General features: G+C 39.6%; 44 protein-coding genes and 5 pseudogenes (2 of these 49 only partly in view). 22 read left to right on the top strand and 27 right to left on the bottom strand.

What is annotated here, in order from left to right; translation table 11 throughout:
• The 4 genes from lon to pykF all read left to right on the top strand — a co-directional run.
• Positions 1 to 1,909 carry the 3' portion of an endopeptidase La gene (gene lon, locus HDEF_RS03845; protein ID WP_015873352.1) on the top strand. It extends 521 nt beyond the left edge of the window, so 1,909 of the gene's 2,430 nt are visible here — the last part of the coding sequence; its start codon lies off the left edge, out of view; its stop codon occupies positions 1,907 to 1,909.
• Between the two features lie 87 nt (positions 1,910 to 1,996).
• The gene (gene ppiD, locus HDEF_RS03840; protein WP_015873351.1) at positions 1,997 to 3,871 is read left to right on the top strand and encodes a peptidylprolyl isomerase; all 1,875 of its coding nucleotides are present in this window, start codon (positions 1,997 to 1,999) and stop codon (positions 3,869 to 3,871) included.
• Between the two features lie 147 nt (positions 3,872 to 4,018).
• On the top strand, positions 4,019 to 4,405 hold the full coding sequence (locus HDEF_RS03835) for a helix-hairpin-helix domain-containing protein (RefSeq protein WP_015873350.1): 387 nt from the start codon (positions 4,019 to 4,021) through the stop codon (positions 4,403 to 4,405).
• A 508-nt stretch (positions 4,406 to 4,913) separates the two neighbouring features.
• Positions 4,914 to 6,326, top strand: a complete 1,413-nt coding sequence (pykF, locus tag HDEF_RS03830) for a pyruvate kinase PykF (RefSeq protein ID WP_015873348.1) — start codon at positions 4,914 to 4,916, stop codon at positions 6,324 to 6,326.
• Positions 6,327 to 6,432: 106 nt separating this feature from the next.
• On the opposite strand, the gene HDEF_RS03825 is transcribed toward pykF, so the two are convergent.
• From HDEF_RS03825 to lolA, 5 genes are all read right to left on the bottom strand, one after another.
• A complete protein-coding gene (locus HDEF_RS03825) occupies positions 6,433 to 7,170 on the bottom strand; it encodes a 1-acylglycerol-3-phosphate O-acyltransferase (protein WP_015873347.1) in 738 nt (245 codons plus the stop codon).
• A gap of 60 nt (positions 7,171 to 7,230) precedes the next feature.
• Positions 7,231 to 9,468 (bottom strand): DNA topoisomerase IV subunit A, encoded by a 2,238-nt coding sequence (gene parC, locus HDEF_RS03820; RefSeq protein ID WP_015873346.1) that lies wholly within the window; start codon positions 9,466 to 9,468, stop codon positions 7,231 to 7,233.
• A gap of 183 nt (positions 9,469 to 9,651) precedes the next feature.
• The gene (locus HDEF_RS03815) at positions 9,652 to 10,677 is read right to left on the bottom strand and encodes an LD-carboxypeptidase (RefSeq protein WP_015873345.1); all 1,026 of its coding nucleotides are present in this window, start codon (positions 10,675 to 10,677) and stop codon (positions 9,652 to 9,654) included.
• Between the two features lie 83 nt (positions 10,678 to 10,760).
• Positions 10,761 to 12,659 (bottom strand): DNA topoisomerase IV subunit B, encoded by a 1,899-nt coding sequence (gene parE / locus HDEF_RS03810; RefSeq protein ID WP_015873344.1) that lies wholly within the window; start codon positions 12,657 to 12,659, stop codon positions 10,761 to 10,763.
• Between the two features lie 168 nt (positions 12,660 to 12,827).
• Entirely contained in the window at positions 12,828 to 13,439 is a 612-nt protein-coding gene (gene lolA, locus HDEF_RS03805; protein WP_015873343.1) for an outer membrane lipoprotein periplasmic chaperone LolA, read from the bottom strand.
• Positions 13,440 to 14,022: 583 nt separating this feature from the next.
• On the opposite strand from lolA, the pseudogene HDEF_RS11335 reads away from it, so the two are divergent.
• The 4 genes and pseudogenes from HDEF_RS11335 to hldE all read left to right on the top strand — a co-directional run.
• Positions 14,023 to 14,254, top strand: a pseudogene (locus tag HDEF_RS11335) (Rpn family recombination-promoting nuclease/putative transposase); the annotation flags it as partial.
• Between the two features lie 450 nt (positions 14,255 to 14,704).
• Entirely contained in the window at positions 14,705 to 16,387 is a 1,683-nt protein-coding gene (gene ltrA, locus HDEF_RS03800) for a group II intron reverse transcriptase/maturase (protein ID WP_012738021.1), read from the top strand.
• A gap of 124 nt (positions 16,388 to 16,511) precedes the next feature.
• A complete protein-coding gene (rplI, locus tag HDEF_RS03795; RefSeq protein ID WP_015873342.1) occupies positions 16,512 to 16,964 on the top strand; it encodes a 50S ribosomal protein L9 in 453 nt (150 codons plus the stop codon).
• Positions 16,965 to 17,068: 104 nt separating this feature from the next.
• Positions 17,069 to 18,499, top strand: a complete 1,431-nt coding sequence (hldE, locus tag HDEF_RS03790; protein ID WP_015873341.1) for a bifunctional D-glycero-beta-D-manno-heptose-7-phosphate kinase/D-glycero-beta-D-manno-heptose 1-phosphate adenylyltransferase HldE — start codon at positions 17,069 to 17,071, stop codon at positions 18,497 to 18,499.
• Positions 18,500 to 18,507: 8 nt separating this feature from the next.
• Here hldE and ubiK read toward each other — a convergent pair whose 3' ends face one another.
• The 15 genes and pseudogenes from ubiK to HDEF_RS03715 form a co-directional block, all read right to left on the bottom strand.
• On the bottom strand, positions 18,508 to 18,768 hold the full coding sequence (ubiK, locus tag HDEF_RS03785) for a ubiquinone biosynthesis accessory factor UbiK (RefSeq protein ID WP_044612476.1): 261 nt from the start codon (positions 18,766 to 18,768) through the stop codon (positions 18,508 to 18,510).
• Between the two features lie 321 nt (positions 18,769 to 19,089).
• Positions 19,090 to 19,884 (bottom strand): annotated as a pseudogene (cysE, locus tag HDEF_RS13005) (serine O-acetyltransferase); the annotation flags it as partial.
• 36 nt (positions 19,885 to 19,920) lie between these two features.
• Positions 19,921 to 20,931, bottom strand: a pseudogene (gene gpsA / locus HDEF_RS12815) (NAD(P)H-dependent glycerol-3-phosphate dehydrogenase); the annotation flags it as partial.
• Between the two features lies 1 nt (position 20,932).
• Positions 20,933 to 21,421 carry a protein-export chaperone SecB gene (gene secB, locus HDEF_RS03770; RefSeq protein ID WP_015873338.1) on the bottom strand — a complete coding sequence of 163 codons (489 nt, stop codon included), beginning with the start codon at positions 21,419 to 21,421 and terminating at the stop codon, positions 20,933 to 20,935.
• Positions 21,422 to 21,470: 49 nt separating this feature from the next.
• Complete coding sequence (locus HDEF_RS03765; protein WP_015873337.1) at positions 21,471 to 21,911, bottom strand: rhodanese-like domain-containing protein; 441 nt, start codon at positions 21,909 to 21,911, stop codon at positions 21,471 to 21,473.
• A gap of 48 nt (positions 21,912 to 21,959) precedes the next feature.
• Positions 21,960 to 22,538, bottom strand: a complete 579-nt coding sequence (locus tag HDEF_RS03760) for a UbiX family flavin prenyltransferase (protein WP_015873336.1) — start codon at positions 22,536 to 22,538, stop codon at positions 21,960 to 21,962.
• 15 nt (positions 22,539 to 22,553) lie between these two features.
• Positions 22,554 to 24,068, bottom strand: coding sequence for an amidophosphoribosyltransferase (purF, locus tag HDEF_RS03755; protein WP_015873335.1), 1,515 nt, complete (start codon positions 24,066 to 24,068; stop codon positions 22,554 to 22,556).
• Positions 24,069 to 24,082: 14 nt separating this feature from the next.
• Complete coding sequence (locus HDEF_RS03750) at positions 24,083 to 24,592, bottom strand: CvpA family protein (RefSeq protein WP_015873334.1); 510 nt, start codon at positions 24,590 to 24,592, stop codon at positions 24,083 to 24,085.
• 47 nt (positions 24,593 to 24,639) lie between these two features.
• Positions 24,640 to 25,194 (bottom strand): SPOR domain-containing protein, encoded by a 555-nt coding sequence (locus tag HDEF_RS03745; RefSeq protein WP_015873333.1) that lies wholly within the window; start codon positions 25,192 to 25,194, stop codon positions 24,640 to 24,642.
• Positions 25,184 to 26,470, bottom strand: coding sequence for a bifunctional tetrahydrofolate synthase/dihydrofolate synthase (gene folC / locus HDEF_RS03740; RefSeq protein WP_015873332.1), 1,287 nt, complete (start codon positions 26,468 to 26,470; stop codon positions 25,184 to 25,186). The genes HDEF_RS03745 and folC overlap by 11 nt, the downstream gene beginning before the upstream one ends.
• A 151-nt stretch (positions 26,471 to 26,621) precedes the next feature.
• Entirely contained in the window at positions 26,622 to 27,524 is a 903-nt protein-coding gene (gene accD, locus HDEF_RS03735; protein ID WP_015873331.1) for an acetyl-CoA carboxylase, carboxyltransferase subunit beta, read from the bottom strand.
• A gap of 45 nt (positions 27,525 to 27,569) precedes the next feature.
• Positions 27,570 to 28,238: a DedA family protein gene (locus HDEF_RS03730; protein ID WP_015873330.1), complete on the bottom strand. Its 669-nt coding sequence runs from the start codon at positions 28,236 to 28,238 to the stop codon at positions 27,570 to 27,572.
• Between the two features lie 60 nt (positions 28,239 to 28,298).
• A complete protein-coding gene (truA, locus tag HDEF_RS03725) occupies positions 28,299 to 29,132 on the bottom strand; it encodes a tRNA pseudouridine(38-40) synthase TruA (protein WP_015873329.1) in 834 nt (277 codons plus the stop codon).
• Positions 29,132 to 30,139, bottom strand: a complete 1,008-nt coding sequence (locus HDEF_RS03720; RefSeq protein ID WP_015873328.1) for an aspartate-semialdehyde dehydrogenase — start codon at positions 30,137 to 30,139, stop codon at positions 29,132 to 29,134. The genes truA and HDEF_RS03720 overlap by 1 nt, the downstream gene beginning before the upstream one ends.
• Before the next feature lie 81 nt (positions 30,140 to 30,220).
• A complete protein-coding gene (locus HDEF_RS03715; protein WP_171770467.1) occupies positions 30,221 to 31,378 on the bottom strand; it encodes a 4-phosphoerythronate dehydrogenase in 1,158 nt (385 codons plus the stop codon).
• Between the two features lie 352 nt (positions 31,379 to 31,730).
• Between HDEF_RS03715 and lptD the strand changes: the two genes are divergently transcribed.
• The 9 genes and pseudogenes from lptD (at position 31,731) to HDEF_RS13730 (ending at position 46,001) form a co-directional block, all read left to right on the top strand.
• Positions 31,731 to 34,073: an LPS assembly protein LptD gene (gene lptD, locus HDEF_RS03710; RefSeq protein WP_015873325.1), complete on the top strand. Its 2,343-nt coding sequence runs from the start codon at positions 31,731 to 31,733 to the stop codon at positions 34,071 to 34,073.
• Between the two features lie 100 nt (positions 34,074 to 34,173).
• On the top strand, positions 34,174 to 35,142 hold the full coding sequence (locus tag HDEF_RS03705) for a peptidylprolyl isomerase (protein WP_015873324.1): 969 nt from the start codon (positions 34,174 to 34,176) through the stop codon (positions 35,140 to 35,142).
• Positions 35,132 to 36,130, top strand: coding sequence for a 4-hydroxythreonine-4-phosphate dehydrogenase PdxA (gene pdxA / locus HDEF_RS03700; protein WP_015873323.1), 999 nt, complete (start codon positions 35,132 to 35,134; stop codon positions 36,128 to 36,130). The genes HDEF_RS03705 and pdxA overlap by 11 nt, the downstream gene beginning before the upstream one ends.
• Positions 36,120 to 36,923 (top strand): 16S rRNA (adenine(1518)-N(6)/adenine(1519)-N(6))-dimethyltransferase RsmA, encoded by an 804-nt coding sequence (rsmA, locus tag HDEF_RS03695; protein ID WP_015873322.1) that lies wholly within the window; start codon positions 36,120 to 36,122, stop codon positions 36,921 to 36,923. The genes pdxA and rsmA overlap by 11 nt, the downstream gene beginning before the upstream one ends.
• 58 nt (positions 36,924 to 36,981) lie before the next feature.
• Entirely contained in the window at positions 36,982 to 37,809 is an 828-nt protein-coding gene (gene apaH, locus HDEF_RS03690; RefSeq protein WP_015873321.1) for a bis(5'-nucleosyl)-tetraphosphatase (symmetrical) ApaH, read from the top strand.
• A gap of 12 nt (positions 37,810 to 37,821) precedes the next feature.
• Complete coding sequence (gene tamA, locus HDEF_RS03685; protein ID WP_044612267.1) at positions 37,822 to 39,558, top strand: autotransporter assembly complex protein TamA; 1,737 nt, start codon at positions 37,822 to 37,824, stop codon at positions 39,556 to 39,558.
• The gene (gene tamB, locus HDEF_RS03680) at positions 39,555 to 43,370 is read left to right on the top strand and encodes an autotransporter assembly complex protein TamB (protein WP_015873319.1); all 3,816 of its coding nucleotides are present in this window, start codon (positions 39,555 to 39,557) and stop codon (positions 43,368 to 43,370) included. Before tamA ends, tamB begins: the two co-directional genes overlap by 4 nt.
• A 360-nt stretch (positions 43,371 to 43,730) precedes the next feature.
• Positions 43,731 to 44,751, top strand: a pseudogene (locus tag HDEF_RS03675) (substrate-binding domain-containing protein).
• Positions 44,752 to 44,915: 164 nt separating this feature from the next.
• The gene (locus HDEF_RS13730) at positions 44,916 to 46,001 is read left to right on the top strand and encodes an acyltransferase family protein (protein WP_015873318.1); all 1,086 of its coding nucleotides are present in this window, start codon (positions 44,916 to 44,918) and stop codon (positions 45,999 to 46,001) included.
• Positions 46,002 to 46,077: 76 nt separating this feature from the next.
• On the opposite strand, the gene ligA is transcribed toward HDEF_RS13730, so the two are convergent.
• The 6 genes from ligA to glnS all read right to left on the bottom strand — a co-directional run bounded on the left by ligA (position 46,078) and on the right by glnS (position 54,688).
• Positions 46,078 to 48,186 (bottom strand): NAD-dependent DNA ligase LigA, encoded by a 2,109-nt coding sequence (gene ligA / locus HDEF_RS03665; RefSeq protein WP_015873317.1) that lies wholly within the window; start codon positions 48,184 to 48,186, stop codon positions 46,078 to 46,080.
• Positions 48,183 to 49,016 (bottom strand): cell division protein ZipA, encoded by an 834-nt coding sequence (zipA, locus tag HDEF_RS03660; protein ID WP_015873316.1) that lies wholly within the window; start codon positions 49,014 to 49,016, stop codon positions 48,183 to 48,185. Before zipA ends, ligA begins: the two co-directional genes overlap by 4 nt.
• Positions 49,017 to 49,133: 117 nt before the next feature.
• Complete coding sequence (gene queC, locus HDEF_RS03655; protein ID WP_171770496.1) at positions 49,134 to 49,826, bottom strand: 7-cyano-7-deazaguanine synthase QueC; 693 nt, start codon at positions 49,824 to 49,826, stop codon at positions 49,134 to 49,136.
• A gap of 121 nt (positions 49,827 to 49,947) precedes the next feature.
• The gene (gene eno / locus HDEF_RS03650) at positions 49,948 to 51,249 is read right to left on the bottom strand and encodes a phosphopyruvate hydratase (protein ID WP_015873314.1); all 1,302 of its coding nucleotides are present in this window, start codon (positions 51,247 to 51,249) and stop codon (positions 49,948 to 49,950) included.
• A gap of 76 nt (positions 51,250 to 51,325) precedes the next feature.
• A complete protein-coding gene (gene pyrG / locus HDEF_RS03645) occupies positions 51,326 to 52,963 on the bottom strand; it encodes a CTP synthase (RefSeq protein ID WP_015873313.1) in 1,638 nt (545 codons plus the stop codon).
• A gap of 66 nt (positions 52,964 to 53,029) precedes the next feature.
• On the bottom strand, positions 53,030 to 54,688 hold the full coding sequence (gene glnS, locus HDEF_RS03640) for a glutamine--tRNA ligase (RefSeq protein WP_015873312.1): 1,659 nt from the start codon (positions 54,686 to 54,688) through the stop codon (positions 53,030 to 53,032).
• A 255-nt stretch (positions 54,689 to 54,943) separates the two neighbouring features.
• Between glnS and HDEF_RS13000 the strand changes: the two are divergent.
• The 5 genes and pseudogenes from HDEF_RS13000 to HDEF_RS13725 all read left to right on the top strand — a co-directional run.
• A pseudogene (locus HDEF_RS13000) lies at positions 54,944 to 55,045 on the top strand (transposase family protein); the annotation flags it as partial.
• Between the two features lie 154 nt (positions 55,046 to 55,199).
• On the top strand, positions 55,200 to 55,385 hold the full coding sequence (locus HDEF_RS03635) for a helix-turn-helix domain-containing protein (protein ID WP_015873311.1): 186 nt from the start codon (positions 55,200 to 55,202) through the stop codon (positions 55,383 to 55,385).
• Positions 55,386 to 55,613: 228 nt separating this feature from the next.
• Entirely contained in the window at positions 55,614 to 55,811 is a 198-nt protein-coding gene (locus tag HDEF_RS10900; protein WP_048901554.1) for a hypothetical protein, read from the top strand.
• 39 nt (positions 55,812 to 55,850) lie between these two features.
• Positions 55,851 to 56,099, top strand: a complete 249-nt coding sequence (locus HDEF_RS11945) for a hypothetical protein (RefSeq protein ID WP_148207002.1) — start codon at positions 55,851 to 55,853, stop codon at positions 56,097 to 56,099.
• On the top strand, positions 56,062 to 56,217 hold the full coding sequence (locus HDEF_RS13725) for an IS3 family transposase (protein ID WP_086934980.1): 156 nt from the start codon (positions 56,062 to 56,064) through the stop codon (positions 56,215 to 56,217). The genes HDEF_RS11945 and HDEF_RS13725 overlap by 38 nt, the downstream gene beginning before the upstream one ends.
• Positions 56,218 to 56,739: 522 nt before the next feature.
• Here the strand turns inward: HDEF_RS13725 and der are convergent.
• A protein-coding gene (gene der / locus HDEF_RS03620) for a ribosome biogenesis GTPase Der (RefSeq protein ID WP_015873305.1) crosses the window boundary here: on the bottom strand, positions 56,740 to 57,671 show its 3' portion. 559 nt of this gene lie beyond the right edge of the window; the window shows 932 of its 1,491 coding nt (coding positions 560–1,491); the start codon falls outside the window, past its right edge — the gene reads right to left on this strand; it ends in the stop codon at positions 56,740 to 56,742.

Raw genomic sequence — 57,671 nt, 5'->3', positions numbered from 1 at the left:
ATTGAAATTAAATGAGAAACAAAATATTTTAGAAATGCCCGATCTCACTGAGCGTTTTACACAGCTGATGAATATCATGGCATCAGAAATAGATTTATTACAGATAGAAAAACGCATTCGTGGGCGTGTTAAAAAACAGATGGAAAAAAGCCAGCGCGAATATTATCTGAATGAACAGATGAAAGCCATTCAGAAAGAAATAGGCGAAATGGACAATATTCCTGACGAATACGAGATGCTAAAACGTAAAATTGAAGCGGCAAAAATTCCCAAGGAAGCACGTGAAAAAACAGAATCTGAACTGAAAAAATTAAAAATGATGCCTCCTATGTCTGCGGAAGCCACCGTTGTGCGGGGTTACATTGACTGGATGCTACAGGTTCCCTGGCACAACCGCAGCAAAGTTAAAAAAGATTTAATCAAGGCACAGGCAGTGCTAGATACCGAACATTATGGTTTAAAAAGAGTTAAAGACCGCATTCTTGAGTATCTTGCGGTACAAAGTAGAATCAGCAAAATTAAAGGCCCCATTCTATGTTTAGTGGGTCCTCCTGGAGTAGGCAAAACTTCATTGGGCCGATCTATTGCTCATGCAACGGGCCGTGAATATGTCCGAATGGCACTGGGAGGAGTACGCGATGAAGCCGAAATACGGGGACATAGGCGCACTTATATTGGTTCCATGCCCGGTAAACTGATTCAAAAAATGGCGAAAGTCAAAGTAAAAAATCCCCTCTTTTTATTAGATGAAATTGATAAAATGGAGACAGATATGCGTGGAGATCCTGCCTCTGCGCTATTGGAAGTACTAGATTCAGAGCAAAACGTTGCTTTTAATGATCATTATCTAGAAGTAGATTATGACCTTTCTGATGTTATGTTTGTCGCCACATCTAATTCATTAAATATCCCTTCTCCACTACTAGATCGTATGGAAGTCATCCGCCTTTCAGGTTATACAGAAGACGAAAAACTCAATATTGCGAAACAACATTTATTATCAAAACAATTTGAGCGTAATGCGATTAAAAAAAATGAGCTTAACATTGAAGATGGCGCAATTCTCGGCATCATTCGTTATTACACGAGGGAAGCGGGTGTACGAAATTTAGAGCGTGAAATATCTAAAATTTGTCGAAAAGCCGTAAAAATTTTATTGATGCAAAAAAAAATAAAGCACATTGATATTAATGAAAATAATTTAAAAGATTTTCTTGGTGTTCAACGGTTTGATTATGGTCGTGCTGATTCAGAAAACAGAATTGGTCAAGTGACAGGATTGGCTTGGACAGAGGTAGGTGGCGACTTACTGACAATAGAGGCCGCTTCTCTTCCAGGAAAAGGTAAACTGCTTTATACCGGCTCCCTCGGTAAAGTGATGCAAGAATCTATTCAAGCTGCTTTAACTGTCGTACGCTCTCTTGCCGGAAAACTCGGTATTTCGAGTGATTTTCATGAAAATCGCGATATTCACGTACATGTACCAGAAGGAGCTACTCCAAAAGATGGTCCCAGCGCGGGTATTGCAACCTGTACTGCTTTAGTCTCTTGTTTAACTGGTAACCCTGTAAAAGCGAATGTTGCCATGACAGGTGAAATTACTTTACGTGGTTTAATATTACCTATTGGTGGTTTAAAAGAAAAATTACTGGCGGCTCACAGAGGCAATATTAAAATCGTTTTAATCCCCGATGAAAATAAACGTGATTTAGAAGAAATACCTGAAAACATCATTTCTGATCTTGAAATTCATCCCGTAAAATCTATTGATGATGTTTTAACATTATCTTTGCAAAAGGCACCTTTTTCTACTTCTTCTACTTCGAGTGAAGTGACAGTTAAGAGAACTAAAGTTTTAAAAACTAAATCTGCACCTAAAGCACGAAATTTAAAATCACAACAAGAGTAAATACGTAAGTCAAATTCGATCCACGCTGGGAAGTCATATTTTTGACTGTTCCGGCTATTTTTTTATTTTACAGTGGGTGGCATCCATATGATGGAATATTTTCGAACGTCTACTAAAAACCTTACCTTAAAAATTATATTGTTTTTTATCGTGTTGTCTTTCATTGCAGGTGGTTTGGGTAGCTACTTCATAGGGAGAGCGACCGATTATGTTGCTAAAGTGAATGGTGAAAAAATAAGTCGGGCACAATTAGAACAGGCTCTACAAAACGAACGTCATCGCTTAAAACAACAGTTAGGAGAACATTTTTTAGCCTTGGCTGACAATAAAGATTATATGCAACAGCTACGTAAAAAGGTGATTGATCAATTAATCAATCAGATTTTGATTGTTCAATACACTCATCATCTTGGCTTAAAGATAGATGACGAGCATGTCAAAGACACGATTAGAAAAATGTCGTATTTTCAAACAGATAATCAATTTGATAATAAAAAATATCTCAATTTAATTAGTAATATGGGCTATACCCCTGATGAATTCGCTGAATTACAGCGCCAACAGCTTATTAACGACCAGTTACTACAGATATTTGGAAACAGCGAGTTTGTTTTGCCCAATGAAATTAAAAGAATCTCAGCCTTACTTTTACAAAAACGTCACGTGAGACTGGCTACCTTAAATCTCAATACATTTCAAAATCGCCAAAAAGTGACAGATGAAGAGATAAAAGATTATTACGATAAAAACAAAAATACTTTTACTAATCCGGAGCAAGTCAAAGTCAGCTTTATTATTATGGATGCTGAAAGTATGGAAAATAAAATAACCGTCAATAAATCAGAAATAAAAGACTTTTATGAGCAACATTCAGCAGAATTCATTCAACCCGAGCTTAAAAATTACAGTGTCATTCAACTTAAAACAAAAAAAGAGGCTGACACCACTTTAGATAAATTAAAAAAGGGAGCGCTTTTTTCTGACCTGGCTAAAAATAAATCAATAGACAGTATTTCACGCAAAAAAGGGGGGCAATTAGGCTGGCTGGAACCAGATACTACTGTTGACGAAATCAAACAGGCTAATTTAACAGAAAAAGGGCAACTTTCTGGTGTCATCGAATCCTCTACTGGTTATTTTATCTTTCGTTTAAACGATATAAAACCCTCTTATGTTAAACCTTTATCTATTGTTCGTAATCAATTGATTGAAAAGATTAAACAAGAAAAAGCCATACAAGCATATTATGTTTTGCAAAAAAAAGTCAGTGAAGCGATGATCAACAATCATAAATCATTAGCTTCTGCAGAGACGGTCTCTGGGTTAAAAGCGCAGCATACCGCTTTTTTTGGCCGTAATGATGTTCCATCTGAACTTAATATTAAACCAGTCATAAAAGCAATTTTTGATGGTGATTGGGTTGCTAAAAAAACTCAGACTGGTAGTGATGCTGACATGATTAATCTTGATGGTGATCGAGCCGTAGTCATTCGTGTTGATGAACATAAACCTAAACGTATTGAGCCTTTAAAAAAAGTCCGAGACAAAGTGCAAAAACAGATCCGGGCTCAAAAAGCACAAAAACAAATTCTAGTTGAAGGTGAAAAATTTTTAGCGGCTTTAAAAGAAGGTAAAGGAACGTCAGAGATGAAATCAGCAGGCTTAAGTTTTGGTGAAGAAAAAGCACTTTCTTATAATTCAGATCATAATGCACTTGTTGAATCTATTTTTGCATTAAACTTGCCAACAAAAAACAAACCCGTATATGGTTTTAGCTTCGATCAGAATAATAATGGCGTATTAATTGAGTTTTTATCTGTGACGGAAGGGAAATTAACTTCAAGTGAAAAACAAGCTTTTATAAGCAACATACAATCTGGCTATAACATAGCTAACATAGAGGCCTTACTAAAAAATTTACGTAAAGAGGCAGATATTGAAATACGGTCTTTAGATCAATAATTGCGATTAATATCGAATTATATTGCAAATATTTGTAACCAAGAAAAATAGTTTTCTCAATGTCTCTCATATTTTGAATTAACTGATTGTTGTAAAAAAAAGCATCAGGCAAAGTTGGGTTCCTTTTAACCACATGGAATATACAATATGAAAAAGACAAAAAAACTACTGCCTGTATTTTTATTACTTGGAACAATCAGTTCAGCGTGGACGGTTTTTGCAGCCCCCTCGGAACAAAATAATAATAAATATAATTCATCGACTATAAACCCATCTTTTAGAGGCGGCGTTGAGGGAAAAAAAATAAAAGAAAATACTAAGGATTCCAATGAATTGGATGAACGCATCAGCATTAATACTGCCAGTGCTGAAGAATTAGCGAAATTTCTTAATGGTATTGGAAAGAAAAAAGCGGAAGCGATAGTGCAATATCGTGAAAAGTATGGTGAATTCAGTGAAATTGAGGAATTAGAAGAAGTGTCTGGTATAGGGCCTGCTTTTATGCGAAAAAACAGTTCAAAACTAAAGTTGTAACCAGGCTTTAAAATTTTGCGCGTGAAATAAGAAGACGGTGGGACTCTTTGCGAAAGAAAACGGGTAAGGCCCCGCCGTCGTTGTCTCTTGGCAAAAGAAGACCTATCCCGTGCGGCTATGATACCAGTGAATTGGAGTGTTTTTGATGACTGGAAAGGACAATATTCCGGGGGTTATCTTTTTATCTTTGGTTAAACCGCTCATTAGCCCTCCACCTAGAATCAAAATGGAAAAGTACCCAGAGGGTCTTACCTAATCTGACTTATTATTACGATCAAGTGGTGATGTAGAATGAATCAGATTTAAAAAATTTTTGGAATAATTGAACACAGTCCATTTTTTCGATTTTCTTCTCACTGTGCTTTCAATTTTTGTCTTCCTTTTCATAGTATGCTTCGTATAATGTGATTACTGTTTTCCTGAGCAAAGCGCTTTATTAAAAAAATATCATCCGGGTATTTTACGATGATTTAACTAATAGGCCTTCTTCATTACATAAGAAAATTTTATGAAAAAAACTAAAATTGTTTGCACTATCGGTCCTAGCAGCGAATCAGAAGAGATGTTAGTGCAGTTACTTAATGCAGGTATGAATGTCATGCGCCTGAATTTTTCGCATGGTGACCACAATGAGCACCTACAACGTATCAAAAATTTGCGAGCCGTTATTAAAAAGACAAATCAAAAAGCGGCGATTTTACTGGATACTAAAGGCCCTGAAATTCGCACAAAGGAACTGAAGGGAGGAAAAGAGGTTTCTTTATCTATAGGTCAAACCTTCACGTTCACGACCGATCAAAATATCATCGGTGATGCTCATACTGTGGCGGTCACTTACCCTGGATTTGCAAATGATTTAAAAGCCGGCGATACCGTGTTAGTCGATGATGGTTTGCTCGCCATGGAGGTAATAGAGACCCAAAAAAATGCCGTGATCTGTAAGGTACAAAATAATGGGGATTTAGGCGAAAACAAAGGAGTGAATTTACCCGGAATTTCTATTAAATTGAATGCCCTAACTGAAAAAGATAAAGAAGATTTGATATTTGGTTGTCAACATTCTGTTGATTTCGTCGCCGCTTCTTTTGTTCGAAAAGCGTCTGATGTATTAGAAATACGCGAATTCTTAAATAAAAATAAGGGAGAAGGTATTCAAATCATTTCTAAAATTGAAAATGAAGAAGGTCTCAATAACTTCGATGAAATTTTGGCTGTTTCTGATGGCATTATGGTCGCTCGTGGCGATTTGGGTGTTGAGATACCTGTCGAAGAAGTAATTTTTGCACAAAAGATGATGATTGAAAAATGCAATCGGGCTCGAAAAGTGGTCATTACGGCGACTCAAATGCTTGATTCCATGATTAAAAATCCTCGTCCCACTCGTGCTGAAGCAGGCGATGTCGCGAATGCGATCGTAGACGGAACGGATGCGGTAATGCTATCGGGTGAAAGTGCCAAAGGGAAATATCCGATAGAATCCGTAAAAATTATGGCCAGTATTTGTAAACGAACCGATCTGGTTATGCAAAGCCGGATTGATTTTTTGAATGAAAATCAAGAAATCAGGATCACAGAGGCGATTTGTCGGAGTGCTGTGGAAACCGCTGAAAAATTAAATGCTCACTTGATTATTGTGGCGACCAGTGGTGGAAAATCCGCAAAATCAGTGCGGAAATATTTTCCACATGCGATGATAATGGCATTAACAACAAATGAAGTGACAGAAAGGCAGCTGATTTTAACAAAAGGGGTATTTCCTTTTCTGGTTAAAAAAATTGATTCTACGGATGATTTTTATCATATCGGTAAAAAAAAGGCGCTAGAACAAAAATTGGCCTGTAAAGGAGATGTCGTGATTATGGTGTCAGGAGCACTCGTACCCAGTGGTACAACCAACACGGTTTCTGTTCAAGTATTATAAAATTTTTTCTAATACAAAATAGACGCGAATTTAAAGATAATAAAAATAATGCGATTCGTGTGAAATTTAATCATTGAATTTAAATTTTATATGGCCGTTATTGAGTTCATCTCTTCAATAATTCTGTCATACGTTCTGCCACTTGTTTATCTAATGCCTCGATTTTCTCTTTCATTTGATTGAAGCAATAATCTGAAAGCGCGCGAACGTTTTCTTTTTTATATAAGCGAGTGTCAATGGGGGGCAATGACTCAACAATCACCCACCCATTGAACCAACGATTCAAATCGATATGATGAGTACTGGAGACACAAACAGGAACAATAGGCACCCCTGCCTCAATCGCAGCATGAAAAGCCCCTGGCTTAAACGGGAGTAAACCTCGCCCTCTACTACGCGTCCCTTCTGGAAACATCAAAATCGAAATAGAGTTTTTTTTGATATATTCGACAATTTGATGAATGATGCTTCGCGCTTTTTTGCGATTATCACGATCAATCAGCAAATTACCTGTCAGCCAATACAGTGGCCCGAATAAAGGGATCCAGATCAAGCTTTTTTTGCCTACGGTGATGGTGCCAGGCGACACTACCTTTGCTGTCGTCACCATGTCGTAATTATTTTGATGATTGGCGATATAAATACAGTGACCATATTTTGAATATTCAGGGGGAAGGCGTTGTTCGACCTTAATGCCAAACAAAGTGGACATTCGGGCGATTAAATGAGCGAATCGCGCCACATGACGAGGATTTCTGGGGCTCAACAAACAATAAAGGGATCCTAAAATACAGACGAGAAGACCATATAAAATGGCTAATATGGCTCGCACGATAAATAACATAATGACCTTTTAAATTTAGTTGAGGGGAGTATTTTTATACAAAAACTCAAGATATAAGGCTTAAATCATATCTATTTTATCGATTCGCTGAAAGCCACGTGGCAGCAATGTGCCTCTTTTGCCTCTTTGAGAGCAAAATTTTTGTAAATGTTGGTGTGTCAAGTGTAACTTGCGTTTCCCTGAATATAGAGTCACTGACTGGTTTGGCGGTAACATAAACAAATGAATCACTCGATCGAGACCTGCTTGCCAATCTGCCGAAAGAATAGATATGATTTTATTGCCTTTTCCTTTCGATAAAGTCGGTAAATCTGCCATAGAAAATATTAGCATCCGTCCTAACGCCGTAATACTCAGCAGGTAGTGATTCGCATGAGTGATAAGTAATGGAGGCAATATCTGGGCACCTTCTGGCAAGGTCATGAGTATCTTACCCCCCCGATTTTTTGCAACCATGTCTGCAAAGGTACAGATAAAACCATACCCCGCATCTGAAGCCATCAAATAACTCTGTTCCGGTTCCGCCATCATGAGTGCTTTAACTACAGCGCCCTGGGGCGGAGTTAATTTTCCCATCACCGGCTCACCCTGATGACGAGCATGGGGTAGTTTCATGGGATCCAACGCATAGGTTCGACCCGTGGAATCGAGCAATACAAAGGATTGATGGCTTTTCCCTCTCGCCATAGCATAAAAAGCATCGCTCTTTTTATAATTTAATCCAACGGGATCAATCTCATGTCCTTTAGCACAACGTGCCCAACCCATTTTGGATAAGATCACAGTCACAGGTTCAGAAGGCAGGACCTCATTTTCATTGCTCTCTTTACTGGCAGTGCGTTGAACCAAAGGAGAACGCCGGTTTTGACCATAAAGACACGCATCATCCTGAATATCTTTTTTGATCAAATTATTGAGTTTTTTTTCTGAAGCCAATAGACTTTGAAGTGTACCGCTTTCTTTTTCTAACGCGTCTTGTTCCGCTCGAATGTTGATTTCCTCTAATTTCGCTAAGTGGCGCAATTTAAGCTCTAAAATAGCGTCGGCCTGTATTAGCGAGAGCCCAAAACGACTTATTAAAAAAGATTTTTGTTCATCTTCTGTACGAATAATATGAATCACTTCGTCGATATTTAAAAAAGCAACCAATAAACCTTTTAAGACATGCAGACGCTTTAAAATTTTATCGAGATTAAAGAGAAGCCGCCGACGCAAAGTGGCTCGTCGAAAAGTCAACCATTCAGTGAGAATCGAAACCAAGCCTTTGACCAACGGTCGTTGATCCAGGCCAATCATATTCATATTAATACGAACACTTTTTTCTAGATCTGTGGTAGCAAAGAGGTGATTCATCACGGCCTCTAAATGAACACCGTGATGGCGCGGCATAATAATTAACCGAGTGGGATGTTCATGATCCGATTCATCTCGTAAATCTTCCAGCATAGGCAATTTTTTTGCCCGCATTTGTTGTGCAATTTGTTCCAGTATTTTTGCGCCTGAGACTTGATGGGGTAAGGCGGTGATGACAGCATTTCCCTCTTCTTTTTTCCAAACAGCCCGCATTCGTATAGACCCTCGACCCGTGCGATATATCTGCTCTATTTCTTCTCTGGGCGAGATGATTTCAGCCTCAGTGGGAAAATCAGGGCCTTGTACCCAGCGCATCAGTTCTTTGAGTGAGATCTGAGGCTGATCAATCAGTTGGATCAATGCATACGCTATTTCTTTAATATTATGAGGTGGAATATCCGTTGCCATGCCGACCGCTATCCCTGTGGTGCCATTAAGCAAAATATTGGGCAGACGTGCAGGAAGCATCTTAGGTTCTTGCAAAGTTCCGTCAAAATTCGCCTGCCAATCGACCGTGCCTTCCCCTAATTCTCTGAGCAGGACTTCTGCATATTTTGATAAACGAGATTCGGTATAACGCATTGCAGCAAAGGATTTAGGATCATCGGGTGCGCCCCAATTCCCTTGACCATCGACCAAGGGATAACGGTAAGAGAAGGGTTGTGCCATTAGCACCATCGCTTCATAACAGGCGCTGTCGCCATGTGGATGGTACTTACCCAGCACATCACCCACAGCACGAGCTGATTTTTTAAATTTGGCGGTGTTATTTAAGCCCAGTTCGGACATCGCATAGACGATACGGCGCTGCACGGGCTTTAAACCATCCCCGATAAAGGGCAGAGCCCGATCCATAATGACGTACATCGAATAATTTAAATAGGCCTTTTCAGTAAAGGTATGGAGTGCCAAATAATCTTCTGTTGGCTGGGTGAATTGATTCATGACATGATGATCCTTGCAGTTTCAAAAAATTTGAAATCACGGGGGATTTGAGTTAAGGAAACACTAAAAAATCTACAACAATCAATTTTATATAGTTAAATTATTTAAAGTAATTAAAATAAAAAATTCAACCCTAGACTACTTTTTATGAGTTTTTCAGTGTTTTCTTAAGCAAAACGGTATCTATTTTGATGTATTCCCCCACACCATTTTTTCCTGTTTTAAAGAACAATACTCATTTTTGATCTCGCAATTTATCTTGACATCATTTAAAAAAATAAATGGGTGGTTGGTTTTTCCATGGCCAAAGAATGGATAATAGTAAACAGGGTAGGGTGCTTGAGCTGCAAAATTTTTAATCACTGTTTTAAATATTAATCTCTCTTCATCGTTGGCAGAAATAGAATAAAATTGCCCAAAAATGATGCCTTTAGGTTTAAATTCATTTCTGTAAATCAACTGATGTAAAGACCGATCAAGTTGACGATAGTCCCCATTCGTATCTTCCATGATGATGATATCGTGAGAATTTGATTTTTCATATTTTGTTGAGAAGAGTGATTTTATCAAAGTCAGATTGCCTCCAAACAGCTTCCCTGAAATATTTTTCATCGCCAAATCATTAAGGGGGATAATGCCGTTGTACTCAACGCCGTTTTTGGTTGCAGAAAAAATCGTCTTTACATCAGTATTCATACCCATCATATTCATTTTTGATTTTTCCTGATCATGAGTAACGTACAAATTTTTGTTGGAGGACGCGAAAACTCCATGAATTGAAGGCCACATGATATATTTATTGATAAAATGATGGATGGCGGTAACATCACTAAAACCCACAATAATTTTTGGCGATGATTTTTTTATCTTATCTTTAGCATCTTCAAGATACGGTAGTAAATTTATTGCCCCTGCCCCACCGCGTATGAACCATAAATATTTAACATTATCATCGACCAAAGCACTAATCAGCGTCTTGGCTCTGCTTTTATCCGTATTAACATAGCCAAAATCAGAGGTCTGTTGGTTGAGATATCGCGTATCCACGACATATCCCTCTTCCTCGAACATTTTAATGATGCCAGGAATCATTTCTTCGTTATATTCAGTTGAACTTGATATCAGATGGATCACCGATTTTTCTTGTGCAGCGAGCTGAAATGAAAAAATAAAGCTTAACAAAAAAATAAAAATGCAAAATCTTTTCATATAACACCTCTAAAATAGTTTAAGGAAACCATTCAAAACAAATCATTAAATATGAGGTTTTCAAAAAAATAGGGGGAGATTTATCACAAATTGACTTCAGCGATGTCGCCTTTCTCTTGGAGCCAATGTCGGCGATCTTCCGAACGTTTTTTTGCTAACAGCATATCTATGATGGCCACAGTGTGATCCATCTCATTGTCTTGTACTCTTAACTGCACCAAGCGGCGCGTATTCGGATCTAAGGTTGTTTCGCGTAATTGCACCGGGTTCATTTCACCCAAGCCTTTAAAACGCTGAACATTCGGCGTTCCGCGTTTTTGCTTCAAATCACCTAAAATACGTTTTTTTTCCTCTTCATCCAAGGCATAAAACACCTCTTTGCCGAGATCAATACGATATAGAGGCGGCATAGCGACATAAATATGTCCGGCTTGTACTAAAGATCGAAAATGCCGAAAAAATAGCGCACACAACAAGGTTGCAATGTGTAAGCCATCGGAATCTGCATCCGCCAAAATACAAATTTTACCGTAACGAAGTGCACTCAAATCTTCGCTTTCTGGATCCATTCCTATGGCGACAGAAATATCATGAACCTCTTTCGAGGCTAAAACTTCATCGGAAGAGACTTCCCAAGTGTTGAGAATTTTGCCCTTGAGCGGCATCACTGCTTGATATTGTCGATCACGGGCTTGCTTAGCCGATCCCCCTGCGGAATCTCCTTCAACCAAAAAGAGCTCGGTTTGCTGTACATCCTGTGAACTACAATCGGCCAGTTTTCCTGGTAAAGCAGGGCCACTGGTTAATTTTTTACGAACGACCTTTTTGGCAGCCCGCAACCGTTGCTGAGCATTGTTGATGACCATCTCGGCTAACTGCTCTGCTTCTGATAGATTTTGGTTCAACCATAAACTAAAGGCATCTTTCACCACCGTTGACACAAAAGTGGCACATTGCCTCGAAGAAAAGCGTTCTTTTGTTTGACCCGAAAACTGAGGATCCTGCATTTTAACGGATAAAAGATAAGCACACCCTACCCAAACATCCTCACCAGAGAGCTTCACCCCCCTCGGCAAATGTTGGCGGAATTCACAGAATTCACGTAAGGCATCCAGCAGACCCTGACGCAACCCATTCACATGGGTGCCGCCTTGCGTCGTGGGGATCAAATTCACGTAGCTTTCTGTGAGTAATTCCCCGCCGCCTTCAGGGAGCCAGCATAACGCCCAGTCAACCGCTTTGGTTTCCTCTGAAAAACTGCCTAAAAAAGGGAATTTAGGGAGAGTCACGCTGGCTCCCAGTGTTTCTATTAAGTAATGCTTTAGTCCGTCCTCATAGCACCAACGTTGCTCCGTATTATTCAGTTCATTTTTAAAAACGATCTGCAGAGAGGGGCACAAAACCGCTTTAGCCTTTAATAAATGAGATAACCGAGATATTGAAAAATGCGGGGTATCAAAAAAGGAGGCATCCGGCCAAAAGTGTACACAGGTGCCGGTATCCCGTTGAGCACAGGTGCCTATGATTTCCAAATCCTCGGTTTTGTTCCCTTTCTCAAAGGCGATGCGATAAATTTGTCCCCCGCGTTTTACGGTCACTTCAAGTCGAAGAGACAAAGCGTTTACAACAGACAGCCCGACACCATGTAAGCCGCCTGAGAAGTGATAATTTTTATTTGAAAATTTTCCCCCTGCATGCAGGCGAGACAAGATTAACTCAATGGCAGGAACCTGCTCTTCGGGATGGAGATCGACCGGCATACCACGGCCATTGTCACTGACTTTAAGAGAATGATCAGGATAAACGGTGACATCAATGCGTCGCGCCTTCCCTTCTAGAGCTTCATCAACACTATTATCGATCACTTCTTGTGCCAAATGATTCGGGCGAGTGGTCTCGGTATACATACCCGGGCGACGTCGGACAGGCTCTAAGCCCGTCAGCACTTCGATGGAACTGGCGTTATAATGATTCATAGTCATGGTTTATGGGTACTTACTTAAAGTGATTGTTATTTATAATAAAAATCACATTTTTTGCTCGATACATTTAAATAGCATGCTCTTAACATATCGATATGTTGAACATACCAAAAAATTTTGCAGGCCTGATCCCTATGATTTTATTTTCAAGCATCTACCTACTCGCCTTTATTGACGCTGATCGTCTAGAGTCACCTTAAGAGGCACTGTAAAGGTAAATTTTGAGGAGGCGATCGGTTTTTTGCTTTGGTTTTGAAATACATATTCGCTGATTTGATTTTCTTCCAGAACACGGAAACTATTAATTATCCCCTCGGGTGTAATGTTTATCGAAAACTGTTTGAAATCGCCTGTTTGAATTTTTGGAATGAGTTGAAAAGTATCCCCTTTCTGCTCAACCTGATATTTTTCCCAATTTTTAGGATCATGATAAGCGATTAACATAAAGGGGGTATTGCCCACTGCATTTTTTAACCAGTTTGCTGTCACCTGTTCCAGCATTGGATTGTAAAACCAGAGGGTTTCACCATCAGAAATCAGGCGGCTTTCATCGGGCATCATGTGCAAATCAAAAAGATTGGGGTGTTTTAGCCATAATTCTCCTCGTGCTTCCTGTATTACAGTGCCATCCAGGCGTGATACTTTTTGTAAAAAGTGCGCATAAAAATTTTTGGATTCATTAAGACGCTGCTGTAAATCTTTCTGGGGATCAGCTAAAAGAAAAGGGGCAGTTATAGTGATGAATAAAGATAAAACGAATAGCCATTTTTTTTTGATCATTGCGTATTCCTGTTAAAAAATTTTTATTTCATGATAAAAAGCTCAGGAGTGCAGTGCAAATACACCAACGATGTTGATGATGAAAGAATAGAAATTCTATTAAAGCACGTTATTGAATAACAATGCGCTATATCAAAAAATGGTGGGTCGTGCTGGATTCGAACCAGCGACCAATTGATTAAAAGATAGTTGGTATTTTTTTAACCTATTGAAATTACTGGCCTAATCTGCATTCACAAATAAAGAAAATAGCAACACTCTAATGACACTATTCTGTCACTCCAGTGACGTCAATAATCTGGCACTATGAGAAATCAGAAAGAATACAAGTTACTATTGCAATAATTTAAAAATTACGATTGTTTATCGTAAACTTATTTAGTGATTATATACATTAAGCTTGTTGCTTAATAGCAGAATAAGAACTTTTTGGTAATTAAAGTGAATTTAAAGCTAGTCTAAGATGGCGAACTATGTCCGCTTTTTATTTTCTATAACACGTGACAAAAATGCCATGCTCTATTAAGCAACTAATTTATTTAGTTCAATGGTTAAATTTTGATGGTCACGATATACTGCCCCAATGACTAAATCCTCACTATCCCAACATGACTCGCTATTCAAAAAGTTCCTTGGCGATATTGCTGTAGCAAGGGATTTTTTAGAAGTGCATCTTCCACCTCATCTTCGATGAGCGATGCGATTTCAGCACTCTGACGATGGAATCAGGTAGCTTTATCGAAGACGACTTGCGCACCCAGTGTTCAGATATGCTGTACTCCGTTCAGACGAATGCGGGGAAAGGCTACATCTACACGTAAGCTGAATAAGAAATAGGGGCAAGGCAAAACTGAAATGGGTTGAATAAAGTGAATCTCCGTTATTAAAATGTCGTAAGCAAGTAAAACACGAAATCAGATGTGACGTGTTATGGGGAAGTTTAACGACAGTTAGAAACGGGTAAAGAAGAGTGTTCGTTCTTTACGACGGATCCCGTTCCCCGGCATAGAGGAGGCAGCCCACTCAATGTATCTTCATGGTGTGAAACACGGTAACCCCATTAATCTTTTAGTGTTGATGTAAATACTAAGAGACAGTGGGCATAAGACGTTCCAAAAAGCGAAGGCAATCAGCCGAAAGGCAACTGGAAATCATAACAGGATTGATAGAGGTAATTACTTTACTCTGAAAAGAGGCTGACGTGGAACGGGTGACTTACCCATATAATCCTTTACCAAGGTTATGAATTGATTTAGAAGAGTTAGATGCCTATGGCAAACGTAATAAATCAAAACTATGAACAACAACTGGAATGGCATGCTATTAACTGGCGTGTTGTGACAGCCATGATTAATAATCTAAGGCAAAGAATATATAGGGCTTCAGCAACAGGTGACTTAAAGAAAGTCAGAAATCTGCAAAAACTCATGATGAAATCAAGAGCTAACCATCTTCTGGCTATCAGGAAAGTCACTCAGGTCAATCGGGGAAAACACACGGCTGGAGTAGATAATCAGGTAATTAATGACCATAAAGGACGAGAACATCTTTATAAGTTATTAAGCCAAACAACTTCAGAAAAGGTTTATCCAGTAAAACGAGTTTACATAGCAAAAAAGAATGGAAAAAAACGCCCTCTTGGGATCCCAACCATTCTCGACCGCTGTAGACAAGCGATAGTTAAATCGGCGCTGGAACCTTATTGGGAAGCAAAATTTGAACCAGTCAGCTACGGATTTAGACCGGGGCGAAGTGCCCATGACGCAATACAAAAAATTTTCTGTATTGCCAGAGCACGAGGGACACGGCACTGGGTACTAGATGCAGATATTAAAGGCGCATTTGACAACATTGACCATAATTTTCTCATAAAAAAAATCGGGGGATTCCCCGAAAGAAACATGATTAAACAATGGTTACAAGCCGGTGTGCTGGAACATGGCAACTATATACCCAATGTTGCAGGTACTCCGCAAGGCGGGATTATCAGTCCACTACTGGCCAATATTGCACTCCACGGAATGGAGACCTTACTGGGTATTCAATACTGGAAAAACGGCACGCCAAAACAAGGGCAACCTTATGCAGTAGTTCGTTATGCGGATGATTTTGTCGTATTCGGTAAATCCCGTGAAGAGTGCGAAACTGCCAAAATAAAGTTGCAAATTTGGTTAGCTCAGAGAGGGTTAGCTCTTTCTGAAGAAAAAACCAGTATCAAACACTTGAAGGAAGGATTCGACTTCCTGGGATTTAATATACGACATTATGACAATCGCCACAGAAAACGGGGATATATATTGTTAACGAAGCCCTCAAAGGAGTCGATGAAAAGGTACAAACAGCAAATGAGAATGACCTGGAAAGGTATTATCGGTATGCCGACACAAGAAGGAATAAGACAACTGAATGCCAAGATAATAGGATGGTGTAATTACTATCGTATTGGTGCTTCAAAAAGAACATTCAGTGCATTAGACCAATGGATGTGGATCCGCCAACGTAGATATTTGTATCGACGTCATCCCAATAAACACTGGTGGTGGCGAAGAAAACACTACTTAGGCAAGATACCAGGTAGAGAAGACTATTCAGTATTTATGGATAAATCAACCGGTGGATTTCTTTGGAAGCATGCATGGACAAAAATACAGCGTCATTGGCTAGTTCCAAAAAATGCTTCCCCCGACAATCCGGAATTGCGTGACTATTGGCGTAATAGGCAGGCACGTAAACAGCCTTTTATTTACGGTGTCAAAGTTAACCTCTATAAGCGACAGAAAGGTTATTGTCCTCTCTGTGATCAAGAGTTGGACAATGGTGAACAATTGCATGTTCATCATATTCAGCCTAAAGCTGAAGGGGGTGACAACAAGCTGGCTAATCTAAGATTGTTACATGCTAATTGCCACAGACAATTACATAGCAAAAAAGGAAAAATGTTGAAGTGAGTAAGTTGCGTGAGCCGTATGCGGGGTAACTCGCACGTACGGTTCTTGAGGGAGTGGGCACTTGCGGCCTGCTTACCTAATCAGTAGTAGCAGTCTCCATTAATTCACTTGAGAGGATAAGGTAATGGAAGTCATATTGTTAGATGAAATAGAAAATTTTGGTCAATTAGGTGACAAGGTAAAGGTAAAACGAGGTTTTGCTCGAAATTTCCTTTTGCCAAAAGGGAAGGCAGTTCTTGCCACTAAAAAAAATATGGCTTATTTTGATGAGCGGCGCTCTGAATTAGAATCCAAAGCAGCTAAGGCTATTGAAGAAGCCAAGGCACGTGCGCGCGCTATTAACGAATTAGCTAGCCTAACTATTGCTTCTAAAGCAGGGAGTGAAGGTAGGCTCTTTGGTTCCATAGGAACTCGTGATATCGCGAAGTCACTGAGCGATGCAGGTATTCCTGTTATGAAAAATGAAGTTCGATTATTAAATGGCTTTTTGAGAACTTTGGGCGAACATGAAGTTCATTTCAAAATATACAATGGTGTGTTTGCACAGCTGAAAGTTATTATTATTTCAGAAGATTAGACAATCACTTTGAATCAAGAAACGCCCCTTTAAGGGCGTTTTTTTTAACATGTTTTTCTTACTAAAAAAGCCTCGTTCGCTTTGAATCATGATCGTCAAAAAATATGAAATTAACCTTATCTGATATTCAGCAGGCTAAAATATTAGTAGTAGGAGATGTGATGCTCGATCGCTATTGGTACGGGCCTGTTGAGAGAATTTCACCTGAAGCCCCTGTTTCGATTGTAAAAGTGGATCAAATTCGAGAAACCCCAGGGGGCGCAGCGAACGTGGCTATGAACATCGCAGCGCTGGGTGCAAAGGTGCATTTAATCGGCTTGATTGGTAAAGACGAAGGTGGAAAAATCCTGACTCAAAAATTATCTGAAGCTCAGGTTGATTGTGATTTTGTGTCATCAAATACCTATTCTACTCTGATTAAATTGAGAGTCCTGTCTCGTCATCAACAGCTCATTCGACTCGATTTTGAAAAAAATGCTCATACATCAGATGCCCAAAAAATCCAAGTTCGGATTGATTCTTTATTGCCTCATATGACTGTTGTAGTGTTTTCTGATTATGCGAAAGGCACTTTAAACAAGATTCAAGAAATGATTCAACTGGCAAAAAAAGCTGAAATCCCGCTCCTAATTGATCCTAAAGGAAACAACTTCAAACGTTACAGCGGTGCCACCGTTTTAACACCCAATTTATCAGAATTTGAAGCTGTTGTCGGGCATTGTAAAAACGAGCAAGAGCTCGTGGATAAAGGATCTCAGCTGATAAAAGACTTAGATCTTTCTGCTTTGCTGATAACACGTTCTGAGAAAGGTATGACCTTATTACAAAAAGCCAAGCCCCCTTTGCATCTTTCTGCTCAGGCTCAGGAAGTGTTTGATGTCACAGGAGCAGGAGATACGGTGATAGCTGTGCTAGCAACCGCATTGGCCTCTGGTCATTCTCTTGAAGAATCCTCTTTTTTTGCAAATGCAGCAGCAGGAGTAGTGGTAGGTAAATTAGGAACTTCGACTGTTTCTTTTAGCGAGTTACAAAATGCATCGGATGGCAGTAAAAGAGCAGATCTCGGTATCATGAACGAACAACAATTAAAAAATGCGGTGCAACAATCTCGTTCTCGTGGTGAAAAATTGGTCATGACAAACGGATGCTTCGACATTCTACACGCTGGGCATATTACTTATCTGTCAGAAGCAAAAAAATATGGAGATCGTCTCATTGTCGCTGTCAATACAGATGATTCTGTTCGAGAACTCAAAGGTCAAATGCGTCCCATTAATTCATTGGATCAAAGAATGGCGGTACTCAGCGCATTAAAATATGTTGATTGGGTAGTTCCATTTTCAGAAAAAACCCCAGAGCGTCTTATCTCAGAAATTTTACCGGATGTATTGATAAAAGGGGGGGACTATCAGCCACATCAAATTGCCGGAAGCAAAGCAGTGTTAGCGGCAGGTGGACAGATCAAAATATCCCCCTATCAAAATGGACTTTCAAGCAGCAAAATCATTAAAAAAATCAAAAATGACTCTTTGTGAGAATGGCGCTAAATGTCCTTTTTTTCTGATAATTTTGCTTCCAGCTTTTGAACCCGTTGCTCTAACAAGGTCAGATTCTCCCTGGTTCTCAACAGGACCTGAGTTTGAACATCAAACTCTTCACGGCTGATTAAATCAAGGCGGCTCAACTGAAATTGTAATCCCTGGCGAATTTTTTTTTCTACATCTTCTCCGAAAGTCAGCACACTTTTAGGAATAGACTTTTGCAATTTTTCAGCCATTTTTGCAATCATTTCTGGATTAAGCATCGTATTTGTATGAATGCATCCCGTTTGCAATAGCATGGATTGTTCATAATTTGACGAGCAGGTTGAGCGTTTATTGGAGCCTGACAGCTTCGAACCATCACAGCCACTGACATCTTTCTCATTGCTCAGCAAACTTTAAAGCCAAAAACAATCCAGGTTTTGGAATCACGGTCTTGGCTGTCGTCGTCATTCACTATGGCCAGAGCAAGCTTTCTGCATTCACCCTTTTTTAAGAGTTAATGACAAGCATTTGAACATATTACTGGATTTAAATTGAACCCCTATATCTCAGAGGCATCAAGCGTGTGTAACTCAATGTATTCATCTTGATAAAGATTTAATAAAAAAATTAAAATTTTGATCCATATCAAAAGAAGGTTTTTCAGTCTGGGGCTTACCAACAATGCGTGCTGGAACGCCTGCAACAGTGGTATGAGCAGGAACTGCTTCTAACACAACAGAACCCGCGCCAATTTTTGCCCCAACGCCTACTTCAATATTTCCTAACACTTTTGCTCCAGCGCCTATCATAACGCCTTCGCGAATTTTAGGATGGCGATCACCACAAGTTTTACCAGTGCCACCTAAAGTGACAGATTGTAATATAGAAACATCATTTTCTATCACTGTGGTTTCACCAATGACAATACCTGTAGCGTGATCTAGCATGATACCAAAACCAATAGTCGCAGCGGGGTGGATATCTACCCCCAACACGATAGAAATTTGATTCTGTAAATAAATAGCCAATTCCGATCGCCCTTGGCACCATAACCAATGACTAATACGATACGCTTGTAAAGCCTGAAAACCTTTAAGGTACAGTAAAGGCGTTGAATATTTATCAACCGCAGGATCACGAGAACAGACGGCTAATATGTCTCTCGCCGCAGCCAATATCATCGTTTTATCTGAGCAGTATGCTTTTTCGAATATGTCACTGAGTACTATTGCAGGCATACTAGAATCAGAAGAAAGTTTACTGGTCAATATATAAACGAGGGCACTGCCCAAATTTTCATGTTTTAAGATAGTAGCATGAAAAAAACTAGCTAGCGCAGGTTCAGCATCGGCCATCTTTTTTGCTTCTAATTTAATGTGAGACCATATCTTTTCTAATTCTTTTTCAGACTGTCCATAATAAAGGGAGTTTTCATTCTTTTTGCTTCGATTTAATAGGCTCAATGCGGCTGTCTGAGAATTTTTCTGGCAATAAAGAACCTGATAAATTTGTTCCGTAATAGGCATTTCAATTTGATGACGCTGAGCAAGGGCAAATACCTCTTTAGTATTGCCATATCCTTCAATCACTTGACCTATTTTATTTTTGGCTTCCTCTACAGGGATCCCTTGGCCTATCATTATGCCAAATCTGCGATTACGTGATTGATCATCTGTACAGGTCAAAACGAGATCACCGAGTCCAGACATCCCGATAAAGGTAGAATGATCTGCCCCCAAAGCGACACCTAAACGAGTCATTTCCGCAAGCCCTCTTGTAATTAAAGCAGATCGTGCGTTGGCACCAAATTTCATGCCGTCTGATATACCTGCAGCAATAGCTATTACATTTTTTACCGCTCCTCCTATCTGTACGCCGATCAGATCACTGGTTTTATAGACACGAAAGCTTTTTTCACAATGCAATAATTGATGAAGATCGGCTGAAAACTCAGCATCAGAACAAGCCAGTGTGATGGCAGTAGGCAAACCGAACGCCAGCTCTTTAGCAAAAGTAGGGCCTGAAATCACTGCCAAAGGAAGGCTATCGGGTAAAATTTCGCGGGCAACTTTCTGCAATAGACGACCTGTTCCCGCCTCAAGCCCTTTAGTGGCCCAAACGAGACGGGTATCTTTACGTAAATAGGGTCTTAGTTGTCGTAAGACATTTCCAAAAACGTGACTGGCCACAACCACCAGTAGGTTACGGCTCAAAGACACAGCATGCTCTAAGTTAGATTCCAACCTTAATGTTTCCGGAAAAGAGACATCAGGCAAAAACTCCAGGTTACAACGATCTTTTGCTAATTTCTCAATATGCTGAGGGTGATGACCCCACAACACAACAGAGTAACCTTGCCGAGCAAGAGTAATCGCTAAAGCGGTGCCATATGCACCAGCACCTATCACTGTCATTATTGAGGGATAATCTGGAAGACTCATTTTAATCTTGTTCGCTATTTTTAATAATGATGGGATCTGATTCGTTTTGTTTTTCAGCTTCCTGCTGTACATAATTCATAAAAAGGCTATCAAAATTAATGGGCTCGAGGTGAAGGTGAGGAAAGGATCCTTTCGAAACCAGGTTGCTGATGCACTCACGCGCATAAGGAAATAAAATATTCGGGCAGTAGGCACCTAAACAATGCTTTAATTGCATATTTTCAATATTTTTAATGAAAAAAATCCCTGCTTGTTGAACTTCACAAAGAAATGAGGTTTGACCCTCTATGGTGGCTGTGAGTGTGATACGTAATACCACTTCATGTGTATTTTCAGCTAATAGATTTGAACTGGTGTCCAAATCAAGTTTGATATCAGGGCTCCCCTCCTTTTGAAAAATTTGAGGAGCGCCAGGGGCTTCAAATGAAATATCCTTGGTATAAATACGGTAAATTTGACAGATCATTTGTGAATTTTCTTCTTCTAACATTTTGATTTTTAATCCTTGATATAAAAATGATGATAAACAACATGCTTCTTTACTTTTTTTTACCCTTTGCCAAAGGCAAATTTGCTTTATTCCAACCGGATATGCCTTCTTTTAGGGAATAGATTTTTTGAAAATCCATCTTATACAGCTGTTTCGCAAAAGTCAGCGAAGAAACACCATGGGCACATACGATGATAATAGGGCGGGCTTTATGCTTTTCCAATTCATATAATTTATTGTTTTTAAGATTATTTTTTTCTACGTTGATAGAGCCAATGATATGGCTCTTTTTGTATTCTTCTTTTGCTCGAATATCAACGACTAAAGCTTGTTGCTTATTCATCATCAGGATGGCTTCAGTCGGGATAATTTCTTTTACTTTAGAAAAATAATTTTTTATAAAAGTCAGAATAACGCCAATGAGTAAAGTCACCCAGGTCACACTTAAAATGGGATGCCGATCAATAAAGGGTATAAGCTCTTGCAACATAAAATAAAAACTCCTGTCAATAAACTAAAAAAATATAAAGCACTTATTTTAAATCTTATGATCTCCTTGCCAACGTTTAAATAAGTCTTGAGGCAATGAAATAGAAAATTGATCTATCACCCTATTCACCGTTTGATCGATGATGTCTTGGATGTTTTGAGGATGATGGTAAAAGGCGGGCAAAGGGGGCATGATCACAGCGCCAAGCTCGGCGGCTTTTTTCATTAATTGTAAATGTCCCAAATGTAGAGGAGTTTCTCGAACACACAGAATTAAAGGCCTTCGCTCTTTGAGCATGACATCTGCCGCTCGTGTCATTAAATTATCGGAATAACTGTGAGCAATAGAAGCCAAAGTTTTTATCGAACAGGGCAGTACGACCATACCTATGGTTTTAAATGAACCTGAAGAAAGAGCAGCAGCAATATCACAAACAGAATATACGACATCTGCCATTTTCTTAACCTGCTGTAAACTCAATTTTGTTTCTAATCTGATAGTACGACGACCTGCATAACTGATAATCAGATGAGTCTCTACCTCAGGCACACTCTGTAGCACTTCTAAAAGCCGAATTCCATAAATGGCACCACTGGCTCCAGAAATGCCAATAATCAGTTTCTGCACGAATCATTTCCCTTTTTATTTTTCATTATAAATTTCAAGATGTTCTGATTCAGAAGAGGAGCTTGTTGATGGATTCTGCCCACTTCTGATTGCATTGAGATGAGTCAAATAATTTTGATCAACATCTTTGGTCACGTAATGACCATTAAAAACAGCACAATCAAACTCGGTGATTTCTGGATTATCAACCCTGACAGCGGCGATCAAATCTTCTAAATTCTGAAAAATAAGTGCATCAGCACCAATATATTCTTGAATTTCATTCACACTTCGACCATGGGCCACCAGCTCATTCACACTCGGCATATCAATACCATAAACATTTTGAAATGAAATTTCTGGTGCAGCGGACGCAAAATAAACCTGCTTTGCACCCGCACCGCGAGCGATTGCTACAATTTGCTCAGAGGTGGTGCCTCGTACAATCGAGTCATCGACCAGTAAGACATTTTTATCTCGAAACTCTGCCTTGTTAGCATTGAGTTTTCGGCGCACGGACTTACGACGCTCCTGTTGACCTGGCATAATAAAAGTGCGGCCGACATAACGGTTTTTAACAAAGCCCTGTCGATAAGGAAGATGTAAAATACGCGCAATCTCTAAAGCAATATCACAAGAAGTCTCAGGAATGGGAATCACCACATCAATTTTTAAATGCTGCCATTGTCGAGCAATTTTTTCACCTAATTTTTGCCCCATTCTCACCCTCGCATTGTAAACAGAAATCTTATCAATAAAAGAATCTGGCCTTGCGAAATAGACATACTCAAAAATACAGGGATGATATTCAGGATTTTCAGCACATTGTTGAGTGAATAATTCCCCTTCCTCAGTCACATATACAGCTTCACCTGGAGTAACGTCTCGTAAAAATTCAAATCCTAATGTATCTAGTGCAATACTTTCTGAAGCGACCATGTATTCATTTTTATCACAAGCCAAAACGCGTTTACCTATCACTAAAGGACGTATGCCGTTAGGATCACGAAATGCCACCATACCGTGATTGATGATCATGGCCACACAAGCATAAGCCCCCCTGATGCGTTTATGCATTTGTGCGATGGCCGAAAAAATATCGTTTTTTGTCAATCGAAAATCTTTAAAGCGATCTAATTCACTGGCAAACACATTTAATAAAAGCTCGGAATCAGAGTGAGTATTGATATGACGACGAATTTGTATTAACTCTTTTTTGAGTTGAGCTGAATTCGTTAAATTACCGTTGTGGGCTAAGGTGATCCCAAAAGGAGAGTTCACGTATAAAGGTTGTGCTTCCGAGACATTCGAACTGCCTGCTGTTGGGTAGCGAACGTGCCCAATGCCTATGTTTCCCTGCAGTCTAAGCATATGCCTTGTATCAAAAACCTCTTTGACTAATCCATTGGCTTTACGTAAACGAAATTGGCCCTCGGCATCAATGGTTGCGATACCTGCGGCATCCTGACCACGATGCTGAAGCACTGTTAACGCATCATAAATCAATTGATTGACAGGGGTGAAACCGGAAATACCAACAATACCACACATAATATTTTTCCTTATTATTCTTTCGAGACTGCCAATTGTGCTGGCGAAACAAAAGAAAACTTTTCTTTTAAAAGTGTTAATAGCCATTTCATCATTGAATGAAATTCTGGAATTAGGCGGGATTGAGTCCAAGCGTTATTTTGTGAAAAATGTGTAAAGTTTTCTAAAAACAATAATAAAGTAGCCACAATTAAAGCCCCTCTTATCGCCCCAAAGAACATTCCAAGTATTCTGTCAGGGCCGGATAATCCTGTCCGTTTGATGAGAGAATCCAGGACATAGTTAATAATAGTTCCTATAAGAAGCATCGCTATAAATAAGAGACTCATTGCAATCAGATGCCGAATTTTTTGATCAGCAAAATCAGTAAAATACTCTGACACATAGGGATAAAAATAACCTGCCACAAAAAACGCACAACCCCATATCACCAGTGACCATGCTTCACGAATAAATCCACGTATGACACTGACCGCCGTTGAAAAAACCAATATACCGATGATGATGTAGTCAATCCAAATCATAAATTATTCCATTGGCAAATGATAAATATAAAAAAACGCGGGAATTTTTACTGATAGGTTTTAATTTGTCCGTTTAAACCAACGAGTCGATAAAGCTCAGGTCGCATAGATTCAAGCTTATCTTTCGAAGGATCAGGACCAATCAAAATCCGAGTGATTTTTCCTTTTATAGGCACAGGAGGCAAAGTAAAAACCTGATAATCTGATAATCGTAATTTTGCGATAATTTGATTGACTCTAGCCATATCATTGAAGGCCCCCAGCTGTATGACATACTCTTGCTGGATTTCTGACATTGCTTGTTTTGACCTCAATTTTTTTTCGGAAGGCGGCGATTTATTTTGATCTGTAGAATCAATGGCCTCTTCTTTTGATATCTTTTTTTCTTCAACTTCAAAAGAAAGCACGTTAGTGCTTTGAACTAAGGCAGACGAATCTGAAGACACAGAAGGATTCATCCCGGGCGTGCTATTTAATACAGAGTTGGAAACCGAAGTGATGTCATATTCTTTTTTGCCATCAAGTAACCATGGCAAAAAAATAATGGCCAGAATAACCATAATGGCCACACCCAGCAAACGATATTGAAATTTACTGATCACCGGTACTCCGGAGATTTAATGCTGACATCACAGGAGCAATGGTATGAAAAGAACCAAAAACCAACAAAATATCTTCTGGATTAGCCGCTTGCATCGCCTGATTCCAAGCACTTTTTACATCAGGAGATAAAAATGCCGATTTCTGCAAAAAACTCGCCAAAATTTGAGCAGGTGCCCCACGAGGTTCGCTTAATTTGGCGCAATACCAATGGTCAACCCGTTCAGATAAAATGTCTAATGTCCCTTTAATATCTTTGTCCTTGCGCATTCCGACCACGGCATGCAGTTTAGCACCGGGTTTGGCTGCGTTTTTCAAAAATTGAGTCAGATGATTGAGCAGATAACGAGCCGCATGAGGATTATGCGCCACATCGAGGATCACTAAAGGCTTTTGATCGATCATTTGGAAACGTCCCGAAAGAGAAGCCCCTTTCAAGCCCCGTTTAATCGCTTCTTTACTGATTATCTTAGGGAAATAATGTAATACCGCTAATGCGCAGGCCGCATTGATTAACGGGACATTAGGCAGGGGCAGATCAATTAACATGCGTTCTTTACTTTCCCAAATCCATTGATTTCCCTGAGGGCGAAATGTCCAAGACTGATCAATGGGGCGAAGATGAGCCGCTTTTTCTTTCGCTACACGAATGACAGAATCTGGGATGTCAGGGTCCGCGACCACGGCTGGTTTATTCGTCCGAAAAATGCCTGCTTTTTCTCGACCAATACTGTGACGATCTTTACCTAAAAATTTGATATGATCAAAATCGATATTAGTAATAGCCGCCACATCTGAATCCACAATATTAGTGGCATCAAGCCGCCCACCTAAACCTACTTCCAGAACAACCACGCCCAGTTGATGTGATTTAAAAAGAAGTAAGGCCACCAAGGTTCCAAATTCAAAATAAGTCAACGAGATCTGACCACGCGCTTTTTCAACCTGATCAAAGGCATCAGTAAAGCACTTTTCAGGAAGCATTTTTTCTTGAATACGGACTCGTTCTCTATAGCAAATAAGATGCGGAGAACTATACACCCCCACTTTGTAACCGTCTTCGATTAAAATCCTCTCCAAAACACGACAAGTGGTCCCCTTTCCGTTCGTCCCTCCCACAGTGATAACCCACTTAGCCGGAGAGAGTACATCTAGCTTTTCAGCGACTTTTTTGACTCTTTCCAGACCGAGATCAATGTCTTTAAAATGCAAATTTGCGACGTAATCAAGCCATTGAGCTAAAGAAGCATCCGCGTGAGGGATAAAAGAGTCATTCATAACAGACCTGTTTTAAAAAATAGACCTTTGCAAAATCTACTGAGAGTGGTGGCGCCTACATTATCCGTTTTGATCACCTTTTTTGTTTTTCTAGCGATAGCTAAGTGATGAGCATCACGAGCGATTTTTAGGTATCCTCCTCCATGTATTTTCAGTGACTGTCTTCTCTCATGTTTTGCAATTTGTATGGCATCATCGAAGGTTCAGGTTGATGAGTCAGTTTAGATAAAAGACTGGCTAACTTGTGTCGCATATCGAGACGGCTAACAATCATGTCTATGGCGCCTTTTTGGATTAAAAATTCGCTGCTTTGAAAGCTTGAGGGTAATTTTTCTCTGACAGTTTGTTCAATGATTCTAGGGCCTGCAAAACCAATTAACGCTTTAGGTTCGGCAATATTAATATCGCCGAGCATCCCCAAACTAGCAGAAACACCGCCAAAAGTGGGATTGGTCAGAACCGAAATATAAGGCAATCCCGATTCCTGCATTTTAGCAAGGGCCGCGCTTGTTTTTGCCATTTGCATCAAGGAAGTCAGCGCTTCTTGCATCCTGGCTCCCCCACTTGAAGAAAAGCAAACGAAGGGGCAGCTGTCTTGCAAAGCTTGTTCGACGGCACGAACAAAACGGGCACCCACGACCGATCCCATAGAACCCGCCATAAAAGAAAATTCAAATGCAGCGCTCACAAGAGGCATACCAAACAACGTCCCTTTGATGACTATCAGCGCATCTTTTTCACCAGTGTCTTTTTGTGCTCCAGAAAGGCGGTCTTTATATTTTTTTGTATCTTTAAATTTCAACAGATCTTTGGGTGCTAATTCTTCCGCCAAGTCGATTCTAAAACCTTCATCCAAGAAGGCATGTAACCGCGCTCGAGCCGATATCCTCATATGGTGGTGACATTTGGGACAAACCCTTAAATTCTGCTCTAATTCTGCGCTATATAATATTTGCTCGCATTTTTCACATTTCGTCCAAACGCCCTCTGGGATATTGGCTTTCCGAGTGCGGATAATATGACTTTTATTATAAATTCGCTCAATCCAGCTCATTATTCACCTTAGGTAATTGATTTTTTTACAAAAATAGAAAAATGTTCAGCGCTTACCTTCATTTTTTAATGTTGAAGTACGCCAATGACGCCATATTCCAAAAAGGCTCGGAAGAATCGACAGTACGATAATGAGCACGATCAATAATTTCAAATGATTTTGTACCATAGGCAAAGAGCCAAAAAAATATCCTGCGTAAGTGAAAGACAAAACCCACAAAAAAGCGCCTAAGATGTTATAGAAAGTAAAATTGGGATAAGACATCTTCCCTATACCTGCAATAAACGGAATAAAAGTCCGGACGATCGGAATAAAACGGGCCAAAATAACCGCCTTACCTCCATGCTTCTTATAAAATTGATCAGCGAGGTCGAGATACGCTCGTTTAAAAATTTTTGAATTTGGATCACGAAAAAGCCTTTCTCCAAAGAGATAGCCTATGTAGTAATTCAATGTGTCACCGATAACAGCCGCGATGATCATCAGACACACCATCAAGTGAACATTTAACTCATTTGAAGACAGTGATGCTAATGATCCCGAGATAAAAAGCAGTGAATCGCCTGGCAAGAAAGGGGTTATCACCAAACCTGTTTCACAAAATAAAATAAAAAACAGTATTCCGTAAACCCATAGACCGTATTGTGCCACGAGTTCCGTTAAATGAATGTCAATATTCAGTATAAAATCAATGAAAAAATGGATAAATTCCATAAAAACTCAGATGAATAAAAATGGGTTAATTAAAAGACCTCAAGTCACTGTGGATACCTTTTATTCTCTATGTAAAAAGAAGGGCCCCAAAGGGAGATAAGGCAAAGAAAAATGCGCAGGGTAATCAACTGAAACCAGATATAGACCGGAGGCTTTTGCGGTCACCGCCGCTTGAGTCCGATCTTTTAAAGCTAATAATTGAGCAATCCAATGTTCATTTTGACGACCAATCCCTACTTCTATCAAGCTTCCTACAATATTTCGGACCATATGATGTAAAAAAGCATTCGCTTTGATATCCACCATAATGTAGTGCATCCCAAAACGGCTCACCTTGAGATGATGCACATAACGCCAAGGCGTTTTTGATTGACATTGAGCGGCTCGAAATGAACTAAAATCATTTTCTCCGAGTACGCATTGTGCTGCACGTTCCATCTTTTTTTCATCGAGTGGCATACTGTAATGTGCGAGTCCCTCTGAAAAAAGAGCAGGCCGATGACGATCATTAAAAATAAGATAACGATAACGGCGGGCTGTTGCGCTAAAGCGGGCATGAAAATCTTTTTCCACTTTTTTTGCCCAACGAACTGTAATATCGGGGGGTAAATAAGTGTTGACACCCATGATCCAACTGACTTCTTTTCGGACCGCTTTGGTTAAGAAATGAACAACTTGAGCAGTCGCATGAACGCCTGCATCAGTACGCCCAGCACAACACACCGTGATGGATTCATTCGCTATTTTAGACAATGCGTGCTCCAAACAGCTTTGTATGCTTGGCACATGTTCTTGACGTTGCCATCCGTAATAACGGTAACCGTTGTATTCAATCCCCAGTGCAATTTTGTGCTTTAGGTCAGACGATAAAGGGGGTAAGTAGAATTCTGTCACTAATGCAATCGTTCCCTAATTAAGAGTTCGGCCGTTTTGATGAGCATATGGGCTCCTGTGAAGCGGATATTATCCGCAACCGACCAAAATTGTACTATTTCTGGCATACCGTAATCATTTCGGATACATCCTATGTTGACAGCATTGTTTTCTAGATCACTTACCTGGGTAGGATAATCATATTCTGAAAATAATTGAATATTTTGAATATTTTCCAGTTCACTACGTACTTGATTAAAAGAAATAGGTTGTAATGCTTCAAAATGAACTATCTGAGCATGCCCATAAAACACGGGTGCCTGTATACAGCTGACTGAAATAGGTAGATGGGGATCTTGAAGTATTTTTCGGATCTGATTGACGAGATGACGTTCTTCATAAACACTTTCTTCTTCATCATTGACGAGCGGCAATAAATTAAAAGCTAACTGTTTTTTAAAAACGCTTTTTTCTGGAGACACCCCATTGAGTAACTTGGCTGTTTGGCCTGCTAAATCGTCTACGGCCGCTTTACCGTAAGCAGAAACCGAGATCATATTAGTCACATTAAGACGTGATAACCCCATTTGCTCTATCAAGGGTTTAATCGCAACCAGTAATTGACTGGTTAAACTGTCTGCTACCGCAACGATATTATGGTATGGGATCTGTGACAACACTTGTGGATTGACCATGGGTACTATTAATGGAACATGAGAATCCATCGAAAATAATCCGCTATTGTCGATTACCCTGCACCCTGCATCACTCGCTGTTTCTGCATAAAATGCGGTGGCTTTTCTTCCTGCAACAAAAAAGGCAATTTGTGCTTTAGACCAGTCAAATTCAGCGGCATTTTGTACAGGTACACTTTTTCCCGCAAAACGAATCACCTCACCTGCACTTTGTTTCGTAGCTAAAAGATATAAATGGCCAATTGGAAACGCGCATTCTTGCAACATTTCTATTAATGCTCGACCTACCGCACCTGTTGCACCTAAGAGGGCAACATTCCAACCGTCAGACATATTTGGTTCTCTCCAACTATCATTAGAAATGAATGATTTTCCTTAATCGAAAAGCCATTAAAAATAAAAGCCATTAAAAAATCACAAAGATGAAACACTAAATCCCAATTTTTGTAAAAGTGATCGACTTTCTAAATGATGAGATTCAACACAAAAAGAAGACCATTCTCTACGTTCTTGATAATGTTTACGAAGATCATCGAATCCTCCTTTGATGCCTGCCTTTTTTCGTAACAAAGCATCATCACGGCGCACATCATACACCAGGTGTATTAATTGCTTTAATCTGCCTGGATTCATCTCAGCATTCAATTGAATCAGATTAAAATCTGCTGATGCTAATAAAGCATTCAGATCAATGGTCTGAGGTTGATTTAAAAATTGGCTAAAAGCAGAAAATATTTGAAAAGTGCCTCTGGCTTTACCTTCTAAGGTGTAACCTGCTATATGAGGAGTTCCGATGTCTACCAGAGCCAATAATTTCAGACAAATTTCAGGTTCCGGATCCCATACATCCAATACCGCCCTCAGCTTTTTCTTTCTTTCTAAAGCTTTCAGTAAAGCACGATTATCAATCACTTTACCGCGACAAGTGTTGATCAAAATTTTATTCTCAGGAAGAGCGGCTAACACATCATCATCTACTAAATGCAGAGTTTTATATAAACCCGTTTCATTGAGGGGAGTATGAAAAGTTAAAATATCTGCCTGATTCACTAATTTTTCGAACGGCCAAAATTTTAGCACGGGATCATCCACTGGGGTTTGACTTGCTCTTGGAGGATCACAAAGTAACGTACGCACACCCAATGCGTTTAAACGTTGATAAAGTAGAGATCCAATATGTCCTACACCGATGATCCCGACCGTTTTATCCTGCAAGCAAAAACCTTGTCGTTCTGACATGACGAATAGAGCAGAGAAAACGTATTCCACAACTGCAATCGCATTGCATCCCGCTGCAGAGGAAAAATGTATTTTTTGCTGATTTAACCAGGAAATATCGATATGATCAGTACCCGCTGTCGCGCTCCCCACAAACTGTATAGGGGTTCCCTGTAAAAGTTCAGAACCAACAGGGGTGACAGAACGAACCATTAATGCATCTGTTTGCTGTAAGCTTTCTCTTGTAATCTCCCGCCCACGTATTAATTGCACCTCGCCCATACGTTGAAATAACGTTTCAGCGTATGGCATATTTTCATCTACTATAATTTTGAATTTGTTATCTGTCGGCATTTAAGAAGTCAAGGTTAAATAAAAAAACTGTTCTTTAAAAGGGTTGAATATCTCATTTGAGAATAGGCATATAAAAGACAAAAATTCTTTTAAAACAAAATGGCCTTAATAACAAAAATTCTGTCACATCAAGAATTTTTAGATTTCTTTAAACGCATTATATTGTGTTTTAGTCACTATTAGAAAATCATATTTTGGGGTTGATCAGATTAATGAAACAGAGAAAAAATAATGGAGTCTTTGCTGTATTTTTTGAGTTAGCACTGGCGGAAATGGATTGAATCATATAACCTCGAGCCGTTTTATTGTATATCCTTTTATTTTTAATAATTAAGTCAAATACCAAAACGGCATGAATAATCGCTTATTAACATTTTTAATCACCATCATTTTATTCCTCTTTTACAGTGAAAAAGCCGTCTCTGATATCACAAAACAATGTTCATTAAGTATTCCTCGTTACAACCAGCCCCTGGTTGCAAATAATCACCATGATCTCCCTATTTATATTCAATCAAATCAGACATCAGCTGATTACCCTGGCACTATTATTTTTTCAGGCAATGTCACTGTTAAGCAAGGTAATAGCACTTTAAATGCCAATAAAATGACCTTAAATAAAACTCAGAGCCCAAATTCACTCCATAACCCTGTTCGTACTACGGTGGCTACTGGGGATGTCCAGTACTTTGATCCTGAAATAAAACTCGAAGGGACTCAGGCCAGGTCGAATATTGATACCAAAGATGCAGACATCGATGAAGGAAATTATCAGTTGGTTGGGCGTCAAGGTCGTGGTGAGTCGGACCTGATTCAAATACGTGATCAAAACCGTTATACCATTTTGAAAAATGGGACCTTTACTTCTTGTCCTCTTGAGGATAATAGCTGGAATATTATCGGTTCAAAAATCGTTTTTGATAGAAAAAAAGAAGTGACAAAAATATGGAATGCCCGCTTTAAAATCTCGAAAATACCTGTTTTTTATGCTCCTTATATGCAATTTTACTTGGGAAAAGAGCGACATTCTGGTTTTTTAGTGCCTACTAATGAATATTCCAAAAAAAATAATTTTGAATTTACATTACCTTATTACTGGAATATTGCGCCTAATTTTGATGCGACGATCACGACAAAATATCTGAGTAAAAGAGGGGTTCAATGGCAAAATGAATTTAGATATTTGTTTCCACAGGGCCAAGGTACTATGGCTTTTGAATGGTTACCTAATGATAAGCTTTCTAAAGAAAAAAATAAAAATAGTCACCGCTGGTTGTATTATTGGAATCATTCAGGAGTCATGGATAAAGTATGGCGATTTGGCGTGAATTATACCAGAATCAGCGATCATGATTATTTTTCTGATCTTAGATCTCCTTATGGTTTTTCTACAGATGGTTATGCCGCTCAAATTTTTAATGTAGGTTATTTCCAAAATCATTGGAATTTAATGTTGTCATTAAAGAAATTTCAAGTATTTAACGAAGGTGGAAATAGAAATGCATACCGAGCTGAGCCGGAATTAGAAATAAATTATCATAAAAACGATATCGGCCCTTTTGATATGCATATTTATGGGCAAGCAGCGAGATTTACGAGTGTGAGTGCTGATAACCCAAAGACTCAGCGCTTTCATGTAGAACCTCAGTTGAACTTGCCTCTCTCAAACAGATGGGGGAATCTTAATATTGAAACCAAGTTAATGGCGACTCATTACAAGCAATCGATCCCTAAACAGTTTTCTGATAAAAACTTGCAGTCTTCGTACAATTTAGAAAATTCTGTTAATCGTGTGATCCCACAATTTACGACTGACGGCACATTGGTATTCGATCGCTCAATGGAGGAACTCGCTGGTTTTACACAAACTTTAGAACCACGAGTACAATATATTTATAAACCTTATAAAAATCAAAACAATATTTATATTTATGATTCAACTCTGATGCAAAATGATTATCAGGGTTTATTTCGTGATCGTACCTATAGTGGCCTGGATCGTATTGCTTCGGCCAATCAAGTGACCACCGGTTTAACTTCCCGCATTTATGATAATAATATGTTAGAGCGCTTTAACGTTTCTATCGGTCAAATTTATTACTTTTCTCCTTCTCGTTCTGGCGGCAATACTCAAATTGATCGCAGTCGTATCGGTAGTTTAGTTTGGGCTGGTGACAGTTTTTGGCGTATAACGGATCAGACTAGCTTAAGAGGGGGAATGCAATATGACACCCGTTTAGGCAGCATTGTTCAAAGCGATGCCGTTATGGAATATCATCATCAGGACAATAATCGCATTTATCAATTAAATTACCGTTATGCAAGCCCCGAATATATTCAGGCTTCATTGCCGAATGTGAGTAGGCCCAATTACCAGAAAGGGATTTCACAAGTAGGTACTACGGTGAGCTTGCCCATAAAAAATCGTTGGTTTCTGGTCGGCGCTTACTACTATGATATGAAAGCACATCAACCTGCCAGCGAATTGGTTTCAATCCAATATACCACTTGCTGTTGGAGTGTTAACCTTGGCTATGAAAATAGCATTAACGGTTGGAATGCCGACAATAATGGCAGTCAGTATGAAAATAGATTTTCAATTAATATTCAATTACGTGGCTTAAATAAGAATGACGGCTTCAGTACACAAGAAGCACTGCAATGGGTTCCTTTACCTTACCAAAAACCTTTTTAATTTTAAAAAATGATAAAAACACAGAGCTTAACAAACTGGATCTCATACCTGTTCGCGGCAGCTTTAGTCAATAATCTACTTGATGAGATAAGGTAAAAATATGAAAAATTGGAGAATATATGTTTTAGTATGGCTTCTATGCAGCCACTTCACTGTTTTTTCAGCACCAAAAGAAATCAATAAAATCGTTGCTATAGTGAACGATTCCGTCATACTTCTGAGCGATCTCAATCATAGGCTAAAAGCCATCAAAATAAATGCGAATAATATAAATCAATCCTTGCCCGATGATGCGATTTTAAGACATCAAATACTTGAACGGCTCATAGTAGAAAGCATTCAATTACAAATAGCTAACAAAATAGGTTTAAAAATTCCTGATGAGGATTTGGATAAAATTATTGCTGATATCGCAAGAAAAAATCGTCTGACTGTTGATCAGATTCGTAGCAAGTTGGCCTCAGAAAATATTAATTACGGTACTTATCGTAATGAAATTCGTAATCAAATATTAATTTCAGAAGTACTTAAAAACGCGGTGCAACCTCGAATCAATATCTTGCCACAAGAAGTGGATTCTTTGTCAAAGTTAATTTTAAACGAAAAAAATCAAAACATGGAGCTAAATCTCAGCCAAATTTTGATTCCTTTAACAGAGAATCCTTCCCAGAAAGAGATAGATAAAGCCGAAAAAAAAGCCAATAAATTAGTCTCTCAACTCAAAAAAGGGGCAAATTTTGCGAAATTAGCGATCGCCTATTCGGCTGACTCGCAAGCTTTTAAAGGGGGAACGATGGGTTGGAAAAAAGTGCAAGAATTACCCACCCTTTTTTCTGAAAAATTAAAAGTCATTCATAAGTTCGATATTATTGGCCCTATTCGCTCGGGGGTTGGTTTTCATATTTTACGCATTAACGATCTGCATACTATTTTTGAAAACAGTGAAGATATCAAAAACCAAGCTTACAAAATCCTGTTTAATCGTAAGTTTTCTGAACAAGCCGAGACTTGGATACAAGAGCAGAGGGCTTCAGCTTACGTTAAAATTCTTGAACACGATGATGAATGACAATAAACCTATTCTCATCACGCCTGGTGAACCTGCTGGCATTGGTCCCGACTTAGTGATCGCTTTGGCACAACAGCATTGGCCTGTTGAGTTGGTTGTTTGTGCTGATCCTGATTTATTATCGGCACGAGCCAAACAGATGAATTTACCCCTGACATTGAAACAGTATCACCCCAAAAAAGACAGTCAGCCCTGTCTGCCCTCCACATTGAGCGTTTTACCCGTTAAAGTAAAAACCACCGTGATCGCGGGGATGCTGAATGTCAACAATGCGCCTTATGTGATAGACACACTGATGCAAGCTTGTGATCGTTGTTTAGCCAGTGAATTTAGCGCCCTGGTCACGGGGCCGATTCAAAAGAGTGTCATCAATGAAGCGGGCATTCCTTTTATAGGTCATACTGAATTTTTTGCGCAACGATGCAAATGCTCAATGGTCGTGATGATGTTAGCCAGCAAAAAACTTAAAGTGGCATTAGCGACCACTCATTTGCCTTTATCAGCGGTATCGAGTGCGGTGACTCAAGATCACCTAAAACAAGTTATTCGTATTCTCAATCACGACCTTAAAACCAAATTTGGGATATCTCATCCCCACATCTATGTTTGTGGACTAAACCCTCATGCTGGTGAAAACGGCCATCTAGGAAAAGAAGAAATTGACGTTATCATTCCTGCACTCAATTTGTTACGTCAAGAAGGGATGACACTCATTGGGCCTTTATCTGCAGATACGATATTTCATGAAAAATACTTAAAACACGCTGATGTGATCTTAGCCATGTACCACGATCAAGGATTACCTGTATTGAAATATCAAGGATTCGGCCAATCGGTCAATGTTACGCTAGGGTTGCCTTTTATTAGGACATCTGTAGATCATGGTACTGCGTTGGATATAGCAGGCACAGGTAAGGCTAAAGTAGGGAGTTTCGCCAGCGCAGTCAACCTGGCCATCGATATGATTGTTAAAAGCGATGAACCGTAAACTTTATCAGGGGCATTTTGCAAAAAAACGCTTTGGCCAAAATTTTTTAACAGATGAATTTGTTATTGATCAAATTATTTCATCGATCCATCCTTCACCTGAACAAACATTAATTGAAATTGGCCCAGGATTAGGGGCGTTAACACTCCCTCTAGCCGATCAGATGGATAAAATTCTGGTCATTGAATTAGATCGTCATTTGGCTGATCGCTTAAATCAGCATCCTCAATTAAAAGATAAGCTAATTTTGTATCAACAAGACGTCATGACCGTGAATTTTTCAGAATTATCAGCGACTTTTAAGCAACCCCTCCGGATATTGGGTAATTTGCCTTATAACATTTCTACACCATTACTGTTTCATCTATTTAAAGATATTCACCGCATTGATGACATGCACTTTATGTTGCAAAGAGAGGTCGTTAACCGTTTGTTGGCAGCCCCAAACACGAAAGCCTACGGGCGTTTAAGTGTCATGGTGCAATATCATTGCAAGGTGATCCCCATATTGGAGGTGCCTCCTGATGCTTTTACCCCCATACCTAAAGTATATTCAGCGATGATTCGATTGCTTCCATACCGATCTTTGTCGCATCCTTATCCTGTCACAGATATAGAGCGGCTTAACCTTGTGACAAGACAAGCCTTTAATCAAAGGAGAAAAACACTGCATAATAGTCTAGGCGCTCTATTTACTGACCAAGAATTGGCTGAAACAGGAATTTGCCCAAAACTTAGAGCAGAAAATGTGTCCGTTGAACAATATTGCCTTTTAGCAAATCGGCTTCACTAGAGTCTGTTTAAAACTTTTTCTAACCACTTTTTCAACCTAAAACTGATATCGGCTTAATATGTCTAACTACCTGATCGGAGATGTCCACGGTTGCTTTGATGAGCTTAAAGCTTTGTTGGCTAAAGTGAATTTTGATAAAGAAAAAGACACCCTGTGGTTAACAGGAGATCTCATTTCTCGCGGCCCTCAATCTTTAAAAGTATTGCGCTATGCCCGTTCTTTAGGAAAGGCTTTACGTATGGTATTAGGGAACCATGATCTGCATTTATTGGCGATACATGCGGGGATGAGAAAAAACAATCCGAAAGATCATCTTACTTCTTTATTGGCCGCCCCTGATGTAGATCAGCTCATGGATTGGTTGCGCCAACAGCCTCTTTTGCAAATAGATGATGACTTAAAACTCATCATGACACACGCCGGCATTTACCCTAAATGGGATAAAAAAACAGCACAGACTTGTGCTCAAGAAATAGAGGTGGCGCTTCGTGGTAATCGACTTCCGTTATTTTTAGATAGATCTCATACCCAGACGCCTCACTCATGGAGTCCTAAGTTAAAGGGTGATGCTCGTTTGCAGTTCATAACGAATGCATTAACAAGAATGCGTTACTGTTTTTCCGATGGAAGCTTGGACATGACTCACAAAGAAATCCCTGAAAAAGTGCAGGATGATCTATATCCCTGGTTTTTATTACCCCGTTTGCTGGAGCCTGAATATGCGATTACGTTTGGTCATTGGTCAGCATTAAAAGGAAAAGGCACACCAAAAAATATTTATGCTCTAGATACAGGCTGTTGCTGGGGAAATGAATTAACTTTATTACATTGGGAAGAAAAACGTTATTTTATTCAACCCGCTTATAAATGTGAAAATGAGTTCTGAATAGGGATCTTGATGTCACGATGTCTGATTATTTTCTTTTCATCATGTCTGATGCTACTTTCGTTTTGTAGTTTTTCTGGCTCTTCAAAAAAACCCTCTTTGTCTTTGGACATCGAAGGTGTTGGAGGAGAGGTGGCTCGTAATGTTAAAGCTCGCCTGTTTATGATTAACACAGAAGACACCACCGACAACCATCGTTTGAGATCACGGGTTAAAGCAGAAATCACCCTCGCACTGGAAGCCTTAGGTTATTATCATTCTGCCATCAATTTTGAATTCACCCCAAAATCTGTATTGCTGGCCAAAATCACTCTGGGCGAACCCGTGCTGATTGCTGGAATCGATGTGATGTTAACGGGTCATGCTAAAAACGACCCTGATTATCAGGCGTTATTGAAAGAAACACCCACAATAGGCTCAATATTAAATCAAGGGAAATTTGATGAATTTGTAGATGCTCTCAACGGGCTCGCCGTGAGCAAAGGGTATTTTGATGCTAAAATGAACGAAACTCAGCTTCGTATCGCCTTAGATCTGAATAAAGCTTTTTGGAAGATTCATTTTGACAGTGGTGAACGCTATCGCTTTGGTAAAGTGACCTTTCATGGTTCTCAAATTAAAGAACCCTATTTGCAAAATTTAGTGCCTTTTCATATAGGGGATAATTATAGTGCGGATAATACCGCTGAACTCAATCGTCGCCTTTCTGCTACTAACTGGTTCAGCGCTGCTTTGGTTTCTCCAGATTTTGGCTCTTTAAAAACGAGTCAAATTTTACCACTAGACGCTGTTTTAACACCTCGTACAAAAAACAATGTGGAATTAGGGGGGGGGTACTCAACCAGTATTGGCCCGCGTCTCAAGGCAAGTTGGAACAAACCTTGGGTGAATTCGCAAGGGCACAGCTTAACAACAAAAAGCAATCTTTCTGCTGCTGAACAAAACTTGGCTTTTAGTTATCGTATTCCATTAATCAAAAACGCATTAGAGGAATATTATTTATTACAGGCAGGTCTTAAAACCTCTAGGTTAAACGATACTAAATCTAACACCAGTACCATGAATGTGGCTCGTTTTTGGAATTTTTCAAATGGCTGGCAACCGGCCATTCATTTTCGTTGGAGCTTGGAAAAATTCACCCAAGGTAAAGTAGATTCTATCACTGGTTTGCTCTATCCCGGGATCAGTATGAGTAAAACTCGTCAAAGTGGTGAGGCCATGCCTTATTGGGGTGACAGTCAACGTTATTCTTTAGATATTTCAAATAAAAAATGGGCTTCTGATATTAATTTTGAAATTATTCAAGCTCAAAATGTTTGGATAAGGACCTTAGGAAAAAAAAACCGTTTTATAGTGAAAACGCATCTGGGGTGGATAGCAACCAAAGATTTTCAACGTATGCCGCCTTCATTACGTTTTTTTGCGGGAGGTGATGGTAGCATCAGGGGTTATAAGCTCAAAAGTATCTCACCCCGTGACAGTGACCATAAACTCACTGGTGCTACAAAACTGCTCACTGCCTCTGTTGAATATCAATATAATGTGATGGGTCGCTGGTGGGGAGCCGCCTTTGTTGATAGCGGTGAGGCTGTCAACGATATCCGGCAGAGTGATTTTAAAACAGGGGTAGGCATAGGGATCCGTTGGGCTTCTCCTGTTGGCCCTATCAAATTCGATATTGCAACTCCGATTGGCGATAAAGAAAATAAAAAATTTCAGTTTTATATTGGTTTAGGGCCTGAGCTATGAGAAGAATAAAAAAATTCACTCTGGCTTTTTTTTTGGTTGTTTTATTATTGTGTGGCACTTTATGGGGTTTGATTCGTACCACGGGAGGCCTCCATTTTTTAATCAAAAATATCGTTTATTGGGTGCCTGGGCTCAGTATTCAAAACATTGAAGGAAAATCGAACGACCTGACATTAAAAGGCATTCAATATCAGATGCCGGGTTTTGAAGTAAAGGTCAAAGAAATACATCTTGCTTTACATTTCTTTTGTCAAACATCGCTGAAATTTTGCATTGATGATTTCACACTCAATGACCTGGATATGGTGATAGAGACGCAAAAATTGCCTTCTACTGAAAAAGTATCGGATCAACCATTTACTGACCTTCGCATCCCTTATCCCCTGTTTTTAAAAAATCTCAGATTAACAAACCTGAATGTGACCATCGATGACACACATATATCTTTAGCCCATTTTCGTACACAAGCAGATTGGCAGGGACGAACACTGTCTTTGATATCCCCTCAACTCTCAGGCCTGCTGGTCAGCTTGCCAAAAGCTTTGGAAAAATTACAAGCTCCAGCACTCATCCATCCTGCCAAATCCAATGACCAAACCTCTTCTACAGAAGCAAAAAGACCTTTAACGAACTCTTCTTTTAAGAAAAACATACATCAAGATCTTTTGGATTTTTTTGCTCAACCTCTTTTGACTGCCTTGCCTGATTTTCATTTCCCTTTAAATATTCAAATCAAAAAATTAACAGCAGAGCAACTCCGGATCGTGGGAGATACAGATATTGTTATCCATTCTTTGCAATTAGAGGCAAAATCCGATAACCAGCATCTTCAGCTGGATAAATTAAAAGTCAGCCTTCCTTTTGGCTCTTTTTCTGCGCATGGAGAAGCGACTTTTGCCGATCAATGGCCAATCGCCCTCAAAATTGACAGCCTGATAAAAATTCCTCCCCTATTAAAAGAAGAAAAAATACAGTTCAATTTAACCGGCGAACTCCAAAAACAACTTAAATTCACCGCCGATTTTTCTGGTTCTATCAGCGCTCAGTTGAATGCGACTACCACGCTCTCCAAATCGGGGCTGCCCCTTACGATGACCTTAATATCGAGCCAACTTCAGTGGCCGCTCAAAGGAGATCCCGAATATAAAATCAACAATCTTCAACTGCAATTGAATGGCAGAGCCACAGATTATGCTTTGTCATTGACAGGAAAAATGAAAAGTGCAGATCTGCCCCCCGCGGAATTTAGCCTTGATGGAAAAGGTAATTTACAACAGTTTCATATAATTCTTTTACGCTTAAAGCTTCTTCAAGGTCAGGCGGATTTATTGGGAATGATAGATTGGTCAAAAGCCATCAGTTGGAACTCCGTATTAACGCTAAAAGGAATCGATACAAAAAAACAATGGCCAGAATGGCCAGCTCAATTCAACGGAAAGATATCTACTCGTGGCAGTATCGATGGTGAACGTTGGCAATTGCAGATCCCTGATGTGCTCTTGGAAGGGGAAGTACAAAACAAACCCTTCAAAGTTTCTGGTTCTTTAAAAGGCGATAGGTCTGGGCAGTGGAAAATCTCCTCGTTTAATATGGCTTTTGGGAACAATAAACTCAATATCAAAGGAGATCTGACTCACCAATGGTCATTAGATGTGAACATCGATGCGCCGAAATTACAGGATGGATTACCGAGTGTCGCTGGTCAACTTAAGGGGGCATTAAAATTAAGAGGGGACTTAACAAAACCTCAGCTAGAGGCGCATTTTATTGCCAATCAGTTAAAATGGAAAAATTTCAGCATTCATCAAATCAAGCTCGATGCCAATCTCCACTCTTTAGATCACATCAAAGGTCAATTAGTTCTACAGGTAGAAAAACTGAAACAATCTGATTTCATGCTTCATCATCTGATGTTCAATGCAAAAGGCACAGAAAAGCAACATCAACTGGCTCTTCAATTAAAAAGCGAGCCTCTCTCAGGAAATTTTGCCTTAAAAGGGGATTTCAATCGTCAAAAACAAATATGGGATCTCAAACTCAACAAAACAGATATTCGAACCCTATCTTGGAATTGGCATTTAAATCACCCAACAGGCATCAAATATTTTCATCATGCCCAAAAAGTCACCATTCAACCTCACTGTTGGGAGAATATACAGGCAAAATTGTGTTTACCCGATATGATAGAGGCCACGAAATCAGCCGGGCAACTGCGTATGCAACTCAATCGATTTGATCTGGCGATGCTCAAACCATTTTTGAGCTCAGGTACAGCCATCTTTGGAAACATAACCGGAGATGCACAGATGAAATGGACTGCAGAAGATCATTTGCCAACAGCTCAACTCTCGCTCGTAGGGCATGACGTTAAAATACGTCAAAATATTGAAGATAATCCTCTCAATATTGTGTTCAATAATTTAAAGCTAGGCGTTCAACTCTCTCATCATCAAGCTCAAATCAATACTTTGATCTCATTGAAAAATAATGGTCAGATGCAAGGGGATTTGAAAATATCTGATTTGCAGGGGAAACGCACACTATCTGGAAAAATCGACATCGATCAAATTTCATTGGAACCTATCAACACAGTATTAGACAAAAATGAAACAATAACGGGTGTCTTAAACAGTCACTTAGATATGAGTGGAAACTCAAAAAACCCTTTGCTATACGGTGATATTTCGCTAAATCATTTTGCTATTAATGGCAGTTGGATGCCAGTGAATATGGCCTCTCCCAGTCATTTATTGATCAATTTTAAAGGGACGAAATCGACATTAAAAGGGGTGATTGCAACAGAAAAAAGCCAAATCAACCTCTTAGGTAATGCGAACTGGGATCATATCGATGATTGGCGTGCCAACATTTCGGCCAAAGGTGATCAGATTCGAGTCACTTTCCCCCCTATAGTAAAGCTGGACATTTCACCCGATATACTATTTGAAGCCAGGCCAAAATTACTGACACTCAAAGGTTTGATTGAGGTCCCATGGGCTCGAATTAAGGCGGAAAAAATTCCACCTAACGTCGTCGATGTTTCTTCATATAAAGTCATGCTAAACGATCAACTACAACCCATCATCCCTCAAAAAACAGCAATTCCGATTAATACTCATTTAAATATTCAAATTGGCAAGGATGTCGAACTAGATGCATTTGGTTTAAAAGCGCAATTACAAGGGACCCTTAAGGTTCAACAAGATCAATATGGGATGGGGCTACAGGGTCAAATCAACACCTCTTCAGGCAGCTTTCACGCTTACGGCCAAGACTTACTGGTCAAAAAAGGCCACTTGATATTTTCTGGGCCTACTAAACCTTTTCTCAATATTGAAGCGATTCGGAATCCTGAAAATATCACCCCTGGATATACCGCAGGAATTCGAGTCACAGGGAATGCGAATGCCCCTAAAATTGAAATATTTTCTGACCCCGTATTATCCCAGCAAGAAGCGTTATCTTACCTTCTTCGAGGTGAGGCTATAGATCAGTCTTCTGGCACTGACAGTAGTTTAATGACTTCCATGCTAATCAACATAGGCATTTTACAAACTGGAAACTTGATTGGAGAAATAGGAGGTGCCTTTGGCATCAGTCGTCTTACTTTAGACACACAGGGCGTGGGAAACGATTCTCAGGTCGTTGTGAGTGGTTATCTTAACAAAAATTTACAGCTTAAATATGGTGTCGACATTTTTGATTCGTTAGCCACACTGACATTACGTTATCAGTTAATGCCCCGATTATATCTAGAAGCCATTTCTGGGATTGGCCAGGCATTAGATCTTTTATATCAATTTGGATTTTAATCGTTTTCATCAGTATCCGAAAAGAATCATGAGTATGATCTTAAACAGGGCTTAGTGAGCTCATGTTTATAAACTGTATTATTTTTTTCTTTTTTTTGCGACGTAGATCATAAAAATGATGTTTAACAAGCTATTTTTGAAAATTTAAATCACATATTTTGATAAATATGGGATATAAAATAATGAAATATATTTAATATTGCGTTAATTGTTCTATTAATCATCGCTGATTTTTAAATCACATAACATTAAATTTGCTGAAAATCGAGCAAAGAGAATATGAGCTTAAGGCCTTCATTCCATATTCCATAGTCGATTTGCCAGTTATTCATTGAATAAAAGTTAGAGAAAAATTTGACTATGAGTACGATGAAAAAAATAGCGGCAATAGTAGGCGTATCAACAGCAACCGTCTCCAGAGCTTTTAAGAGCCCAGAAAAAGTTTCTGTGTCGACCAGGGATAAAGTGGAAAAGGCCGTTACCAACGCAGGTTACTATTCGAATGCTCTTTTTAGAAATATTAAACGAACCGAATCCCGTACTATCTTGGTGTGTGTGCCCAACTTCGGTGAGACTTTCTTTGATGACATCATTAAAGGCATTACAGAAATAGCCCTAAAAAAAGACTATCAAGTTCTCATTAACGACTCCGCGCAAAATAAAGGCAGATTAAACCCATTTACGATTGCAAGACAAATAGCAGGTATTGTGTTCTTGGGTTCTAATTTTCCTTTGAACCTCATTGAAGCATCTCGGCAATATTTACCCCCTATAGTGATGGTCAATGAATTTATTTCTCAATTTAATCTGCCAACAGTGCATATTGACAACCTGGCTGCTTCTTTTAATGCCACGAATTATCTGCATTATAAATTAGGTCATCGACGTATTGCCTGTATTTCAGGAATCGAGAGTCATCTGTTCTGCCAAAATCGGTTACAGGGGTATATTCAGGCGCTTCATCGTAGCAACATTCCCTTGCAAAAGAATTATATTATAAAATCTGATTTCGGTTATGGAGCAGGGGCTCAGTCGTTTAAAAAATTAATGGCTTTACCTAAACCTCCGACGGCCATATTTTGCCACAACGATCTTTTGGCAGTAGGGGCTATCTATCAGGCAAAAAAAACAAGGAATAGCAGTTCCAAATGATGTCTCAATTATGGGATTCGATGATCTAAAACTGTCAGAATATATTGATCCTGCGTTAACAACGGTATCAACCCCTCGTCATAAAATGGGTGAAAAAGCAGCTGAACTCTTACTGGCTCATTTAGATGAACATAAAATAGCAAAGGGATCTTATCTGTTAGAGAGTTCGTTATTGGTGAGAGAAAGCACTGGTTATTTAAAAAAACCTGAGTTAGGGATAAGAAATTGAAATTCAGAGATGATAACTTTAGAACCAGCATCACATAAATGGACTATGCCGGTATAGGATAAGTTTTGAGAACCTGCTTCTATGGTACAAAAATTTCTGGGGTTAAAGTGATGATGGATTAAATGAAAGATAATACAACTTACTGGAAGTGAGAATTAATTAATATGGTTAAATCTATACACTATTTGAGGGGTATCTCAGCGCTATTTGTTTTGTTTTTTCACTACAGGTTTATGCTCAATAACGTATATTCAACAAAAAACCTGGGCGATATTCTATTCTCTAGCGGCTATTTTGGTGTTGACCTGTTCTTCATGATAAGTGGTTTTATCATTGTTTACTCAACCAAAAATAACAACAGTATTTTTTCTTTCTCGGTTAAAAGACTATTTAAAATATATCCAGTCTATTTATTTTGTTTAGCTTTACATATTGCAGTTGTGTTTCCATACGTCAGTATAGAAATTATCAAGTCTCTGTTCTTCTTACAGATTAATTATAATAATAACGCACCTTTTTACGGGTATAGTACTATATACCCTGCTTGGACTTTAACATATGAATTCATTTTCTATATGTTCTTCTTGATTGGGCTTAAAATTTCACATCGCTACAGAACGTTAGTAACTTCAGTAATCATGCTTTTTGTATACGCCTATTTAAACATAAAATACAACGGCTTCTTGACCTTAAACCCAAATCACGGATTAAACTTTACTGTGACTAACAGATTGCAGGGGCTTATAAAAAACATGGCGTCGCCGCTTATGATTGAGTTTATCCTTGGCATGATTACATGTGAGATATTCATGAGAACAAGAGCAAACAACAAAATATTGATTTCGATTTGTAGCATTATGTTTTATTCATCGCTGTGCATATTTTTTTACTATGTTTTTGTCGATATACGCGGGCACGGAATTCTACGTATCGGTTTCCCCTGCTTTTTAATTCTTTTTTCATCCGTGATTTTAGAAAAAGTTAATGAGGTAAAAGAAAACAAATATCTGAATCTTCTCGGAAATATATCCTATCCATTATATTTGACACACACAATAGTTTTGGCGTTAATATCATCAAACAGTGCTTATTTTACCCCCTACATACAATTGGTTGGCTTCGGTCGGTTAATCTTTGTAACATTTTTCGCAATTCTGCTTTCTTACCTGACTCATGTGCTAATAGAAGTTAATGCTTCTAAATTAGGTAGAGTTATTATCGATAAATTCAGGGCGAGGAGTGCCCTATAACTCTATGAAATGCTGCTGAAAAACCAGAGGCATTTCCTTTTTATGCCATTTATAACATTATTCATCCTCAGTGATCTTACACCTTAGTTCCTTCGGGTTTTAACGCTTTTAAAAACTCTATTAACTCAGGTTCATTCATTATTTTTATACCTGATTTCTCGGCTTTTTGAGCTTTAGAGCCCGGATTTTCCCCAGCAATAAGAAAGTCTGTCTTTTTGGATACACTGCCGCTGACTTTTGCCCCTAAAGAAATCAAATGCGCTTTAAGATCATCTCGGGTAAATGCATTTAATGAACCGGTCAAAACCACCGTTTTATCCCGAAAGGGATGGTTCGGTTTTTCTATCGGCTCTGGATCTGGCCAATCTAAAACAGATTCCAGTGCAGAAATAACCTGTTGATGATGTTCGTTTCCAAAAAAATCTACCAGATTTTTTGCGACAACTTCACCAACATCAGGCACTTTTTTTAATGTTTCTATGTCCGCCTTCCGCAAAAGATCAAGTTGACCAAAATATAACGCCAAATTGGCGGCTGTCGTTTCACCGACTTCTCTGATTCCTAGCGCATATAAAAAACGCGCAAAGGTAGTTTTTTGAGATTTTTTTAAAGAATTTAATAAATTTTGCGCTGATTTTTCTCGCATCCTCTTCAGAGACAGTAATTTCTCTGATGTTAAATGAAATAAATCCGCAGGGTTTTGAACGTATTTTTTGTCTACTAGCTGATGGATGATTTTATCGCCCAGACCTTCTATATCGAGCGCGCGTCGCGCAACAAAATGTTTCAATGCCTCTTTACGCTGAGCAGGACAAAATAATCCCCCTGTGCAACGGATCACGGCTTCACCTTCAATACGTTTTGCAACTGATTTGCAAATAGGGCAATGGTGAGGAAAAATGATTTCCACCGTATTTTGAGGTCTGGATTCGATGATCACGTTGACAATTTGTGGGATCACATCACCTGCACGACGCACGACTACGGTATCCCCAATACGTAACCCTAAACGGGCTATTTCATCTGCATTGTGCAAGTTGGCGTTGCTGACCAGTGCCCCTCCCAATTCAACTGGCTCAAGGCGAGCCACTGGAGTCAGAGCCCCAGTTCGGCCGACTTGAAATTCCACTCCAAGAACTTGAGTGGTTTTTTCTTGGGCGGGAAATTTAAAGGCCGTTGCCCAACGAGGGGCCTTCGCCAAAAAACCTAATTTTTCTTGTAATAGAACATCATCTACTTTGATCACGATGCCGTCGATATCAAAACCCAAGGTCGCCCGTGCTTGTGCTATTTCTTGATAAAAGGCCATGACTTGCTCAGCACCAGTGCATAATGTGATTCGATCATGGACAGGTAGCCCCCAAGCTTTCAATTGCATCAAACGCTGTATATGACTCTGAGGTAAGACCCCGCCTTCAAGCAAACCAACGCCATAACAGAAAAAATTTAAAGGCCGTTGCGCCGTGATATGAGGATCGAGCTGGCGCAAAGATCCTGCCGCCGCATTACGAGGATTGGAAAATATTTTTTCATGATTAGCACGAGCTTGTTTGTTGAGCTTTTCAAAGCCGGCTTGAGGCATATAAACCTCGCCCCTGATTTCTATCCGTTGGGGTAATGCCTTCCCCTTTAAACGAAGAGGAATTGATTGAATGGTGCGAATATTATGCGTGATGTTTTCACCTTGAAAACCATTGCCTCTCGTGGCCGCTTGGGTTAATTCCCCTTTTTCATAGATGAGACTCACTGCCAAGCCATCTAGTTTGAGCTCACAGCAGAAAGTCAGCGCCTCTTGAACATTTTTTTCGCTCCTGTTTTTCTGATCTGAATCTCGAACCAGTGGGTTCAAAGACGCTTTTTGTGCAGAGGATTCCGCTTCAAGTCGTTCAGAGACACGTTTGTTAAACGCTAAAAACCCCTTTTCATCAAATACATTGTCGAGCGAAAGCATAGGCACTTGATGAGTCACAGGCTTAAAAGCGGTTGAAGGCGATGCGCCGACTTTTTGGGTAGGAGAATCAGGGTTCATTAATTCAGGATATTGCGATTCCCATTCCCGTAGTTTTTCCAACAAAGCGTCGTATTCCGCATCTGTTATCTCGGGGGCATCGTTCACATGGTATAAATATTCATGATGTTTTAGCACATCACGCAATTGGTTAATTTTTTCAAGCATGGATTTCATAAATGAGGGGTACTTCGGATGAGGGCGTTATAATCTTCTAATTTTTGAGGGGTAATCATTTGGCGTTGATCATCTAAAACCAAGCCTCCAAGCTCATCTGCTATTTTTTGTGCTGACTGCAACATTAATTTAAAGTTTTCAGAGGCATGGCCATAGCAGGGCAATGTCATAAATATTGAAATGCCTGGTGTTGAAAAATGAGCCATTTTTTTTAAATCAAAAAAACCGGGTTTCACCATATTGGCCAAGCTAAATAAAGTGATGCGCTCGCCTGTAAGAGTAAGATAGCGATGAAAAATATTCATATCGCCAAATTGAAAATGACTATTTAAAATGCTTTTTAAAAGCGTTTCTCCAGAAAAGTTGCGCGATGAATGAGCAGCAACATGTAAAACCAATACCTTTTGTTCTTTTTGAATAGATGGATGATGGGTTTCTTTAGATTGATGAGATAAATCATCACTTTTTTTTTGCAATTGAGTCTCAGTCTCTGAGATCTGTGCAAAAGACGAGGCAGTCACACAGGCAACTGAGCTATCAAATTTAAGCGCCTGATATTTAGTTTGCGATGGTATTTTTTTATGATGTGCCTTATCAAAAGCATTTTTTTCAACATTTGGTGGTGCCTTTTTAAGAATTTTGACTTCGCCCACACCTTCTTCATCCAAAATCTGTAACAGAACATCGTCTTCTTTTTGATTTTGATCTTTTGTTTTCTGATCATAAAAAAGGGCAGAGCGTTCTTTACGCCTCGCCCATACACCATGTAAAAATAATACGATGATGGTAATCACACCAAAAAGCAATAACATCAAACGTAAGTCTTGCATGATTAAAATCTCTATCGTTTTAATAAAAAAAGAATCGATATTCAATTCTATATTTTTTTGTCGAATTGATCGGTGAAACGTTAAATTCCTGATTTTGTTGGATCAGAAAAACAACTATCAAAGTTGGCTTTTGAGCTTCAAATTTTCGGTAACTTCTTCTTTATGAGCCAAATAATATTTTAGACCTTTTAAACGCAATTCGCACGAGAGACATTCGCCACATCCATCGCCTTGAATACCATTGTAACAAGTCAGTGTTTTATTTCGAATCAGTGGCATTTGTTGATAATAATCGGCCAAAGCCCAAGTTTCCGCTTTATTCAGCCACATTAAAGGGGTGACAAAAGTGATATTTTTTTGCATCCCCAATGTCACTGCATGATTGAGCGATTTGACAAACTCATCCCTGCAATCAGGATACCCGGAAAAATCAGTTTCGCAGACACCTGTAATGACCACATCTGCGTCTAATTGATAAGCATAAATCGCCGAAAAAGTCAGGAATACAATATTTCTACCAGGTACAAAAGTATTAGGCAGCGAGCCTTCGCTGTTTTGCTTTTTTGGAAGAGGAATATTTTCCCTCGTCAAACTGCTCACCGTGAGCTCGTTAAGAAGTTGAAGATCTAATATTTTGTATGAGGTGGCTTGAAGTTTTTTTGCCAGCGCTTGTGCTATCGCGATTTCAGATCGATGGCGCTGCGCATAATCGAAAGTAATACAATGGACTTCATCATATTGATGTAAAGCCTGGATCAGGCAGGTCGTAGAATCCTGCCCCCCACTGAAAACCAGAACTGCGCGTTTGATAGGATTATTTTTTCTCATATTTTGGATTTTTTAGCTCAGTTAAAGCTTTTGCAAAACAGACCAGGATCTGGCAATTTAAGACCTCCTTGGCAGCAAAGCGTTCTGTCAAGGAGATTATCTCTTAGCTTTGGCCTTTCACTTCTTTTAAACCGTTAAAAAGGGCACGTTCACCCAATGCTTCTTCAATCCGTATCAATTGATTGTATTTAGCAACACGATCAGAACGACTCATAGAACCTGTTTTAATCTGGCCTGCAGAGGTGCCCACCGCTAAATCAGCAATGGTGGCGTCTTCTGTTTCACCAGAACGGTGAGAAATAATCGCAGTGTAACCTGCTTCTTGCGCCATTTTAATCGCGGCTAATGTTTCAGTCAGAGAGCCTATTTGATTAAATTTAATTAAAATTGAATTGGCGATCTTTTTTTGAATGCCTTCTTTGAGAATTTGAGTATTGGTGACAAATAAATCATCTCCAACCAATTGAATTTTATCGCCTAATACTTGAGTTTGATATTTAAATCCTTCCCAATCTGATTCGTCTAACCCATCTTCAATCGAAATAATAGGATATTTTTGGGTCAGATTTTCCAAAAAATGCGTAAATTCTTCTGATGTAAAGGTCTTTCCTTCTCCTTTCAATTCATAACGATTTGTTTCTTTATTGTAAAATTCAGAGGCCGCACAATCCATCGCAAAAGTGATGTCTTTACCTAAAACATACCCCGCTTTTTCTACGGCTTCTTTCATCGTTTCTAGAGCCGCTGCATTGGATTCGAGATTTGGCGCATATCCGCCTTCGTCACCCACTGCAGTACTCAGATTTTTAGACTTAAGTACTTTGGCCAGATGATGAAAAACTTCAGATCCCATTCGAACCGCTTCTTTAAAGCTCTTCGCCCCGACAGGCTGGATCATAAATTCTTGAATATCAATGTTGTTGTCAGCGTGTTCACCACCGTTAATGATATTCATCATCGGTAATGGCATGGAAAATTGACCAGGCGTGCCATGAAGCTCAGCAATATGCTCATACAAAGGCATTCCCTTAGAAGCAGCACCTGCTTTTGCAACCGCTAAAGAAACGGCCAAAATGGCATTAGCCCCAAAATGAGATTTATTTTCAGTCCCGTCTAAATCAATCATCAATTGATCAATATGTTGCTGATCTTTCGCATCTTTACCTAAAAGCGCCTGTGCGATAGAACCATTCACGGCCTCAACTGCCTTCAGAACGCCCTTCCCTAAAAATCGGGCAGGGTTACCATCGCGCAATTCTAACGCTTCACGTGAACCGGTGGAGGCCCCTGATGGCGCAGCGGCCAAACCGATAAATCCCCCCTCTAAATGGGCTTCTACTTCTACTGTGGGATTACCACGAGAATCAATGATTTCTCGGGCGAGTATTTTTGCAATTTTAGACATCGTATTTTCCTTAAGTAGGTATTCAATATAATTTGGAAAAAAATCGTCTTTTAGGCAAATTTTTTCGACAGTATGTTTATTTTAGTGAATCTTGATGATGTGCTAAAGCGGATTTCACAAAACCAATAAATAATGGATGACCATCACGAGGCGTTGAAGTAAATTCAGGGTGAAATTGACACGCAACAAACCAGGGATGATGCGGTAATTCAATAATTTCAACGAGTTTTTTATCCATGGATCGACCTGATACACTCAGCCCCGCCGCTTCTATGATGGGTAATATCATGTTATTGACTTCATAACGATGACGGTGCCGCTCTATAATAATGGGCTTTTCATAGAGTTGATGTGTCAAGCTCCCTTTGACCAGGTGACATTTTTGCGCCCCCACCCTCATGGTGCCCCCCAGATTACTTTTTTCTGAACGAACAGCGATTTCACCATCTTCGTTTTGCCATTCCGTAATCAATCCAATCACAGGATAACGGGCATCAGGGTCAAATTCAGTCGAATTGGCTTTTTCCATTCCCGCAACATGACGAGCAAATTCTATCAAAGCAACTTGCATACCCAGGCAGATCCCCAAATAAGGAATGCGATTTTCCCGTGCATATTGAGCAGCGACAATCATGCCTTCAATTCCCCGATGTCCAAATCCTCCAGGAATGAGAATAGCATTCAAGCCTGCCAATTTTTCAATCCCAACTGTTAGGAGCTCTTGTGCATCTATCAACTGAATATTAACTTTGACCCGATTTTTTAAACCTGCATGTTTTAAGGCTTCAATCACTGATTTATAGGCATCAGGCAATTCTATATATTTTCCTACCATACCTATGCTCACAGTTCCTTCACAATGACATTCTTCGTATAACACTTGCTCCCATTGCCCCAAATTGGCTTTGGGGCACTTTAAGTTAAATTTATCGCAAATATATTGATCAAGCCCTTGCGACTGTAATATTTTTGGAATTTTATAGATAGAATCCACATCTTTGAGAGAAATCACCGCTTTTTTTTCTACATTACAAAATAACGCAATTTTTGAGCGTTCATGATCGGGTACTTCATGATCTGAGCGACAAATTAATACATCCGGCTGGATGCCAATAGAAAGCAATTCCTTGACTGAATGCTGTGTTGGCTTAGTTTTGACTTCACCGGCAGTGGTGAGATAAGGCAATAAAGTCAAGTGAATATAAAGAGCATGACTGCGACCCACATCTGTCACCATTTGACGAATGGCTTCCAAAAAGGGTAAAGACTCAATATCACCTACTGTGCCTCCAATTTCTACCAAAGCGACGTCATAGCCTTGCGCTGCGATCACAATACGTTCTTTGATGGCATTCGTGATGTGAGGGATCACCTGAACGGTCGAGCCTAAATAATCCCCCCTGCGCTCTTTTTGAAGCACTTCAGAGTAAATTGCACCTGTTGTAAAATTATTATGCCGTGTCATTTTAGTGCGAATAAAACGCTCATAGTGACCCAGATCTAAATCGGTCTCTGCGCCATCTTCAGTGACAAAAACTTCGCCATGTTGTTTTGGGCTGATGGTGCCGGGATCTAAATTGATATAGGGATCAAGTTTCATGATGGTGACTTTGAGAGATCGGGCTTCTAGTATGGCGGCCAAAGAAGCAGCAGCTATCCCCTTACCCAGAGAAGAAACCACCCCTCCGGTGACAAAAATATAATTCGTTATCATATGAACCTAAAGGGTAAAATTTTAATAGATGAGATTCAAAAATCTGTTCATCCCGTTTCAATGCATTTAAAGATCATACAAAGCGCTTTCGCCCCGCAAACTCACGGTACGATTAAATACCAAATGCTTTTCAGAAGAATCTTTATCGGTACAAAAATAGCCCTCGCGCTCAAATTGATACGTTTTGCCTTCTTGCGTGTTGGCTAGACTTGGTTCCACAAAGCCTTGACGTATGAATAATGATTCAGGGTTGAAGGCCTCTAAAAAGAGACAGGTGTCTGCATGCGACGCCGTCAATAAATGATGGTATAAGCGAATTTCAGCAGGAACAGCGTCATCGGCAGAAACCCAATGAATCACCCCTCTTATTTTACGGCCATCTGAGGGATCTTTATTGAGCGTCTCAGGATCATACTCACAGTGAATTGCCGTAATCATGCCTTGAGCATTTTTTTCAACATACTTTGCTTTAACGACATAGGCATGACGCAGCCGAACTTCTTTGCCCAACACCAAACGCTTATATTTTTTATTGGCTTCTTCGCGGAAATCGGCTCGGTCAATATAAAGCACACGATTAAAAGGCATCTGGCGATGCCCCATACCAGGGTTATTCGGGTGATTAGGCACCGTTAGCCACTCTTTTTCATCAGAACGATTATCAATGATTAATTGAACAGGATCTAATACCGCCAAAGCGCGCGGCGCATTTTGATTCAGATCTTCACGAATACAAGCTTCTAAAGCACTCATTTCGACCTGATTGTCCTGTTTAGTGACACCAATACGGTGACAAAACTCACGGATAGAAGCGGGTGTATAGCCTCTTCGTTTTAACCCTGAGAGGGTCGGCATGCGGGGATCATCCCAACCGGTCACTTTTTTTTCTTTGACCAAGAGATGAAGTTTTCGTTTGGACATCAGGGTATGTTCAAGATTCAAACGAGAAAATTCATATTGCCTCGGATGACAATCGATACTGATATTCTCCAGAACCCAATCGTATAAACGCCTGTTATCCTGAAATTCTAACGTACAGAGCGAATGGGTAATCCCCTCTAATGCATCAGAAATACAGTGCGTAAAATCATACATCGGATAGATACACCATTGATCACCTAGTTGGTGGTGCTCAGCAAATTTAATACGATACAAAACAGGATCACGCATGATCATAAAGGGAGAAGCCATATCAATTTTTGCACGCAGACAAGCAGCGCCTTCTGCAAAACCGCCTGCTCGCATTTTTTTAAATAACTCTATATTGTCTTCAACGGTGCGGTCACGAAAAGGGCTGTTTTTGCCAGGCGCTGTTAAAGTGCCACGGTATTCACGCATTTGTTCGGCATTTAACTCATCGACATAAGCCAATTCTTTTTGAATCAACTCAATCGCATATCCGTATAAGGACTCAAAATAATCTGAGGAATATCGCACCGCGCCGCTCCATGCAAACCCTAACCACTGCACATCACGTTTGATAGATTCAATATATTCCTGCTCTTCTTTTTCTGGATTGGTATCGTCAAAACGTAAATGACATTCACCTTGATAATCTTGTGCCAGACCAAAATTCAAACAAATGGATTTGGCATGACCAATATGGAGATAACCATTCGGTTCAGGTGGAAAGCGGGTTCTGATGAATGAATGCTTACCTTGAGCGAGATCCTCTTCAATGATATGACGAATAAAGTGATTCGGACGTTCGCTGGCCTCGTTCATGACTGTATTCCTGTTATTCCCCAAAAAAACAAATATTTTAAGCTTTTTTATTGAAGGCCGCCACTGCGTTGAATAAAGAAAGATATCAAACCTGCAGTGCGATTGAATGTTTCTTTGGCAAGATAAAAGAAAAAAAAGGCTCGCTTTACACTTAGATAAACTCAATGTCGCCTTCTTTTCTTTCTTCGCTATCTCTTGTCTTAAAATCTTTAAATAACTTTATTAACAACACTATAGCAATGCTAATGATATTAGAAATATTTACGCGAATATCGGACCTATTTCCATATTAGTAAAATTTATGGGGTCAGTGAGGGTTATATATACCAGCTGATCCTCTGGGTTGAGGATACCTTGTTTTCAGAATATATAAATTAATCAAAATTAAATCGCTTATCCATATTTCCGGACACTTCAAAAGACTGCTAGTAAAATGTCTCCAGGAGGAAAAAATGGACAATAAAGTGAAGCGGTCGAAATACAGTCTGGAGTTTAAACGAGACGCGGCAAAGTGAGTCATAGAAAAAAATATCCCTGTCGACAAGCGGCAGACAGTTTGGGGGTTTCATTAAGTGCTATCAGACGCTGGGTCAGTGCTGAAAAAGGGGCGACAGGCGCTGAACAGGCAAATCCTGGCTTGGCAGAGCGTGAAATTTTAAAAAAAGCGGCGGTCTTCCTTGCGAAAGAAAACGGATAAGATTTCTGTTTATTCGTGAGCAAAAGAAGACCTGTCCGGTGCGCTTGTTATGTTGTGTGATGAAAGTCAGTCGCAGTGCTTTAGGTAACGTCTCCGGCCATGAGGGCGCTGGAGCGGACGGCGGTCAGGATATTGAGTGAACATAAACCAACACTGGGTTCACGCAGATTGAAACTGAAATTCAATCAGGCCGGCTTTCAGGTCGGTCGCTTTAAAACGCGTCGTTGAATGGCTTCGTTATCATTAATCGCCCGTTATCCGAAGCGTTACCGGGTGAAAACAGACAGTCAGCATCACCAGCAGATTGCCCCGAATCTGCTGGACCGGCAATTGACCGTGAATCCACGCAATCAAGTGTGGCCAACCGATATCACCTGCATCCGTACCTGTCAGGGTTGGCAGTATCTCGCTATCGTCATGGATTGATATTCACGCCAGATAGCAGGCTGGGCCCTGGCAAGGCATATGCGGACTGAGCTCTGTGTAGCGAAATGGCGTATTGGCGTAGAAAGCCCGATAGGGGGCTCATTCACCACTCAGATAGAGGCAGTTCAGTACACCAGTAGCGAATACAGGCAACATCTGTCGGTCATGGGGGTATGCGGGCAAGCCACAGTGGAAAAGGCCAGTGCTGGGATAATGCCCCTTACAGAGCGCTTCTTCCGCAGTCTGAAATATGAATATTTGCACTACGAAGCTGAAAGATCATCTTGATGCCAAGTTGAGTGTGTTGGATTATTTGGCTTATTACAATAGTAAACGTCCCCACAGTGTACTGGGATATCTTTCACCCATGCAGTTTGAGCGAATACCATTAATCAATGTGTCTTAAAAATGTGTCCGGTTTTACTTGACCATTACAAGGGTAAACCCCAATAAAAAGCGTCAATCAAGTTAGACAGTGAGGCCCTTTAGCCTGCCAATCTGTGTCAAAGCAGCAGCGCTGACCTTTTGGGCATACCCGTAGAGGCAGGGCATCTCGTCGGCAAAGCCGCTTTCATTGAGATAAACCAGAGATTTTCCCTGCTTTTGATAGCCGCCTATTTTCTCCTGGAACAGGCACCGCCTCTTAGTCTGCCTTGGGGTGAGGCAGAGTTTTTTTATAGGTCAGACTCTATATTTTCAACGCTCGCCAAATGGTTTTAGGGCACACTGTGAAAACGGTTGGCGGTTTCTCTGATGCTCAGTCCTTCTTGCTCTCGAATACGGAGAATTTTTTTACGAAAATCCAGTGAATAACTCATAGTAAACTGATTCGGATTAATTCTTTATATCTTAATCAAAAATTAAATCGTTTAGCCATATCATTTAAAGTGAAAATTGACTCTCTTATCCAAAACTCAGGTTAATTAATTTATCTTTTTTTTAAATGCGTTATCAGTCGTTTGCGTTTACGGACTTGATTGGGCGTTAAAGTATTGCGTTTACTTGCAAAAGGGTTCTCCGATTCTTTGAATTGGATCCGGATCGGAGCTCCTATTATTTTTAATGAACGACGAAAATAGTTCATAAGATAACGTTTATAAGAATCATTAATTGCGGTTACTTGATTTCCATGGATCACGACAATCAGTGGATTATAGCCGCCAGAATGAGCATATTTAAGCTTGACACGTCGACCACGGACAAGAGGAGGTTCATGTTCTTCTTTTGCCAATTGCATAATACGTGTGAGTAAAGAAGTGTTGATCCGTTTTGTAGAACAGTCATAAGCTTCTTTAATGGATTTAAATAAATTTTCAACACCGCTACCATGCAAAGCAGAAATAAAATGCGTTCGTGCAAAATCCATAAACCCTAAACGTAAATCTAAACTGTTTTTTATTTGCTTTCGCTTTTCTGAAGAAATAGCATCCCATTTATTGACGGTAATCACTAATGAACGCCCGCTGTTTAAAATAAAACTCAGCAAAGACAAATCCTGATCAGAAACCCCTTCATTTGCATCAATGACTAACAACACAACATTGGCATTTTCAATTGCTTTAAGGGTTTTTATGACAGAAAATCTTTCAACTTTTTCCTTTATTTTTGCGGATTTACGGACACCGGCAGTATCAATAAAAATATATTCTCTGTTATTACGGATTAAGGGAATATAAATACTGTCTCGAGTGGTGCCTGGTATGTCATAAACCAACATACGATCTTGAGCCAAAATATGGTTAACGAGTGTAGATTTACCCACATTGGGACGGCCCACAATCGCCAGTTTAATAGGTAAACTCTCAGGATTACAAAGAAATTTTTTGCTCTCTAAAAAATCTGTTTTATCAACCTCAGTTT

The sequence above is a fragment of the Candidatus Hamiltonella defensa 5AT (Acyrthosiphon pisum) genome, from assembly GCF_000021705.1.
GTDB classification, from domain to species: Bacteria; Pseudomonadota; Gammaproteobacteria; order Enterobacterales; family Enterobacteriaceae; genus Hamiltonella; species Hamiltonella defendens.
Note: the sequence above shows the minus strand (reverse complement) of the source record. Positions and strands in the feature narration are given on the sequence as shown.

Coding starts and splice junctions, on each gene's coding strand:
- ppiD (WP_015873351.1), top strand. CDS start 1,997: ATGATGGAATATTTTCGAACGTCTACTAAAAACCTTACCTTAAAAATT.
- HDEF_RS03835 (WP_015873350.1), top strand. CDS start 4,019: ATGAAAAAGACAAAAAAACTACTGCCTGTATTTTTATTACTTGGAACA.
- pykF (WP_015873348.1), top strand. CDS start 4,914: ATGAAAAAAACTAAAATTGTTTGCACTATCGGTCCTAGCAGCGAATCA.
- HDEF_RS03825 (WP_015873347.1), bottom strand. CDS start 7,170: ATGTTATTTATCGTGCGAGCCATATTAGCCATTTTATATGGTCTTCTC.
- parC (WP_015873346.1), bottom strand. CDS start 9,468: ATGAATCAATTCACCCAGCCAACAGAAGATTATTTGGCACTCCATACC.
- HDEF_RS03815 (WP_015873345.1), bottom strand. CDS start 10,677: ATGAAAAGATTTTGCATTTTTATTTTTTTGTTAAGCTTTATTTTTTCA.
- parE (WP_015873344.1), bottom strand. CDS start 12,659: ATGACTATGAATCATTATAACGCCAGTTCCATCGAAGTGCTGACGGGC.
- lolA (WP_015873343.1), bottom strand. CDS start 13,439: ATGATCAAAAAAAAATGGCTATTCGTTTTATCTTTATTCATCACTATA.
- ltrA (WP_012738021.1), top strand. CDS start 14,705: ATGCCTATGGCAAACGTAATAAATCAAAACTATGAACAACAACTGGAA.
- rplI (WP_015873342.1), top strand. CDS start 16,512: ATGGAAGTCATATTGTTAGATGAAATAGAAAATTTTGGTCAATTAGGT.
- hldE (WP_015873341.1), top strand. CDS start 17,069: ATGAAATTAACCTTATCTGATATTCAGCAGGCTAAAATATTAGTAGTA.
- ubiK (WP_044612476.1), bottom strand. CDS start 18,768: ATGCTTAATCCAGAAATGATTGCAAAAATGGCTGAAAAATTGCAAAAG.
- secB (WP_015873338.1), bottom strand. CDS start 21,421: ATGTTAGAAGAAGAAAATTCACAAATGATCTGTCAAATTTACCGTATT.
- HDEF_RS03765 (WP_015873337.1), bottom strand. CDS start 21,911: ATGTTGCAAGAGCTTATACCCTTTATTGATCGGCATCCCATTTTAAGT.
- purF (WP_015873335.1), bottom strand. CDS start 24,068: ATGTGTGGTATTGTTGGTATTTCCGGTTTCACCCCTGTCAATCAATTG.
- HDEF_RS03750 (WP_015873334.1), bottom strand. CDS start 24,592: ATGATTTGGATTGACTACATCATCATCGGTATATTGGTTTTTTCAACG.
- folC (WP_015873332.1), bottom strand. CDS start 26,470: ATGAATGACTCTTTTATCCCTCACGCGGATGCTTCTTTAGCTCAATGG.
- accD (WP_015873331.1), bottom strand. CDS start 27,524: ATGAGCTGGATTGAGCGAATTTATAATAAAAGTCATATTATCCGCACT.
- HDEF_RS03730 (WP_015873330.1), bottom strand. CDS start 28,238: ATGGAATTTATCCATTTTTTCATTGATTTTATACTGAATATTGACATT.
- HDEF_RS03720 (WP_015873328.1), bottom strand. CDS start 30,139: ATGTCTGACGGTTGGAATGTTGCCCTCTTAGGTGCAACAGGTGCGGTA.
- HDEF_RS03715 (WP_171770467.1), bottom strand. CDS start 31,378: ATGCCGACAGATAACAAATTCAAAATTATAGTAGATGAAAATATGCCA.
- lptD (WP_015873325.1), top strand. CDS start 31,731: ATGAATAATCGCTTATTAACATTTTTAATCACCATCATTTTATTCCTC.
- HDEF_RS03705 (WP_015873324.1), top strand. CDS start 34,174: ATGAAAAATTGGAGAATATATGTTTTAGTATGGCTTCTATGCAGCCAC.
- pdxA (WP_015873323.1), top strand. CDS start 35,132: ATGATGAATGACAATAAACCTATTCTCATCACGCCTGGTGAACCTGCT.
- rsmA (WP_015873322.1), top strand. CDS start 36,120: ATGAACCGTAAACTTTATCAGGGGCATTTTGCAAAAAAACGCTTTGGC.
- apaH (WP_015873321.1), top strand. CDS start 36,982: ATGTCTAACTACCTGATCGGAGATGTCCACGGTTGCTTTGATGAGCTT.
- tamA (WP_044612267.1), top strand. CDS start 37,822: ATGTCACGATGTCTGATTATTTTCTTTTCATCATGTCTGATGCTACTT.
- tamB (WP_015873319.1), top strand. CDS start 39,555: ATGAGAAGAATAAAAAAATTCACTCTGGCTTTTTTTTTGGTTGTTTTA.
- HDEF_RS13730 (WP_015873318.1), top strand. CDS start 44,916: ATGGTTAAATCTATACACTATTTGAGGGGTATCTCAGCGCTATTTGTT.
- ligA (WP_015873317.1), bottom strand. CDS start 48,186: ATGAAATCCATGCTTGAAAAAATTAACCAATTGCGTGATGTGCTAAAA.
- zipA (WP_015873316.1), bottom strand. CDS start 49,016: ATGCAAGACTTACGTTTGATGTTATTGCTTTTTGGTGTGATTACCATC.
- eno (WP_015873314.1), bottom strand. CDS start 51,249: ATGTCTAAAATTGCAAAAATACTCGCCCGAGAAATCATTGATTCTCGT.
- pyrG (WP_015873313.1), bottom strand. CDS start 52,963: ATGATAACGAATTATATTTTTGTCACCGGAGGGGTGGTTTCTTCTCTG.
- glnS (WP_015873312.1), bottom strand. CDS start 54,688: ATGAACGAGGCCAGCGAACGTCCGAATCACTTTATTCGTCATATCATT.
- HDEF_RS10900 (WP_048901554.1), top strand. CDS start 55,614: ATGGCTTCGTTATCATTAATCGCCCGTTATCCGAAGCGTTACCGGGTG.
- HDEF_RS11945 (WP_148207002.1), top strand. CDS start 55,851: ATGCGGACTGAGCTCTGTGTAGCGAAATGGCGTATTGGCGTAGAAAGC.
- HDEF_RS13725 (WP_086934980.1), top strand. CDS start 56,062: ATGAATATTTGCACTACGAAGCTGAAAGATCATCTTGATGCCAAGTTG.